This window comes from Brevundimonas sp. AAP58, assembly GCF_001295975.1.
Classification (GTDB): Bacteria; Pseudomonadota; Alphaproteobacteria; order Caulobacterales; family Caulobacteraceae; genus Brevundimonas.
On record NZ_LJHU01000040.1, the window covers coordinates 1 to 56,124 of the forward strand.

Consider the following 56,124-nt stretch of genomic DNA (forward strand, 5'->3'; position numbering starts at 1 on the left):
GGCGGGCTCGGCAGCCTGGGCGATACGCCAGACCCGCCGGTCGTCTGTCTTCTCGCTCGTGACGACGTGACCCTTCTTCTTCAGCGCGCCGGCCATGGCCCCGCGGACGGAGTGGGCCTGCCAGCCGGTGGCCTCGATCATCGTCGGCATGTCGGCACCCTCCTCGCGCGCGAGGATCGTGATCAGGCGATCGAGCTTGGAGGAGGTGCGCGGCCGGGGCGCGGCAGGCGCTTCGGTCTTGGATGTGCGGGGCATGGTGCATATTTCTCGGATCAACGAGCGCGGGGTTGCGCCCTACTGAGCCGAGCCCGGACTGCCGGGCGGGAACGGGATCACTACCGCTTGCTGTGCGGCGCAAGTCCAGTCGGACAAGCGGCCTCTTGCAGATAATTCCAGCGCCGCCCTTGCGGCCTTGTTGTGAAAAATCCACCTCCGCTCGTCGGACTTAATCCGGCGCTGTCGGCAGAACATCGGGCTTCGTCCCACCGGGCATTCGACAGGTTCCCCTCATCAACATCGGCGTCAGCCGCACGCGCTTGCGCGATTGCGATCCTGTGCCTGCCTGTCTGGAGACCTGATCATGACGATCGACCCTGCCCAAACCATTGCCCGGCAAATTCCTCCATCCGTCACCCTGGCGGTGGAGCTCATTTCCATCGACACCCTCGTGCTCGGCAGCCGACAACTTCGAACCCGCACGAAGAGCATGATCGAAGCGATGGCCGCCTGCATTCTGCAGTTCGGCTTCCTGATCCCGGTCCTGATCGACGCGGACAACCGCATCATCTGCGGCAAGGGTCGGGTGCAGGCGGCCCGCCTCCTCGGCATGACCAAAGTCCCCTGTATTCGCATCACCCATCTGTCAGAGGCCGAGCGACGGGTGTTCGCCATCGCTGAAAACCAGCTCGGCCAACTCGCCGGCTGGGACAATGAGACCTTGAAGCTAGAACTGCAGGAGCTGTCGGGCATGGACCTGAGCTTCAGCCTGGAGCTGACCGGCTTCTCCTCGGCCAAGATCGACAGCATCATGTTCGGCGGCGATAGCGGCGACCGCACAGAAAACGCCATCCCTGCTCTGCCTGATCAGATCACCAGCCGGATTGGCGACCTCTGGCAGTTGGGCAACGGCCGCCTCCTCTGTGGAGACGCCACCGAGCGTGCCAGCTTCGCCAGGCTGCTCGGCGGTGAGAAGGTCCGGTGCGTCTTCACGGACGTGCCGTACAATGTCCCGATCGCCGGCCACGTCACGAGCGGCGGCAAGCATGGCGAGTTCGTCATGGCGTCCGGCGAGATGACCGATGACGAGTTCACCGGGTTCTCAACCCAGGTCATGGTGAGGGCCCGCGAAAACCTGATCGACGGCGGCCTGCTCTACTGGTGCATTGACCATCGACATATTGAGCACACGCTCGCCGCAGCATCCGCCGCCGAGCTGGAAAGGCTCAATCTTATTGTCTGGGACAAGAAGGCCGGCGGCATGGGGAGCTTCTACCGCTCCCGTCACGAGCTGATCTTTCTGTTCAGAAAGCCCGGCGCTTCGCACGTGAACCGGGTGGAACTGGGCAAGCACGGCCGCGACCGATCCAACGTCTGGACCTATGAGGGTGTCAACGGGTTCGGAGCCGGCAAGGCCAAGGCGCGGGAAATGCACCCCACCGTCAAGCCGCTCGCGCTCGTGCGCGACGCCATCCTCGACTGCACGGCCAAGGGTGACGCGGTCCTCGATCTGTTCAGCGGCAGCGGCACGACCATCATCGCCGCAGAGCAGGTCGGGCGCCGCAGCTTCGCCACCGAGCTCGACCCCCGTTACGTCGATGTGGGCGTCACCCGCTGGCAGGAATTCACAGGCCGGGAGGCGCGTTTAGCCGCTACCGGTCAGACGTTCCGGGAGGTCCGCTCTGAACGCGCCAGTGTCTCAGAGGCCGCGCCAGCGCAGGAGGAGATCGCGTCGCCGCTCGCCGGCATCAACGCCCTCCCCTCCCCGCGTGTCCGGGTCCGCACCCGTCTGGCCGCTTGAGGGAGATGATCGATGTCTGACGACTACGCCGTCGGCTACGGCCGACCACCCCAGGCCACCCGGTTCAAGGCCGGCCAGTCTGGCAACCCCAAGGGCCGCCCCAAGGGATCGCACAATCTGTTCACCCTGCTCCACGACGCCATGCAGACCCGCGTCCCCGTGACGATCAATGGACGTCGAGTCTATCTAACCAAGGCGGAGGTGGCCATTCGCCAGCAGGTCGATAACGCCGCCAAGGGCGACCTGCGGGCGCTCACTTTTCTGGTCAAGGCGATGGCCCAGGCCGTGCCGCCGCCTACGGGCTCTTCGGCGGACCAGAAGACGGAACTCACCACGGAGCAGTGCAATGCGATCTTCGAGGCGCTTGTCCGGGAACACGCGGCGGAGGGAGGGCTATGAAAGCCCTCCCAATCCCCGTCGAAGACCTCCTGTTCGTACGCGCACGCGACGACTTCGGCACCTTTCTCGAACTGACCTTCACAACCCTCAACCCCAAGGTCGAGCTGGCCAGGGGCTGGTACCTGTCAGCCATGCTCCAGGCGTTGAACGAGATCGCAGACGGCTCCAACCGTCGTCTGCAGATCACCGTGCCGCCCCGTCATCTGAAGTCGATCATGACGACGGTGGCCTTCTCGGCCTGGATGATGGGCCGCGACCCGACCTGTAAGATCATCTGCGCCAGCTACGGCCAGGAGCTGGCCTCCTCCCTGTCGCGCGACTTCCGCAAGGTGATCACCTCGGACTGGTACAAGAGGGTCTTCCCTGTCACTGCAACCTCCATCGACAGGGAAACCGAGAACGAGGTCAGAACCAAACAGGGTGGCTTCCGGTTCGCTACAGCGGTCGGATCGGCGGTCACAGGCTACGGTGCCGATCTGATCATCATCGACGACCTCCTGAAGGCCGCCGACGCCTCCTACCCCGAAGCCAGAGCGAGGGCTCAGCGGTTCGTGGACGAATCCCTCTTCACCCGCCTGAACGACAAGGCCAGCGGAGCCGTCATCGCCATCCAGCAACGCCTGCATGAAGACGACGTCTCCGCCCACCTGACCGCGAAGGGCGGCTACCGCCATCTGAACCTGCCGGCCATCGCCGTGCGGGACGAGATCATTCCCCTCACGCGCGGTCGCACACACGTCCGCCGGATCGGCGACGTCTTGAACCCCGACCGCGAGCCGATGTCGGTTCTGGAGGAGATCCGGGTCGGCCTCGGGTCACGGGCTTTCGAGGCCCAATATCAGCAGAACCCCACACCTGCCGATGGTGACATCCTTCGTTGGGATCGCATCCAGTTCCACGACGACGATCCCCTCGACTATCGGACCCGCGATGGCCGACGACTGCTCCACAAGGTGGTCATGAGCTGGGACACGGCCGACACGGTCTCGCCGTCCGCCGACTATTCGGTCGGGACCGTGTGGGGCCATGACGGCACGGCCTGGAAGCTGCTCGACCTTATACGGGTCCGCCTGGCCTATTCCGATCTACTGGCCCGTATACGGGCCGAGCGCCGCAAATGGCTCGCCGATCTCATCATCGTCGAGGAGGCCGGTGTCGGGCGCGCCATCCTCGATAGCCTCGCGCGGGATTGGAGAGGTCAGAGCGAACCAGAGCACCATGCACCCTACTGCGCCCGTCTGGCCGCGTCGCCCAGGCTGGGCAAGGCGGAGCGGTTCGCCGCCGCTTCAGACCCCCTCTACTCGGGTAAGGCCCTCCTCCCACGCGACGCGCCTTGGCTTGACGACCTGCGTCGCGAGATGATGGCGTTCCCGAACGGTCGCCATGATGACCAGGTCGACAGCGTCAGCCAGTTCCTGGCCTGGACGGTCGGCCGTGGCGGACGGCAGCTGTTAGACCCTCGCAGGGTCGACCGGACCAGAACACGATGACTCCACCTGAATACAGCTCGCGCCATCGCGGTCCCTGGTTCTACGTGCAGATCTGGTTCCAGCTTTGGGCAAACTCCTGAGGGGCCATCATCTCCTCCAGCACCGGCCCGAACGTCTCTCCCGAGGCGATGAACCGCTGATAACCCGTGCGGCCTCCAAACCCATTGGTGGCGTTGATCTCGCCGCACACCATGGGCGTAGAGCCCTGGAAGATGACGAAGCGATTGTTGCGGAAGCGGACCGCCCTCGGGTCGCGCATCTGGTCGCGGACCGCGATCTCGGTCCGCGCGATCCAGAGCGCCTGCTGGGTCGGGTCATGAAGCTTCTCGGCCGACGCGACGGTGGCGTCGCCCACGGCGGCGATCTCTCGGTCCCGGGCGCGGGCCAGCCGCTCGGCCTCTGACGCCTCTTCCTCGGCCAACCGGATCTGCTCGTCGGCCGCAGCCTCGCGCCGCTCTTCCTCAAGCTCAGCACGCGCGGCAAGGACCATGTCGTCGTTTAGGGGGCAGTCGCGCAACTGAGCAGTCTGACGGCACACCTGGACCCGGTCGGCCCATTCCGCAGCCGCTATGTGCTCGGGACGTCTCACCGGCACGCTGTTCAATCCCGTGAATGCCACGAACCCTGCTACCGCGATCGCGCCGCCCTGCCAGCGCTTCTTCATGAACCAGAAGGGCTTCACCACCCCTGCTAGCCCGAACAGGCTGCCCATGATGGCCAAGCCTGAAACTGCACCCACGACGCCGTCCATAAGAGTCCCCGCTTCCTTGCCGACCGCACCATGCGTCGGCTGCCAAGACCCCGGATCACAGCTTCGCATCCTATGAGTCTCGATTGACGTGTGGTCGCTCACACTCGCCCGACCGGTCAACTGAAAATGGGACTCATCGGCTGTCGCCCGATAGGATGCGCTGCAGCCACCCTGAGCGCATGGATGTGCGCAAGAGACTGGGACTGCGCCTGCAGCGCCTGCGCCAGGAGCGCGGTCTCTCGCAGGAGGAGTTGGCCGACCGGTCGGGCCTTCATCGGACCTATGTCTCGGGGGTGGAACGTGGGGTCCGTAACCCCACCATCTCGGTGCTCGACAAGCTCGCAAAGGGTCTAGCAGTGACCCTTCAAGACCTGGTCACTCTCGACGACTGATCGGCTGGCTACGGCGCTCCAGGACCTCCATCGCGGCCGCCAGGGTAGCGAAGTCTGTAGCCTGTGAGCGGAGGATGCGGCCGCTTACGTCGAAACGGAGGAGTTCTACGTCGGTGCAAAGGACCTGGGCGGAATCCAGCAGGGCTGAGGCCAGCACGCCGAGGCGGAGCTTCGCCTCCAGGGCGTCTTCGGGGTCAAGCTGGGGCGCGTCGTCGTCGGTCATGGCCCGACTACCGCTCTGACGAAGGCCTTAGTCCAGTGGAGATGTCAGAAATGCGCCAGAAGGAGACATTGGAGTCTAGCCCGAAACCGGACTTTCATCCGTGCTGCCCACTTGGTTGGCAACCGACCCATACCAGCCTGAAGTTCCAACCATGCCCAAGTCAGCTGGACGGCGCGATCACCGGGGTTGATGAGCAGATCACAAGGCCCTTCGAGCCACGGGTCATCGCCACATATAGGTGGGCGGCGTCCATGTCCGACGGGTCAAGGATCACCGCGACTTCCGCCTCCAGCCCCTTTAGCGTGAGCGTGCTGCCGACGCCGCGGCGCGGCAGGGCGCGGCCGATCTGCCGGTTTTGTTCGCGCGCGCGGACGGCCGCCTCATAGAGAGAGTTCGGATCGGCGGAGTCGGCCTCGTTCATCGCGCGGATGCAAGCGTTGAAGACCAAGGGCCGGTGAGCCCTGACGCCACTCTGCTTGTTGAGCTCGACCAGCAGGTTCACGGCGGCCTCGAAGGATCGCTGAGCCTCGAAATCTAGGCCCGCCTGTTCGGCTTCGGTTGGCGGATTGCGGTTGCGGCCGGCCTTCAAAGTGGCGATCCGAGTCAGGTAGTCATTTGCCCCGATGCCGGTCAGGACCTCATCGGCGAACCGCACCAGTCGCGCTAGGGCGTCCGCCGCGCCGAGGCGGAACATGAGGGCGAACTCGATGAAGTCGCGCAGGTCGACCGCTTCTACGGTGGTCGCGCCTGGAGTCTGACTGGCGATCAGCCGCTGGCTTGGCGGGCTCTTGCTGTTGCCGATGATCAGGACACGCCCGTCGTCGGGCGCCTTCGTACCCGCAGCCCGGATGCGGCGAAGGTGGTCCTCGATCCCATCCAGCTCGATCCACTGTACATGGTGCGGGGCCTTCGACAGGTCGATGTTCTGGCCGGCTTCTAGGCGTTTGCGGACATCAAGGAGCCAAAGACCGAATAGCTCCGTCCCGGCGTTTTTCCACCGCCAGGGCGTGTCGAGCGCCCCGTGTGACGGGAAGTATTTGCAGACGTTCGTCTCCCAGTCCGGCAGCGGGCCGCTGAAGGTGAAGACAGCCTGCATCGGGTCGCCCAACACGCAGGTCGGAAGCGACCGCGAGCCATAATAGACGATCGCATGCTGGTCCTGGCCGCAGTCCTGATACTCGTCGGCGATCTGGTGCGAGAAGTTCGCGGCCAGCACGTCATCGATGTGGCCCGCTTTCAGCACTTCGTGTGCGGCGCGCTGGATGGCGACATAGTCCTTGTGCCGGTTGCGGAGCTCCAGGACGGTTGGGTCGATGGCGCTGCGCTCCGGGAACATGGCGACCAGCTTCATGGCCCAGCCGTCGATGGTGGTTACCCGGTAGGCGCTCGTCGGGACATCCATCTTATCCAGCCTTTGGCGCAGGGCCACCACCCCGGCCGTGGTGTGGGTCAGGATCAGCACCGGCTTGGAGCCGGTGTGGCGCTGCAGGCTCGAAGCAATCAGGTGCGTCTTACCGCAGCCGGCGGGCGCGGTGATGCTGCCGCGTCGGATCCCGAGAAGGTCGATCTCCTCGCTCACATCACCGCCGAGGCGAAGAGCTTCTCAACGGTCGGGCTCAGTTCGCCGGTGGCTTTTGCCAGCCCGGGACCAATGGCCCGCACGGTTGCCTCTTCCATCCAAGTGATGGACTTGAACCAGCCCTTCTTTTTGAGGCTGGACGCATTACCGAGCAGTTCGCGCTGGGGTCCCGTGAGACTGCCGACCAGCATCTCCGCGCGCAGGTCGTTGTAGGTTGCGACGCCGCCGCTCACCGATTTGATATGATCGTTGAGATGCGAGGCGTCGTGCAATTCCTCGGCGTAGTCCAGCAGCGCGCCGATGGCGTCGTCGTCTAGGCAGATGAAAACCTCCTGCTCCAGCTTCCGGCCGTTCGACCACATCGTCAGCTCGCCCCCGCCTTCGACGAACGCCTTCTCTTCGGCTGCATCGGGTTGAACATCGTCATCGCGCAGGACCTGGCAGCGATAGCCGAGCTTCCGAAGCGCGATGGCGCGCTTGTAGATCTTGTCGACGCCTCCTGCGTCCACCAGTGCTACTCCTAGCGCCATCAGCGAGGGCTTGCCCGCAGCGACCCTGCAGCGATCGAGACCGCGGAGCAGGCCCACCTCGCTGCCACCCTCGCAGACGATAACGGAACGGGCCAGGAAGGCTTCGGGAAACACGCGGATGGTGCTCTGGACGTCGTCAGCAACTCCGACGCACTCCATGAGGACGCTGCCGTCATCGTGGCGGACCACCCACAGCTGACTCCCGGAGAGCTCCTGCAGGGCGACGGGCGAGTGGGTAGTTAGAAACCCTTGGATCGGTTCTCCCGCTTCCTTGCTCCCCATAGAGTGCAGCAGGCGCAGGATCCGGTGAGGCTCAAGCCCGTGCTCGAGTTCGTCTACCAACAGGACGCTGGCTTCCTTCGCGGCCTTGCGCTGCAAGCCCGCAATCAATAGCCGTGTCGAGCCCACTCCGAGCGCGCGAAGCGGCACGCCGCCCTCGCTGTGGAGGGAGATCGTACCCCCGCTAAATGAGACCGAGTGGGCATCGAGCATAGCGCGCACGTCACCGCCCACCGGGATGCCGAGATCCGCCGCAGCCTCCCTCACCGCCGACAGAGCCGCGATCAGCTCTTTTCCCGCCTTGTCGCCGAACGCTGCGCGCGCCTCCCGGGCCGCCTCGACGAAAGCGGCCGAGGCGTCGGCCTTCTCGTCCGACAGCTTGTTTAGGATCGACCCCCGTCTCCAGACGAGATTCTGATCGGCACCAGCCCCGATACGGGTGGGCGAGATCCGCTGGCGGTCAGCCCAAGAAAGATTGCGGGATTGCCCCTGAGCGGCGGCGCGATCGGACACGAGCGACCACGCTGGTTCCAGATCGCTGGTGATCGTCAGATTCAAGGTGAGGACCGTTTCGAGCCCCTTGCCCGGCTCCTCCTCGACTTCGCCGGTGGCCGGGTCGAAGCCGCGCAGAAACAGCCCGTAGGCGTCGATGCTTTTTAGCCGGTCCTCCAGTGCCCCAATAGTGCAGGTGATTGACACTGGACTCTCGACGACGAGCCCGTGGAAGTCGGCGTCGGTGAACTGCAAGTTCCGACGGGCTGACATGCATAGGTCGATGGCGTCCAGGATGGTGGTCTTGCAACTGTCCCCAGGCCCAATGAGGCAGTTGATCCCGTTCTTTGGTCGCCACTTCAGCGTCTTGATTCCGCGGAAGTTCTCGATTTCCACAAGCCGGATGCGCGCCATCACATTTCCCCCCGGCCGAGAGTCTATCAGTTCTCAGCTATCGGTTGCACCGTCCAGTCGGCCGTTGGGATTGTAGTAGACCTTCCCAAGGTCTCTGCTGAGCCAAGAACGGCAGTCCGCCCGAGGGTCTGGGAAGCGCAAAGTGCGGACATTTGGGCACCAGCAGAACGTTGACTCTCGATCACCAAGCCGCTGAGGTCCACGAACCACGCGCCGTCGTGGCCCAACGGCGCGGCCCGCTAAGCGGACGCAGTCCCTGCTAGCGCTTATGAGAGTTCTTCACGATCAAGGCCGCAGACCGAGACCTTGGCAGGATGGAGCGCCCCATCCGCGACGTCGGCCAAATGAGCGTGATGGGTGAAGAAAAGCACCTGGGTTTTCCGCGCCAGCTCGGCCAAGACTTTGAACCCGGCAGCGGCCCGCTCGTCGTCGAAGTTTATGAACAGGTCGTCGGCCAGGAAAGGCAGCTTGGCACCTTGGGCTAGCGCTTCCTCAACCGCCGCGACCCGAAGCGCGAGGAACAGCTGGTCCACCGTGCCGTCGCTCATCCCCTCTACCGGCACCACCGTGGCTCCATCCGAACGCACGCCGGCGAGCTTCGGCGTGTTGTCGTCGTAGTCGACCATTAGGGCGGAGAAGGCGTCGAGGGTGAGTGTGCGGAACAGGGCCGAGGCTCGGGTGAGCAGAGGTCCCTGCTTTTCCTGGCGATACCGCTCCACCGCTATTTTCAGGAGCCGGGCTTCTGCGCGCTTACGGATATAGAGCTCCGCTTGAAAAGCCATTTCGCTGCGGGCTTCCGCCATAGCGAAGGCGGCGATCGCCGCATCGGGTCGGTCGTCCAGCGCCTCAAAGGCGGTCAGCGCCGCCTGGCGAGCCTCACTTTTGACGTCGATTTGCGGATTGAGACCGTCTAGCTCCGCAGCCCAGCCCTCGGCCTCGGCGGCGAGTTCGTCGGGCTGAGCGCCGGAGACCTCCTCGATCAGCGCCTCCAGGCTGCGGCCGTCTCCGTATGAGAGGAGCTCGTCCTCAAGCTGGTTGATGCGGTCACGCAAGCCCGTCGCTTCGCGCGCCCGGCCCAATATCTCTCTGACTGTTCCGGGAGCTTCCGGGTCTGCGCCCGCCTCGATCAACGGCTCCAACAGCCCCTTCGCGCGGGCGAGCTCTTCTTCCGCGGTCGCCTTGTTCGAGAGAGCGGCCTGGAGCTGGTCTGCCAAGGCTTCGGCGCGGTCCGCCTGCTTGCGAGCGGCTAGGCATGCTTCCTGCAAGGCCGCAAAGGTCTTGGCGTCGTCCTGGAGTTCCGGAAACCCTGCGCTAAGCGCGGCGGCGGCAACGCGGCTTTTGAAGGTCGATTGGGCGGCCCAGATGCCTGCAGTCTCTGCTTCCAGGTCCAGCTGCTTGTCGACGTCCTGGCGAACGATCTCAATCAAATCGAGCCGCGCGCGGGCAGCCGCCACCGCCGCGTCGGCAGGAAGCCGGGCGCGTTCCAGAGCCGGTCGCCAGGCGGCGGTCCACGCCGAGTCTGCGGCCTTCGCGCCGCCGGCCTTCCCTGTCGCCCGTTCGAGCGCCTCCTGCGCAGCCGCGAGCTTGGCACGCAGTTCGCGTTCCTGGGCTTCGGCTTCCCGAGCCGCCTCAACGCGCTGCTCCGCCTCGTCCCACAGACGCTGCAAGCTCGCCGGGTCTGCGTCGATTTGGGCACGACCCAAGGCGCGGGCCAAGGCGTGGCTTGCGGCCGTTTCGGCCTGCCGGGCGGTTTCCACATCCCTGCTGGCCAGGTCCAGGGCATCCGCGTGCTGAAGGGCTTGGTCGCACGCCGCCGTCCATCCCGGGAAGGCTTCTGGCGACACGCTGACGCCGAGCGGTTCCACCAGCTTGCCGAAGGCGGTCAACGCTGCGTCCCCCGTCGCCAAGGCGAGAAGCCGTCGGCCGTTAGCTTGCGTGAGCTCCAGCTCGGTCTTTTCAATCTCGCGCTCGTGCGCCGAAAGATCGCCGGCGTGCTCAGCCCCTGCGAACCGCTCGTCCGCCACACGATCGCTGGCCACGATGGCTTGTTCGTAAGCCTCGACGGTCGCCAGGGGGTGGTCGAGCGCCGTGTCGCCCTGGATGTGACCCTTGAGCGGGGCCCAACGTGCTTCTCTGACGTCCCGGGCCGCCGCGAGGTCGGACGCGGAAGGGGTCGGGTGGCCGAGCACCTTGTGCTTGCGCTCCAGCTGCAACTGTTCGAGGCGGGATTCCGCCCTAGCGCAGGCTTCACCCTCTTGGCGCATCTTCTCGCGGGCTTCGGTCAACTCGGCCATTACCCGCGCCACGTCCGGCTCCGCGGGTTGCGGTAACGCCCGCAGCGCGGCCACGTCGCCGCGCCACGGCGACAAAGCCCGCATTCGGGCCGCGAGCAGCGCCTCGAGTTCACGACACGCGGCCTCGGCTGAGGCTGTAGCCTGGGACAGGCCCGCCCTACGGACTTCGCGCAACGCCTCCTGAAGCGGCCGTATGTCATTTCGGGGGGGCAGTCCGGATATCGCCGTCTGCAGCCGATCGGCCTCGTGCGACGCACCCTCCACCGCTTCCCGGGTGGCCCGAAGTTGCTCGTCAATGGCTCCGCGCTGCTCGATAAGCTCGCGCAACTCCGCGATCGAGGGGCGTCCAGGCAGGCGCGCTTTCAGATCCTTGGCCGGCTCCGGCGGCCATCCGATCTCCGTGACGTTGGCTGAAACTCGCTGGGCGAGGTTTTGCAGGGTCGCGTCCAGCGCCGGCAGCGATGCGGCTCCTTCGTCGACGACCCCCTTCAGATCCCTGAGGGCATCTACCTCTGCGGCGGCGGCCAGGACAGCCGGGTCTGGCCGCACGGTGTCCAGTGCCTCTTGCAGGCGGTCGGCTTGCAACTTCGCTAGGCCCGCCTCGGTCCCGGCTGTCTGCAACGACCCCAGCGCGGTCTCGAGGCGGTCGGCGACCTCCAAGGAGATTTCCGGGATATCCCCGAGTTCTGACACGCGCGCCAGAGCCCGCGCGCGCTCCGCCAAGGGGCGCAGGACAAGTTGTTTGCGCTGCACCGTGCGCTGGTCGCGCGCGAGGGCGGTGCGCTTCGCCTTGAGCTCGTCGAGCTCCGACTCGATAACCTTGAGATCCTTCTTGGCCCTCGCCCAGGCCGCGGGTCTCACCTCGGCTTCCTTGAGACCAGCCTTCGCCGCCTGGTAGGCGCTGTAGGCGGCCGTGAAATGGCGGTTGTCGCCCGCTCTTTTCGTCCAGATCTCGGCCGCTTCCTGTTCGAGCTGATCACAAAGATGGGCCACGCGCACCATGCCCGAACCGGCGGCGAAGATCGTCGCGCCCACATCGTCCTTGGCCTCAAGGATGAGCTTGCCGCCTTCGCGCAGGCGCGCATGGTCTAGCCCGAACATGCGTTCGTAGCTCTCGCGGGTCTGTCCAGCGAGCCGCGCGCCGAGCAGGGCCGGATCCAAAGGTTGGTCGTCGGGCCCCAGCAAGGTGTCGACATTCCCTTTGCGTCGCCGAACTTCCAAGCGCGAACCATCGCCCTCGATGATGGCGCCCACGCGGAGCAGTTTCTGGTCGAACTTGAAGCCGAAACGCGTGCGGGGTCCGAAGCCGAACAGCAGGTCGCTGATCGAGGCCAGCGTGGTCGACTTGCCGGCTTCGTTCGGGCCGACGATTATCTGCAGGTCGCTATCGCCGGCTGCGAACGACAGGCTGCAGTCCTGGAACCGGCCATACCGGATCAGTTGGAGCTCGGCGAACCTCACGCGACCCCCGTCTGTAGACGGGCGCGCAACGCCGCCGCCGCATCCGGCAGCACGCCGCCAAGCTGCCCGGCCCTCACCTCAGGCAGCAGGTCGAGTTCCCGGTCCAGCTCGGCGGGCGCGCGGGCCAGGAAGTCCGCAAGGTCGTCGACGATCGCAGACGCAGTGGCCGGGTCGGCCGCGAGTTGCTCCAGCAGAGCGTCCAGTTCATCTCCGAGCGCTTGCGTCCGGGCCGGCGGCCGCGTGGCCGCCACCACCTTCTCGATCCAGAGCTCGTCAGAGAGGCCCCTGGCGATCGCTCGCACGCCTTCCCGCCAGGCGTTGCGCTCCTCAGCCAGCACGTCGTGGATCAGCGTCTCGCCGGATAGGCGCACCCGCGCCATCATCGGACGACCGTCTGCCTGGCCAGAAAGCGCTGCCTCGAGACTTTGGCGGATCCGCTCGTGGCCGTCGGTTACCGACCCCGCGCCGCCGAGGTCGACGTCCACATCGGCCCACCGAACCACATCCATTGGAATATGGTCCACGGCCCGGACATGGCCGTCAGCCACGGTCACGAGAGCGGCGCCCTTTGGCCCGGTCTCCCGAATGTTGCGACCCTGCAGATTGCCTGGAAAAACTACATGGGGGACGGCAGTGACGATCTCGAAGCCGTGCACATGGCCTAGCGCCCAGTAGTCGTATCCCTTCGCAGCCAACTCCTCGGGACGGCAGGGGGCATAGGGAGCGTGGCCCCGATCTCCGGTCAGAGCGGTGTGGAGCACGCCGATGTTGAACGAGCCGTCGATGGCCGGGGGATAGCCTCCTGCCAGGTCGCCCCCGGGGTCGCGAGACTTGTAACTCTGTCCGTGCAGGATGACGCCCGTTGGCGCGTGTGTCACCGTTTCAGGGCGGTCCGAACGGAAGGCCTTCACGTTGGGCGGCAGGGGCAACTGTTTGGTGAGATGCGATTCCGCGTCGTGGTTGCCGTAGATCAGGTAGACGGCGATCCCGGCTTCGTTCAGGCGACCCATCGCGCTGCAGAAGTACAGACCGGTGGCGAAGGCTTCCCAATCGCCATCATAGAGGTCGCCCGCGATCACTAGGAAGGCGACTTTCTCCTCGATGGCGTAGCTTACGAGATTGTCGAGCGCGCTGCGCGTGGCGGTCCTGACAAGCTCCGCCGGTACGCCCTCATAGCGGGCAAGGCCGCGCAAGGGGCTGTCGAGATGAATGTCCGCCGCGTGCAGGAATCTGAAGTCCATAGGCCCTCCGCCTGAGACGTTAGACTCACCACGCCCCCAACGCCAATGACGGCTCTAGCTGCGGGGCGACTTAACCGTGAATGGCGCGGATCGGCGCGCGCGCTCGAGGTAGAGGAGGGCGGCAGGGGAAGGGCGGGGTTCAGCGGCTCGGGACATGGGATGTTCTCCTATGCCCGTACCTTGCCCGGTCGATACGTCAGAATCGGACGCATGGGTGCCCGCTTGAGCGCTTTTTGGAAAGGGTCCCCAAGCCTGTCCGTGACGGTCAACGCGCCCCGATGCTGGCGATCGCAGCGACTGAGCCGAGGGCGCGCCCAAGAGGCGTCACCGGATAGACGTCGCCATATCCGATGGTCGTGAGCGTGGTCACCGCCCACCAGGCCGCCCGTGGGATGCTGCCGAACGCCTCGGGTTGAACCGCGCCTTCCACGAAATACAGGGCCGTCGCCGTAAGTAGGACGGCAACGAGCGCGAGGCCGAAACTGATCGTCAGGGCCTCACGTCGGTCAATGAGGGCGCGGCTGATCTCCGCACATGCGCGGGAAAATCGGCCAAGCTTTGCAACCCGGACAAGACGCAGAAGTCGAACGAGCCGCAGCAGGAAACCACCCGAACTCGCTGACCAGAACAGGACGGAGAGAACGGCCGCCAAATCCGCCAGCCCGGCCCGCGAGAGCACAAACGCGAGCCGACCTCGCCATGGCTCCGTCGGAAGGTCTTCCGCAGAGACCCAAAGCCGGGCCGCATATTCACGGCGAATACTACCCCCAACACCACTTGGAGGGCCCAGAAGATCTGCGCCCAGCGGTGCAGGCTAGGCTCGGTTTCCAGGACGGCCAGCAGCACCGCGAGCAAGATGGCGGCCCCCAGACCAAGGTTAAGCGCCGAGATGCCTTTCGCTCGAGCGCCGGGCGCCAGCGCTCGCCACACCGCCCTTCGAAAGCCGGCGCGTTCAGCCATGGTCGAGGGAGGCCAAGGCCGTTTCCAGGCGTGACCGAGCCGCCGCCGACAAGCGTCGAATACCCAACCTCCGGGCGATCTCCACAGCGCTGTCAGGTCCAGGGAGTTGGCGTGCGAGCGCCGCCAATTCGGCGTTGGGAACCTCGTCGATGAAGCGGACATTGGCCTCTCCATCCGGGAGCCGGACTCGCGACCAGGTCTCCACGGACGCCCAATCCCGCCAGACGAACAGCAGTCCATCCGGATCAGGCAAAACGAGGTAGAGCGCCTTGGCGACCTCCTCCACCCGTTCGCGGATCAGCCGCCCAGACTGCTTGAACCCGTGAGCACGCGCGATGCGTTTGACGAGCACATCCAACCGGAGGGGCGCCTCGGCATCGACCACCGTCCGAACAAGACGCTGGAGGGTGGGCGTGTAGCTGGCTTCGTAAAATGCGCCGGAGTTCAGATCGGTTTCAGTCGAGAGGTCTGCTTGCCGGTAGAGGTCGCGCCGCGCGTCGGCGCTCTGCGCCGGCGCCCGGGCGAACGCGGTAGAGGGTGCTGGCTCTGCGAGTCCGAGAGGCAGGTCTTCCAGAACCGTCGGCGCCTCTTCCAGAACATGTTTGGATTCCGGGCCGGCCGGCGTGTCGACGCTCTTTTCGCGATCCGCGGCGAGCAGGGCGTTCAGTTCGGCGTCCAGCTGCGCGAGCGCCTGCGCCCGGTTATGCCACCAGGCGGTGGACCAAACCCGCACCAGATCCCATCCCAATCCGGTGAGAATGCCCGCCCGGACCTTGTCGCGATCACGCGCTGTGGCCGCGCTGTGATAGGCCGCGCCGTCGCACTCCACCCCTGCCAGGTAGGTGCCCGACTTGTTGGGATGCACAACGCCCAGATCGATGCGGAATCGTGAGACGCCGATCTGGGGAACGACCGTCCATCCCTTGTCGCGGAGTCCTCGGGCGACCGCCTGCTCGAAAGGCGACTCGAAACCCCCGACCGACCCCTGGATGGCTTCAACAAGGGCTCTCGGGCCGCGTTCCGCGAACTCCAGCAAATGTTTGAGGTCACGCACCGCTTCCGCGGAGGTGCGGTTCAGATCGACCATTTCCGGCCCGAACGAAGAGAAGATGACCATTTCCTCCCGAGCGCGTGTGATCGCCACATTCAGCCTCCGCCATCCGCCGGAGCGGTTCAGAGGCCCGAAATTCATGCTCATCGTCGGGGCGCCGGCCGTCTCCGGACCGTAGCCGATTCCGAGAAGGATCAGATCCCGCTCATCGCCTTGCACGGTCTCCAGGTTCTTCACCACGACCGGCTCCAGGCAGTGATCGCCGAAGAAGCGCTCCAGCGCCGGGTGTTTGGCCCGCTCCTTATCTAGCAGGTCTTCGACGAGCCGTTGTTGCTCGGAGTTGAGGGTGACGATCGCGATCGACCGGCCTCGCCCGCCGAAGGTCGGATCGCGCAATCGCTTGACGGTTTCCTCGACCATCGCCTGCGCCTCGATGGCGTTCGTCCGTGACCTGCCCTTTGCATAGGCGCCGTTCACGCGCCGGAGGCTCACGGTGGTGTCGCGGGTGACCGCAGACGGGAAGGTAACCAGTCGGCTCTCGTAATAGCGGTGGTTGGAGAAGGCGATCAGGCTCTCGTGCCGCGACCGGTAGTGCCATTCGAGCGTGTGACGGGTCAGGCCGGCCGAGAGGCATTCGTCCAGAATGCTCTCCAGATCCTCTTCCATGCTGTCATCGACTTCGTCGTCTGCAGGGGTGCCCGCGCCGCGTTGGAAGAAGTTTGTCGGCGGCATCTGCCGCGGGTCGCCCGCGATCACCACCTGACGCCCTCGGGCCAAACTGCCCACCGCATCCCAAGTCGTAATCTGGCTCGCTTCGTCGAAGATGACGAGGTCGAACAAGGCCGCGTCAGCGGGCAGATACTGGGCAACGGACAAGGGGCTCATGAGCATGCATGGCGCGAGCGCCGTTACGTCGGAACCCATCTCGGTCAGAAGCGAGCGGATCGGCTTTCGAGGCTTCTGGAGGCTCAACTGGTGGCGCAGAACGCCGTAGCCGGATGACTTGGAAACGGAGTTCTTGTCGGGGATCAGGCCGGAAATCTTCGCCCGAATGTATCGGACGGTCAGCTCGGCGACCTTGTCATCGAGCGCCCGGAAGTCCGTGACGCGATCGGCCTCCTGGCGCGGCACAAAGAAACGCAACCGGTCGTCCGCGTCAATGCGGACGCTCGCCCACCATTTCGCGTAGGCTGTTTCGAACTGGGAGAGCGTCTCGCCGGCCTTGAGCCGCCGACCCTCAAGCGCCTCCACCAAGGCATCGAGCTCCAGGTATAGAGCTTCCCGCCTCGCCTTCCGCCATAGGCTCCAGTCCCGCAACTTCGGTTGGTCGGCCAGGATCGCCGCGCTCATGGTCGCGACCCGGCCGAAGAGGTCGGGATCGTCGAGAGGCGTCTCGCAACGGGCGGCGGTGCAGAAGCGCTCCAGCGCAGCCTCAAAGGCCGCGTGCGCCGTCCGCCATTGGGCCGTGGCCTGGCGGATGGGCATGGCTTCGGCGAGCAGTTCATTCCCATCCACGACGGCGGCGCGGACTGCGGTGCGCACCGTACCCAGGGTTTCAGGTGTAGTGGTCAACCTGACCGTGGCCTCCCTCAGGCTGCGGGCCACAGCCAGGGTTTGTGTCAGCCGGGCTTCGTCTGTCGCGAGGCCGGCCCAGGCCGAGGCGCGCCCCGCCTGGGCCTTCAGTTCATCGAGACGCTCCAGTTCGCCCTGCAGGGTCTCGACCAACGGCAGGTCATGGCGGGCGTTTGGCTTTGTCGCCAATCCAGCTGCGGCCTTCAGCGCGCCGTTCACGCCGGCTTGGCCGAACAGTTTCAGCGGCCACAGGCTGGCGTCGGCCTTGTCCAGTCTCGTCTTCAGAGCCGCGGTCGGGATTCGGCGGCAGGCCTCCGCCGGGTAGGCCTGCGATAGACTCCGCTCGGCCTTCTGATAGGCCTGAAGGTGGCGGAGGCTTCGCTCCAGAGCGTCGATGACGGCGGGCGTGTCCGGGACGAAGGCGAATGACAGGTCCAGACCGTGCGACGCATCGATCGCGTCCGAGAGTTCCGTCAGGGCCTGGAGCCTAGCACGGTCCGCCGGACCGCGCGGCAAGCTCAGCCGCTCTTCAAGCTCGTCGCGCCGAACTCGCGCCGCCTCACCCGCCCGCGCCAGCGCGGTTACGGCGGCGACCATCTCGCTCTGCCAGGCTCCGGTGAAGTCATCGGCCGCGATCGGCCCGAACGCGTTGGGGTCGAGTTCGTCCACCGCGTCAAACAGACGGTCCATTTGACGGCACGTCTCTCGCATCCGCTCCAGGACCGCCTTGTCGTGCCGGGCGCTCGCCGGCCATCCCAGCTCCGGCGTCCGCGCATCTGCATCTCTGACGGTGCGCCCAATCGCTTCGAACAGGCTGAGACCGTTTTCCGCCTTGGCATGTAGCAGGCCGACCAGACCGTTCAGCTCGTCGCGCAGCGCCGAGAGCTTGCCGGTCTCTTGGCTCCACTCCTCGGCCGCGATGACGTCCCGGGTGTCCCAAGCGCGGCCAAGCTGCTGAATGACCTGGAATTTGTTCGCCTTGTTCGAGTGAAGCTCGAGGCAGAACGGGGCCAGTCCGCGAGCCTCCAGACGGCGATAGACCACTTCAAGCGCGGCCATCTTCTCGGCGACGAACAGGACCTTACGGCCCAGGGCTAGGTTGTGCGCGATCATGTTCGCGATGGTCTGCGACTTGCCGGTTCCCGGCGGGCCATCCAGCACAAAATCGCAGCCCCTGCCGGATGCGACGACCGCCGCGAGCTGGGAGGAGTCCGCGGGCAAGGGAGCGAACAGTTCCGATGCATCCAACTCGACGTCCAACCGGGACGCTTCGGGGAAACAGTCCTCCCCAACGAAGGGCTCACGCGGGGTGTCGATCAGGTGACGAACCACGGCGTTGGACTTCAGCTGGTCCACACGATCGGTGAGGTCCTTCCACATCAGATATTTGGCGAAGGAGAAGACGCCGAGCGCCAGGTCTTCGACGACTTCAAAACCCGGCACGTCTCGGACAGCGCGGCGCACCGTTGTCCAAACGGCTCGGACGTCGATCCCCTTGTCGTCCATGGGAAGGTCCCCCTCGAGCTCGGGTATCATCAGCTCGAAATCCTGCCGAAGGAGCTCCAGCAAGGTGAGATTGAAGCGAGGCTCATCTTCATGAGCCGTAAGGACGACACCCGAGCGAGCGCTCTTCCGTTCAAGAGCCACCGGCAGGAGAATGAGGGGAGCCCTGTAGGTGCGCGGATCCGCTTCTGATCGCTTCCAGTTCAAGAAACCCATTGCCAGGAACAGCGTGTTCGCCCCGCCCTCCTGCAGATCGAGCCGGGCTTTTCGATACAGCTCGACCAACTGAGCATCGAGGGCGTCACCGTCCAAGCCTGAAAGGACTTCGCCCGCGTCGAGCGCCTGCCGGGCGTGGCTCTCCAGCAGCGCCTCGCCGGTCCTCGCCTGATGCAAGTCTGCATCCCGTCCGCCGGCGCCGAACCCCTCCAGCGCGGGCACGGGTTTGATGCGTATCTTCGCGCCGTCGGCTAACAGATCTTCCAGCCGCGCCACGTCGGGGCAGATCAATTTGAGGGCGGTTGAGCTCGGCTTGGTGTGGAGCAGGCGATTGCGAACGGTGAGGTCCAGAAGCTTGCGTCGCCATTGATCTACCCGCCCTTGCGGCGTGACCGCCGGGTCGGCCGCCTCGGCGATGTCGAAGTCCGGCAGCGGCGGAGCTTCCTCGAGGCTTTCCGCCGCAGGCGGCAAGTCCTCGCCGGCCCAGGGCTCCCCCGTCTTGATCTGCAGGGCAAGCGGCCTCAGACGCTGCAAGCGGGCGCGGCGGATGTCGAGCGCCAGGACAAAATTCTCTTCTTCGAACGGGCCGATTTGCCGCTTCGCCGCCTCGACGGCCTGACTGAAAGAGGCTGCGGGCTTGTTGGTCGCCAGGGTGGTCTCGAACACGACGAGCTCACCGAGGTCGATGCGTTTTCTGACCGCGACGGCGTCGTCAGTGGTCAGACTTCCGAACTCTTGCGGAACGAGCCAGCAACCGACGAACGCATGACCCTTCGTGAGCACGAGAATGGCGTTCAGACCCATTTGCTCCAGTCCGGCGGCGAACAGCAGCGCCGTGTCGAGACAGGTCGCCATTCGGCTTTCCAGGATCACACCGGGCGTGCGCACCTTTTGCCCGTTCGTTTCAAAGCTTGCGGGCGGCAAGGCATAGGTCAGGCGGAGCGATGACACCGCTGACCAGAGGGCGGAAACCATTTCCCATACCCGCCGACTCGATTTGCTTTCATAGCCGTTCAGGGCGTCCGATTTGCCCGCTCGCAGGAGAACGTCCGCGGCCTGCTTGAGCAGCGTGTCGACAGCCGGGTCGTTCGGCGTGACGAAGGCGGCCAGTAGTTCGGGCATATAGGCCGCACCGCCCCACTCATTCCTCGAAAGCACCTCCACGGGAAAGCGAGCCTCGCCCAGCGTGTGTCCGTCCTTCGTCACCTTGATGATGACATGGCCTGAGAGACTCTCCGCCGTTTCGAACAAAAGGCCGGCGTTCAGGTCGATCTTTCGGTCGAGGACGTGTGACCGTGTTCCCGGTTCCAGGCGGTCCAGACGCCACGTCTTGGGCGAGAGGAACGCGGGCTCCGACGTCAATTCGATGACGAGATTCTCGAGGGTGACCGCGCCTGTCTGCTCAAGCTCCAGATCCAGCAACACGGGGGCGCTGTTCTGGTGTGAAGCAAACGTCACCTTCTCCGCGACACTCGCAACGACGCGAACCGTACTGTCCATGGGCCCCTCCTGGAACGGAGCAGCTAGGCTCCATGCAACGGTCTGCGTCAACCGGGAGGTGTGGCGTGCGACCGCCGTCGCCGCTGATCAAGAAGATCGCCATGTACAAACTTTGGGGCACCGGGCGGTGTTTCCTGCTGGTCGCTGAGCGCGCCTGCAGAACGAAGTCGCAGCATCAACGGTCGCTTCAGGCCGTGCCAACATCGTGCTCTTCCGCACCGCTGTGGAGAGGCTGGGCTGCTCGTCTTAGAGCGCGTTGGAGGGCGGCATGAGTTTACAGGCACGCTGCATTTCCGCCCTAGAGTGCCACAATGACAGTGCACAGAGCGGACATAACCAACTTCCGCAAAGAGCCAAACTCAGACTTCCAGCCACGCAGGGCCAGTCCCCCTCCCCCGCCTGCCACCCTTGCATCTTCGTCTGGCGTCCCCTGACGATCACAAGCAGCCAAAGCTCCCCGGCCACCCTCCGGCTTGCCCAAACTGGTAAGCCGGGATACTTGTTACGCAGCGATGCGAGCTCCCGCGCGGGGCCGCGACAGGGAGAGAGCCACGTGAACATCAACGTCAACGCGGTACGGCAGGGGTCATTCACGTCGGTCAGCCCGCTTTATGCGGAACTACTGAAATCGGACACGCGGACGCCCCATCCAGCCTTTGCGGCGACGGGTGAGTTCAGGGTCGAGCTCGATCCGGTCCCACGCACCCGCTACACCGATCCGGCCTTCGCCAAGCTGGAGATGGACAAGCTCTGGCTCAAGACCTGGCAGGTCGTCGGCCGCGAAGAGGACATCCCGGCAGTCGGCGACCGCATCGTCTACAACGTCGGGACCAAATCGTTCATCATCGTCCGATCCGACGAGACGACCTTCAAGGCCTTCTACAACAGCTGCCTGCATCGCGGGACGCAGCTGTGTACCGGTCATGGTGCCGGGCCGACCATCAAATGCCCGTTCCATGGGTGGACCTGGAACGTGGACGGCAGCGTCAACAACCTTCCGGGCCGCTGGGATTTCCACGGGGCAACCGACGAAGTGCTTCATCTGCCGGAGGCGAAATGCGACACTTGGGGCGGCAACATCTTCATCAATCCCGATCCAGACGCGCTTCCGCTGGTCCGGGCGCTCGGCGTTCTGACCGAGCACTTCAAGGACTATGACTTCGCCAACCGCTGGACCGCGGTGCATGTGCGCAAGAAGGTCCGCGGCAACTGGAAGCTTTCTGCCGAAGCCTTCCTGGAAGGCTGGCACCTTTCGGAGACGCACAACCAGGCGCAATCGTGGAACGGCGACAGTTCGACCCAGTATGACATCTGGGAAGACGAACACAGTCAGATCAGCCGATCCATAACGCCCTCCGCGGTGCCGAGTCCCGAACTCGGCGAGGATGCCTCGACCCGCGCCGCAGTCGAAAACCTCATTCGCGCCGTCACGCCGCCCGGAATGCCATTGCCCGATTTTGACGCCGTCGAGACCCTCGATCGCGCCTATGGGGCGGAGTATCGCCGCAACCTCTTGACCGCCATGACGGGCCGCGATTTCAGCGCGGCCTCGGACACCGAGATGCTCGACGCGGTGCAGTACTACATGTTCCCGAACTTCTTCCCGTGGTTGGGTGAGGGCGCGTCGCTCTGGTACCAGTTCATGCCCTATGGCGACCAACCGGGCGAAAGCATCATGGAGGTGCGCTTCCTTCTGCCGATGCCGGCCGGCGGCCAGAAGCCGCCCAAATCCCCCGTCGTCGAACTGGATTTCGACGAAAGCTACCGTGAGCGCCAGGCCGGCTTTGGCCTGTTCGACGAGGTGTTTGATCAGGACATGACGAATGTCCCGATGATCCAGAAGGGTTGCGAGAGCGGTTCGCCGACCAGCAAATTCGTCCACTTCGGAACCTATCAGGAGTGCAGGCTGCGCGCCCTGCATGCCCGTCTGACACGGGTTCTCGACGCCTGACGCCCTGAAGACAGGCCGCTCGCGAGCGGGCGTCGCATACCCCTCACCAGTTCCCGCCTCCACCGGGTCGACGGGCGGCGCGCGAGAGTCGCTCGCGGCGGCTTCGGGTCCTCCCGACGATCGGGAGACGGCGCAACCACGCCTGAGCGAGGCCGTCTGCGACACGTTCTCGCGCAAGCCTGCCCGCGCCTAAAAAGGTTTGCGTGCTCACTAGTTTCATGCACAATGATGCCAACGACATCGACGCAGATCGGGTGGGAACAGTCTTGAAATACGACATCGTGGTGGTCGGTGCCGGGAGCAACAGTCTCGTCGCGGCCGCCTATCTGGCGAAGGCCGGCAAGAAGGTTCTCGTGCTGGAGAAGAACGCCCAGTGCGGCGGCGGCGTGATCTCCATCGAGATCGCGCCGGGCTTCACGCACGACCCGCACTCCACCGGCTACTACCCGATGATGTCCAATCCGGCGATCAAGGACAATGAGCTGGAGCTCTGCACGCGTCACGGCCTTGAGTTCGTCACCTACCCCGCCGGGTTCGGGACGATCTACGACGACGGAACCCACATCACCGCCTTCACCGACCTGGACCGCAGCTGTCAGGAGATCGCAAAGTTCTCCCAGAAGGACGCGGACGCCTATCGTGCCTTCGGCGAGGACGCCATCAGCGTGCTGCCGATCCTGTCACGCGGCGCGGCCACCCCTCCGATGCCGACGGCCGGCTTCATCGGAATGCTGGAGTCGAGCCCCATCGGGCGACGGATCGCCTCGGCCTTCTTCAAGAGCTTCTACGAGGTCATCGACGACCTTTTCGAAGCGCCCGAGGTCAAGCTCCATATCCTGAAATGGTGCGCCGAGATGATGGAGGGGCCCGATGTGAAGGGCACCGGGGTCGTCTTGTACAATCTGTTCGGCATGGCCCACACCCAGGACGGGGCCGCGCCCAAGGGCGGAGCGCGCGCCATCATCGACAGCCTCATCCGCTGCATCGAGCACCACGGCGGCGAGATTCGAACGAACGCCGAGGTCACATCTCTGGACATCGTCTCGGGCGAGGTGAAGGGCGTCTTCGTCGGCGAGGAGCATATCGCCGCCGGCGATGCGGTGATCGCCAACATCCATCCTTGGCGCCTCGGTGACTGGCTCCCGGGGCTGGACCCCGAGATCGCGGCGAGCGCGCGACGCACCCATCTCAGCAATCATGGCGCGATCAATCAGCAGATCGCCCTGTCGGAGCCGCCGAGGTTCGCCGCCGGCGACCAGTTCGACGACGTCATGTGCGTGGAGTTCGTGCACAAGGACGTGGAGGCGATCCGGCGCGTCTTCGACGAGTACAAATACGGCCGCATCCCCACGACCTGCCTGAGCCCGTTGGCGATCAATCATACCAGCCGCGATCCCTCACGGGCTCCGGCCGGCCAGTCGGCGCTCTATCTCTACCACTTCGCACCGTTGAAGCTGGCGGACGGGGGGCTGGAAGCTTGGGCGCGACCCGAGAACGGACAGGCCTACGCCGATCGGATCCTCGACGAGTATCTCAAGCACGTCACCAACATCGACAGCTCCAAGATCATCGCCCGGCACATCGAGACGCCGCTGGATCATCACAACCATTCCGCCAGCATGATGAACGGAGACATCTTCGGCATCGGCTCGACCATGGGCCAGCTCCTCGGGCGGCGGCCGACGCCGGAGCTCGCCCAATACAGGGTTCCGGGCTTCAAGGGTCTCTATCTGTCTGGGCCGTTCATGCATCCGGGCGGCACCGTCACCTTCGGGGGCCGCGCCACGGCCATGCGCATGGCGATGGACATGGGCATGAGCCTCAAGACGATCTTCCCGGCCTATTGAAAGCGCGTCCGATGACCCAGAAGTCCATGAAACTCTACGCCTTCGACAACTCCGACCTGATGGAAATCAGCGGCATCTATCCCGAGGGCGACAATCTGATCGTGGAGGGCACGATCATGGGAGCGATGCCCATCCGCGCCATCGTCAAGCCGTCCGAGGTACGCCGGGCGATGGGGATGATGGACACCAAGACCAAGATGCATGCCGCCGGCATGCTGTTCAAAAACTCACGCTGAGATCGAACTCAGGAAAGGGGCCGGGGGATGAGTCTTCTGGAAGGACGTGTCGCGATCGTGACGGGGGCCGGCCGCGGGCTGGGCCGGGCACATGCGCTGAAGCTCGCCGAGCATGGCGCCAAGGTGGTCGTCAACGATCTGGGATCGTCAGCCACCGGTGAAGGGGCCGACCAGACGCCGGCCCAGGAGGTCGTTGCGGCCATCGAGGCCATGGGCGGAGAGGCCGTCGTCAACACATCCGACGTTTCGGACTGGGCGGCCGCCCAGGCCATGGTCCAGCAGGCGGTCGAGCGCTTCGGACGTCTCGACATCCTCGTTAACAACGCCGGCATCCTGCGGGATCGAATGCTCGTCAACATGAGCGAGGACGAGTGGGATAGTGTCGTGAAGGTCCACCTGAAGGGCACCTTCGCTCCCGTCCATCATGCCGCCAACCACTGGCGGCTGGAATCCAAGGCGGGCCGGCCCGTGGACGCGCGGATCATCAACACCACCTCGCACTCCGCCCTGTTCGCCAACATCGGCCAGGCCAACTACGCGGCCGCCAAGGGCGGGATCGCCACTCTGACGCAGCTTGCCGCGCGCGAACTCGGACGGATCGGCGTCACGGTGAACGCCATTGCACCGCGGGCCCAGACCCGAATGACCGAAGGCTTGCGCGAGTTGACCCCCGAACAGGAAGAGCGTCGGGACCCTGAATGGATCGCTGCCCTTGTCGCCTGGCTGGCCAGCCCGGAATCGCGGCACGTCTCCGGTCGCATCTTCGAGGCGTGGGGCTTCGGCTATTCGGTGATCGAGAGCTGGCAGCACGGACCGCAGATGGAGGCCAGCCGCGATCCGACGGCGATCGGCGAGAGCGTGGGCCGTATCGTCGGCTTTGCGCGCGCCAACGCCGGCATCGACCGCAACACCTGGCTGAACCCCTGAGGAGGAACCCGCATGGCAACCGAAGTGCTGCTGCCGAAACTGGGCTTTGCGATGAATGAGGGAAAGCTGGTCGAATGGCTCGTGCCCGATGGCGGTCAGGCAGTCGAGGGCCAGCCCTTGTTCGCGCTTGAGAGCGAGAAGTCGGTCAACGAGGTCGACGCGCCTGCGTCCGGAACCCTGACGATCCTGAAACCGGTCGACGAAACCTATGACGTCGGGACCGTGATCGGCGAGATCAGCTGATGCGCGACGTGCCGGCTGTCCTGGCCGGATTGGCACCGATCCCAGACGCCGACTTTTCGGAGTTCGGCCCTGTCGAGATCACGGACCTGCCGCGGATACAGCAGCTGACCGGGGCCTTCCTGGGCCGGAACTGGGTGACCATCCCACACGTCACGCATCACGACGAAGTGGATGTGACCGACACAGAACGCCGTCGCCACGCCTGGAACACAGACCATGCCGACACCAAGATCACGCCCGTGGCCCTGCTGGTGCTCGCCCTGGCGCGCGCGCTGCGAGACAATCCGAAGTTCAACGCCTCGCTCGGGGCCGACGGAAAGTCCCTCGTCCAGAAGGCCTATGTGAATATCGGCGTCGCGGTCGATACGCCCAAGGGCCTGATGGTGCCGGTCCTTCGCGGCGTCGACGACAAGACGCTGACCGGGATCGCCCGCGAACTGGCGGCGCTCGCCGAGAAGGCGCGCGGCAAGGGCCTTTCCATGGCCGAGATGTCGGGGGGCTGCATCACCCTGTCGTCCCTGGGGCACATCGGCGGCACGGCCTTCACGCCGATCATCAATGCGCCCGAGGTCGCGGTTCTCGGGGCGGTGGCGATCCAGATCCGCCCCGCGCCCGATGCTGACGGCGCCGTCGTCTGGCGAAAAATGCTGCCCCTGTCTCTCAGCTACGACCACCGTGTCATCAATGGAGCGGACGCGGCGCGCTTTGTGAAATCCGTCGGCGCGGCACTGGCGGATCCGACACTGTTCGAACAGGCCTAAGGGGGACCAGATGCAGGTCGCGCGCTCTTCGGGAGGACCGCTGAACACGGAACGGCTTTTGCTCCCTGGCGACTACCCTCGCCGCTTCGCCGATGAGACGCCTGAGGCCGTCGCCATCCTTTGCGGCGAACGGCGCTGGACCTATGGCGCGCTCGACAGGGCCGCCGACGCCTTCGTGTCGCTGCTCGACGCGCACGGGATCGGCCCTGGGGACCGGGTGGCCTATCACGGCAAGAACAACGACCTCTATTTCGCGGTCCTGTTCGGAGCGATGCGGGCCGGGATCGTTCTGGTGCCGGTCAACTGGCGCAACACGGCGTCCGAAACGCGGTTCGTGCTCGAAGACAGCGCCGCCAGACTGGTGCTGGTCGATGACGAGTTTCTTCCCGTCGTGACCGAGGCGATCGGGGACGGCATTGCCGTCATGCGCGTCGACGGCGAGGGCGAGACCCTGCGTGCCCGCCTGGCTGCGGCGACCGGCGCGCCCCGACGTCCCATGGATGGAGAGGCCCCGGCCCTGCAGCTCTATACGAGTGGGACCACCGGACGCCCCAAGGGAGTGATCACCACTCAGCTGGGCCTTGCGGCCCAGCGGCAGGCGGAGTTCGCGAGCGGGCATTTCGAAGACTGGCGTGGCGACGAGATCCTCTTTTCGCCTCTGCCCAATTTTCACATCGGGGGCATGTCCTGGGCGCTGACCGCCTTCGTGCGCGGGCTGCCTCTGATCATCACCGCCAATCCCGCACCACCGGCGATCCTCGACGCCATCATCCAGAACGGCGTCACCCGCGCCTTCATGGTCCCCATGCTGGTGCGTGCCCTGATCGGCGAGATGCAGTCGCGAGGTCTGGAGACCTCGACCCTGCGGGCCATCCATTACGGCGCGGCCGCCATGGACCCGCAGTTGCTCGATCGTTCGGTCGACACCCTGGGATGCCGCTTCCTGCAGTACTACGGCATGACCGAGGTCAGCGGCAGCGTCACGGTGCTCGGACCCGATTTCCATGACACCGGCCGGCCTCACCTGCTGCGATCCGTCGGGCGTCCCCTGCCCGGCTTCACGATCGAGATCCGGGGACCGGAGACGGAGCCCGTCGCGATCGGCACACCTGGGGAAATCTGGATCCGGGGGCCGAGCGTCACGCAGGAATACTGGGGCAGACCCGAAGCCACCGCCGAGGCTCTGATCGACGGCTGGTACCGGTCTGGTGACGGTGGGCGCCTCGACGAGGAAGGCTTCCTCTACCTGACCGACCGCATCAAGGACATGATCGTGTCAGGCGGCGAGAACGTCTATCCGGCCGAGGTCGAGGCTGCGCTGCGCGAACACCCCGCCGTCAGCGACTGCGCCGTCTTCGGTCTGCCCCATCCGACCTGGGGAGAAGGCGTGACGGCTGCCGTGGAGCTGCGACCGGATCAGACCGTGACGGCCGAAGATCTGATCGCCTTCGCCCGCACCTCGCTCGCGGCCTACAAGATTCCACGTCGGATAGAGTTCGGCGAGGTCCTGCCGCGTACGGCGTCCGGCAAGGTCCAGCGGGGTGCATTGCGCGCGCGCTTCACCGATGTGGCCCCGACCCCGTGAGCTTTGCCCGCACCGACACCCAGACGATGCTGGCCGAGATGGCGGATCGCCTGCTGGCCGAACACAATCCGTTCGAGACGCGCCGACACCGGCTATCAGGCGAGACGCCGGACAGACTGGCGCTGTGGCCCGTGCTCGCCGAGCAGGGCGTGCTTGGAGCCCCCTTCACCGAGGCCGCCGGGGGGTTCGGCGGGACGATGCGCGATCTGGCGGCGGTGATGGAGCCGATCGGGCGGCACCTGGTCGTCGAGCCCTATCTCGCGGGGGCGGTCGCGGGCGGTCTCATGCAGGCCGATGGACGCGACATCGGGCCGCTCATCTCCGGGGAGCGGGTGGCGGTCTTCGCCCATGACGAAGGTCTGGATCCCTTCGCGCCTCGTCGGACCCGGGCCTCAGCCGCCCCCGAAGGCTGGCGGCTGAGCGGCGAGAAGCGCGCGGTGCGCCATGGCGACCTCGCGGATGTCCTGATCGTCAGCGCCGACGTCGATGGCGTGGCGGGCTGCTTCCAGGTCGATCCAGGCGCAGCGGGCGTGTCATCGGCCGCGATGCGGCTGATGGACGGATCATCGGCGATCACGCTGACCCTGACCGATGCGCCCGCACAACGCCTGGACGTTGCCCCCGAGGCCCTGGATCACGCCCTCGCCCGCCTCTCGATCGGGCTCGCGGCGGAGGCCGTGGCCATCTGCGAGACGCTTTGCGCGAAGACCTTCGCCTACCTCGGCACCCGCAAGCAGTTCGGCGTGCCGCTCGCCAGCTTCCAGGCGCTTCAGCACCGTGCAGCGGACATGATGGCGGCGGCGGAAGCGGCCCGCGTCCTGACCGATCGCGCCATCGCGGCGCTCGATACGGGTGGCGGGATGGCCCTGGCCAGCGCGGCCAAGGCCCTCGCTGATGACGCCGGACGCAGGATCGGACATGAGGCTGTCCAGATGCACGGTGGCATGGGGGTCTCAGACGAGCTCGACGTCAGCCACTACATGCGACGGCTGGCCACGATCCGAGCGACCCACGGTGGCGCTGCGCAGCATCGGGCCCGGTTCGCCGCCACCGGTGGCGCCGACGCCGTCGCCGAAGACGACGGCGATCTGGGGGCGTTCCGGGAGAGCGTGCGGGCGTTCGTGCGGGACCATCTGCCTGACGACATCGCCGCCAAGGGGCGTGCCGGTCTTGAATTCGACAAGGCGGATTTCGTTCGATGGCAGAAGATCCTGCGCGACCACGACTGGTTCGCCGCCGCATGGCCGCGGGAGCATGGTGGCGCGGATTGGGATCTGGAACAGCAGCTGGCCTTCATCCAGGAGGCCGGCCGTGCGGGGGCGCCGCTCATCATCCCCTACGGCGTCAATATGGTCGGACCGGTGCTCTTCACCTTCGGCACCGAGGCCCAGCAGGCCGAACACCTCCCCGGGATTCTCTCCAGCGACGTCTGGTGGTGCCAGGGCTATTCGGAACCCAACGCCGGCTCGGACCTGGCGTCGCTGAAGACGACCGCCGTGCTGGACGGTGACCACTACCTCGTCAACGGCACCAAGATGTGGACGACGGAAGCGCACTGGGCCGATTGGATGCACTGCCTCGTCCGGACGGACCGGGAGGGCAAACCCCAGGCGGGCATCTCCTTCCTGCTGATCGACATGAATACGCCCGGGATCGAGGTCCGACCCATTGTGACGATCGACGGCCAGCACCACACCAACCAGGTCTTTCTGGACAATGTCCGTGTGCCTGTCGGCAACCTTGTCGGAAGCGAAGGCCAGGGCTGGACGATCGCCAAGTTCCTGCTCGCCAACGAACGGGTCGCGATCGCCGATACCGGACCCAAGCTCAAGCTCCTGTCCGACATCAAAGCTCTGCTTCGGACGGTTCAGCAGACGGAGGCAGGCTCGGTCGCGGTCGAGCTTCTGGCTGACCGGCTCGCCGAGGCCGAAATTCACCTGGCCGCTCTTTGCGCCATGGAGCAGGACTATGTGCGCGCCTGGGCGGGCGGGGCCAGCAGGGATGGGCCGCAGGCCTCGATCCTCAAGATCTGCGGCACCGAGATCCTGCAGGCCCTGACGGAAATCGCGCTCGAGATCGACGGGCCCCTGGGCGCTGTGCATGATCCCGCAGACCTGCACCGCCCGTCAGCCGCCCCTCTGACAGTGGCTCAACGGGCCAGTGCCATGGCGCACCAGTATCTCTACGGACGCTGCTGGTCGATCTTTGGTGGCACCAACGAGATCCAGCGCGGCATCATCGCCCGCGCCATCCTGGGTTAATCCCGCGCCGGCGTCTCCGGGAGCCGTTCCTCGCGGGCGATCATGCGCAGCATGACCCAGGACATCACCAGCATCCAGATGAAGAAGTCGAGCGCCACCAGCCAGAAGGCGAGCGCGCCATGGTAGGCGAAGGGTCCCGTCTTGAAGAAGCCCATCAGGCTGGCCGGGGCCATGCCGAGCGCGGCGTAGATGTTGTAGTAGGCGACCCACCGCGGAAAGGTCGGCTGCGGATTGACGTCACGCAGGATCGCCACGGCGATGACGATCATCCAGATGCCGAACGGCGGCCAGGTGTAGAGAAAGAGAAAGAAGCCGAGGTCGTTGAAGGCCTGGACGATAAGCGGCGATTCAGCCCGAAAGGCCATCACCGTCCAACTGACCGCAATCGTGGCGATGACCCCGGCGCCGCCTCCGACATTGACGATCGAAGCGATCGTCAGCACCGGTGCTCGCTCCATGCGACGGATGTAGATGATGATCGGGGTCACCCAGAGTGCCCAGAAGGACCAGAAGAAGGTGACCAGGGCACAACCGGCCAGGATCGCGACCTGTCGCGACTGGACAAAGGCGAGCATCGCGTCGGCGCTGAGCGAGGCGGTCGGCGGCGGCACATAGCCCATGAGGGCGCCGAACCCGATGGCGGTCATGGCGACGAGGACCACGCCCGACCAGACGCAGATCCGCATCACGAACGGATCGAACGGTTGAGGACGGAGCGATGGGCGTTCCTGCGAAACCCCCGCCGCTGTCGCCCTGGCCACACCTTCGGTCATGCTGTACTCCCGGGCTCAAGCAGCCGCTCACGGATTGCGTCCAGGTCGGCAACGGTCAGCGCGAGGCGGTCCAGAACGTAGCCGTCCACCGAGCCGAACCGACCCTCCACGGCCTCGAACAAGGCCTGAAGATAGGCGCTCTCGACGCCCAGCACCGGAGCCAGCACCCCCTCGTCGATGTCGGCCAGGCCCGCGACCGCAAGGGCCGCGCGGGCATCGATCAGGATCCGCTCCAGCGCGTGCTGCGAATGCAGATAGTCGGCTTCGACGTCTTTCCTGTCCACGCCGAGCAGGGTGAGGATCAGCGCGGCGACGACCCCTGTCCGGTCCTTGCCCGCGGCGCAGTGAAAGAGGATCGGCACCCTGCCCTGCGCGATCTGCCGCAACAGCGTCGAGATCGACTCGGCCTGTTCTTCGATCAGATCCGCATAGGTCTTCGACATCCTGCCCCGGATCTCGTGCGCGGTCGCGCCCGGCTCTCGCAGAGCCCGGATCAGATCCGCCTCGCTGTTGTCGTAGTCGCGGGCCCAGGTTTCGACCGGCAGCAGAGAGGGCCGATGAAGGCGCTCTCGCGTCGACCGCAGATCGACGACCAGCTTCAGGTCCAGCGCCCTCAAGGTCGCGATTTCGGTTTCGGTCAGGCTCGAGAGGGCCGCCGATCGGAAGAGCTGGCCCCTTCGAACCACCTGTCCTTCGCGCGCGGGGAGGCCGCCGAGGTCACGAAGATTGAAGCCGCCTTCAAGGACGACGATCCGTGGGTCGAAGGATGCGGTCACGTAACGCTCGCCGAACAGCGATCCAGCACCGTCTCGTCGCGCTCCACGGCCACCGCCCGGAACCGCAGCACGCCTTCTCCCTCTTCGAAGACATCGACGCGGATGGTCTCGCCTGGCAGGACGGGCCGCGAGAAGCGGGTGAACATCGACTTCAGGCGCGTCGGTTCATTGTCGCAGTAGGCCGCCAGCAAGGCGCGGCAGGCGATCCCGTTGGTGCAGAGGCCATGCAGGATGGGTGCTGGAAAGCCCGCCCTCAGCGCGAGAGCCGGGTCCGCGTGCAGTGGGTTCCAGTCGCCGGACAGACGGTAGATCAAAGCCTGCCTGGGCAGGGTCGGGATTTCAATCGAACGGTCCGGCTTCCGATCAGGCAGAGCCAGCGCCGCGGCCGGCGCATCCCCGAAACCGCCCTCGCCGCCATTGCCGCGCAGGAACAGGGTCGATCGCACCGTCGCGACATGGGTCCCGGTTTCGGCGTCGAAAAGCGCCTTGTCCTGATGCAGGAGGGCTCCCCTCTCCTCCCCCTTGTCCTCGACGGCTCGGACCCGGTACTCGCCTCTCAGCGCGCCTGTCGACGGCAGAGGGGCGTGGATGACGAAATCCTGTTCGGCATGCAGGATCTTGACCCAGTCGATCCCGTAAACCGGATCCTGAGCCCAGAACCCGGGGTGGCAGAGCAGATTGACGTAGGAGGGCACGATCTTCAGGTCGGCCTCGTAGACGAAGGGCAGTTCCGCGGCATCGAGAGGATCGGCCCCATAGCCTAGTCCCAGGGCATAGAGGATGGTCTCGCGCTTGCCATAGCTCTGCAGGATCGGATCGATCCGCATGGCCCGGATGGCTTCAACGTCCATGGCTTTTCCCTGTCAGTCCTGGCCGATGAAGATCAGCTTCTTGCCGCTATTCTCGCCCGCGAAGAGGGACGCGAGCGCGCCCGTGATCCGGTCGAAACCGGCATCGATGTCTTCGTCGTAGGCGAGCGTGCCTGCCTCGATCATGTCCGACAGCGCCTCGATCGCTCCGTCGAAGCGGGCCACATGATCAAAGATGTAGAAGCCGCTCCACGTCAGCACGCGGGTCAGAACCTCGCGCTCGGCTCTCGGACCCTGGGGCGGCGGGGTCCAGCTCTCGGTCGCCGCCGTGCCGCACTGGATGATCCGGCCGTAGCGCGCCATGGCGCGAAGGGCATGGTCGGCGATCCAGCCGCCTGTGTTGTCGAAATAGGTCTGGAAACCCTCGGGGGCTTCGGCGGCGAGAACGCCCGCCAGCTCGGCGGTCTTGTAGTTGTGCGCGGCGTCGTAACCGTATCGGCGCATGCAGTTCTCGACCTTCTGGTCGCTGCCCGTGAGGCCGACGGCCCGTCCCCCCCGGGCCCTGACGATCTGGCCCACCACACTGCCCACGGCGCCTGCGGCCGTCGACACCAGCACGGTCTGCCCCGCTTCGACGGGCGCCAGGTCCTCCAGCGCCAGCCAGGCGGTCACACCGGGCATTCCCAGAACCCCGGCATAGGTCGAGGCCCTCGCGCGAGGGCTGGCGATATGGCTCAGGAGATCGGCACGGGTCGCTACGGCGTAGTCCTGCCAACCGAGAAATCCGTAGACGAGATGCCCGGGCTCGAGACCCTCGCACCGGCTCTCCACCACGACCCCGATCGACAGGGCGCGCATCGGCGCGCCGATCGGCATGATCGAAGGACTGGCCGCCCACCCCCGCTGCACGGGGTCGGCGGAGAGATAGTGGTTGCGAACCAGAACCTGCCCATCGGCGATGGTCGGCACCGGCTCGTGCACGATGGTGAAATCCTCGGCCTGGGGAATGCCGTCAGGACGCCGAATCAGCAGGACCCGACGATTGGCGTCCGGCAACGCATGATCGGGGATCATTCGGTCGGCAGCCAGTCGCCGATCGCCGGGCGGACGGCCATGACCGTCACCTCGGCCTGGAAGACGCCGTGACGAGCGAATGGATCTTCAGCGAGCATCTGACGGGCTCGGGCCTCGTCCTGCGCCTCGACCAGCAGGGCGCTTCCGCGCGCTCGATCACCGTCCAGGATCGCTCCGGCGACCTTCACGACCCCGGGCTTGCTGTTCCAGTATTCGATATGCTCCTGTCGATGAGCGAGGCGGTCGTCGCCCGCCTCGGCCCGGTCTTCCGCCAGGATCAGAAAGTGCGGCAAGAGCGTCTCCCATATCCACACAGGCTTGTTGGTAAGCCGACTTACCAATAAGGAGCCTGAATGAAAAGCCGCCTTGGCCAGAAGGGGAAGAGTTTGGATCAGTCCCGCTATACCGCGCTGCGCTTCGACCGAACGGGACGCGTGCTCACCATCACGATCAATCTGCCGGAGCAGAGCAATGTGGTGACCCAGGTCCTGCATGAGGAAATGTCACGGGTCTTCGACGACGCGGCCGACGACGCCGACAGCGACATCATCGTCCTGACCGGCGCGGGCTCAATCTTCTGCGCCGGCGGTGACATGAACTGGCTCGCCGACGAGTTGCGCGACGGCCTGGCCCCTTTCGTCACGGAGGCGCGCACGATGAAGAGGATCGTGCATGGCCTTCTGGACTGCCCCAAGCCGGTGATCGCCAAGGTCAACGGCGACGCCATGGGTTTCGGAGCGACGATCGCCCTGCTGTGCGATGTCGTGTTCGCCTGCGAGGAGGCGCGGTTCGCCGACCCGCACGTGAAGGTGGGACTGGTCGCCGGCGACGGCGGAGCCGTCATCTGGCCGCAGCTGATCGGGTTCGGAAAGGCGCGCCACTACCTGCTGACCGGCGATGCCATCGAAGCCCGCGAAGCGGAGCGCATGGGGCTGATCGCCTTTTCCGTCCCGCCGGAAGACCTCGACACTGCGGTGGCGTCCTACACAGACCGCCTGGCGCGCGGCGCCCAGACCGCGATCCGCTATACCAAGACGGTGACCAATCTCGCCCTCAAGCAGATGCTGGCTTCGGTCTTCGAAGCGGGCGTCGCCTATGAGGGCCTGTCGCGTCACACCGACGACTACCGCGAGGGCGTGACGGCGTTTCAGGAACGTCGGAGACCATCGTTCACGGGCCGATGATCGCAACGCAACGGCGCGGGCCTCAGGTCAAAGGTCATCCTCGGACACCTTGAGCAGACTGCCGAATTCATCCGGTTTGCCGCTCAGGACGCTCTCCTCGTGAATGTCCTTGAGGTTCATCTTGATCTTGAACAGCACCTTTTCAGCGATACGCGCTTCTTCCGCGGTCAAGCCCTTCATGATGCGCTTGTTCGCCTTCGAGGCCACGGTGATCATCAGGCTGATGGTGTCGAAGCCTTGTTCGGTGATGAAGACGCGCCGGGCCCGCCCGTCGCTGGCGTCGGCGCGACGCTCGATGTGACCCGTCGCCTCCAGGCGTTCCAGCAGGCCCCCCACGGTGACCTTCTGGATCTCAAGCAGTCGGGCCAGATCGACCTGGGTCATTCCTGAGTTGCCGCTCCGCGACAGGGCGCTCAGGACCGACCACTGCGAACGCGTGATGCCGTAGGGCCGCATGATGTCGTCCATGACGATGCGCCGCATCCGCGACACGTCATGGATCAGAAAGCCGAAGCGAAACTGCTTGGCCGACGGACGGCGGGCGGAATCGTCAGCATTCGCGTCCTCGGCCGATTCAAGGTCTGTGGCTACCATATCCGCTCATTCCAAAACTGGCCGGCCCATCCGTCTCGGGAACCCATCGAAAGTCGTTAGCTCTTCCGAGACATCCGCTTCGTTGACACGCACCGCCCCGCAGTTAGTAACATGGCATACGATCGTGGAGGACAGCAATGGCGGCCGACGGCGATTTCGTCTCGTACACCGGGTTTACGGTTGAACGCGCATCCGGCGTCCTGACGCTGACCCTCGATCGCCCGGAGGTGGGGAACGCACTGGCCAGCGAGGCGATCCCTCAACTCGCCCAGGTCTTCCGATCGGCAGCCACCGATCCGGCTGTTCGGGTCGTTCTGATCCGGGCGAATGGACCGGCCTTCTGCGCCGGCGGCGATGTCAAGGGTTTCGCCCGGACGATCGACCAATCTCCCGCCGAGCGGCGCGAAGACTACCGGGCGAGGATGGATCGGGCCCGCGAGCAGGTCGAAGCATTTCTCGCCCTCCCCTGCCCGGTCGTGGTCGCCTGCCAGGGGGCAGTGGCAGGGGCAGCCGTCGCCTATCCGCTCGGGGCCGACATCGCGCTCGCGGAACCGGGCACGCGGCTCGTCTTTCCCCACCAGCGACTGGCGCTGCCGCCCGACGGCGGGCTCAGCTATCTTCTTCCTCGAGCCGTCGGCGTGCGCAAGGCGGCGGAACTGGTTCTCACCGCAGCCACGGTCGATGCCGACGAAGCGCTCCGACTGGGCCTGATCAGCCGGATCGTGCCGACCGAAGAGCTTCAGCAGGAAGCGGCGAGCGTGGCGGCCAGGCTGTCTCGGGCGCCGCTTGGCGCGGTCCGCCGTGCGCGTGAACTTCTCAAGGGGTCTCTTGAGCGGACCCTCGGCGAGCAGTTGATCGCGGAGCGCGACGCCGTCGCGGAATCGGTCGCGGAGGCCGATTTCGAGGAAGGCGTTCGAGCCTTCATGGAAAAGCGCCGCGCCGTCTTTCCATCCACAAACGGCTAGCCGCTGAGGCTCGCCCCATCGGCGACGGCAGAGGACGTTCACCCTGGCCACGGTGCCGGCCCGCTTGCGACCCCTCACCGCAGGGTCCGACCGTCACCACGCACAGAAAGACGATTGCGCGGGAGGACCCAAACCGGTAAGCACGCATACTAAGAAACAAGGGGGTCGAACGGCGATGGAGATACGTCTTTCCGAGGAGCAGGAGGCAATTCGGGACGGCGTGCGGCGCGTCTGCGACCAGTTCGGCGACGAATACTGGTCTCACAAGGAGGAGGAAAAGGCCTTCCCCTTCGAGTTCCACAAGGCGATGGCGGATGCGGGCTGGCTGGGCATCACGATGCCCGAAGAGCTGGGCGGAGCGGGGCTCGGCGTCACGGAGGCCGCGCTCATGATGCACGAGGTCTCCGCCAGCGCGGGAGGCTATTCGGCGGCGTCGACCATCCATCTGAACCTCTTCGGTCCCCATGCCGTGGTCGTGTCGGGCACGCCTGAACAGAAGCAGCGCATGCTGCCGCCGCTCATCGCCGGGACCGATCGAGCCTGTTTCGGCCTGACCGAACCCGATGCCGGGCTGGACACGACGAGCATTTCCACCTTCGCGACCAAGGTCGAGGGCGGCTATCGGGTCACCGGCCGCAAGATCTGGACGTCCTCGGCCCAGGTCGCCAACAAGATTCTCCTTCTGGCGCGCACGACTCCAAAGGAGGACTGCCGCAAGCCCAGCGACGGCATGAGCCTGTTCTACACCGACCTGGACCACGACAAGATCGAAGTCCGGCGCATCCCCAAGATGGGCCGCAACGCCGTGGACTCCAACGCCACGTTCATCGACGACTATTTCATCCCGGACGCGGACCGGATCGGCGAGGAAGGCACGGGCTTCAAATCGATCCTGCACAGTCTGAATCCGGAACGCGTGCTGGTCGGGATCGAGGCGGTTGGACTGGGTCGGGGGGCTCTGGATCGCGCCGCGAAATACGCCGGCGAACGAAAGGTGTTCGGACGCTTGATCGGCCAGAACCAGGGCATTCAGCACCCTCTGGCCGAAAGCTGGATCCAGCTCGAGAGCGCCTTCTGGATGATCATGCGGGCCGCCTACCTCTATGACGCGGGCCTGCCCTGCGGCGCGGAGGCGAACGCCGGCAAGTTCCTTGGAGGCCGCGCGGCGTTCGAGGCCTGCACCCGCGCCGTGATGACCCACGGCGGGATGGGGTATTCCACAGAGTACCAGGTCGAACGGCTGTTCCGGGAATCGATCCTGCTGCGCATCGCGCCGATCACCGAACAGCTGATCCTGAGCTTCATCGCGGAGCGCGAGCTCGGCCTGCCGAAATCCTATTGAGGGCATGATGACCGAACTGGGGATCTCTGCCTTCGGAGCCTACGTCCCGCGCCTGCGGATCGACCGAAACCTGATCGCCGAGGCGCACCGCTGGGCCATGCCCGGCCTTCGATCATCCGCCAGGGGCAGCCGCGCCTTCACCAGCTGGGATGAAGACGCCATCACCATGGCGGTGGAAGCCGCGCGCAATGCCCTGGGGTCGAGAGGCGCGACGGATCTTCGAGCGATCCGGCTTGCCTCGACCACCCTGCCCTATGCCGATCTCCAGAACGCGGCCATCGTCGCCGGCGCGATCGGCGCGCCGGCTTCCCTCTCCAGCTCCGACGCTTCAGGATCGCAGCGCGCCGGGACGTCGGCGCTGCTGCAGGCGCTGCGCGGCACCGAGCCCGCCCTGGTGATCGGCTCCGACAATCCCGCCGCCAAGCCCGCAAGCGTCCAGGAACTCGGCTTCGGGGCCGCCGCCGCGGCCTTCCTGGTCTCTGACGAGGCGATCGTCGCCCGGCTGATCGGGTCTGCCAGCATCACGGAGGTCTTCGTCGACCATTTCCGTCCGTCCGGTGCCGACAGCGACTACAGCTGGGAAGAGCGCTGGGTGCGCGATGAAGGCTATGGCCGGATCGTTCCCGCCGTGGTCGCCGCCGCCCTCGCCGACGCCGGCCTGACCATCGGCGACATCCAGCATTTCGTGATGCCCTCGTATCTCAAGGGTGCTGCCGATGCCGTGGCCAGGAAACTGAGGTTCGAAGGCGTCGTGGCGAGCGGGCTGGAAGACGGTGTCGGCTACAGCGGCGCGGCGCACGCCCTGCTGATGTTCGCCCATGCCCTGGAGGCCGCCGCGCCGGGCGAGCGGCTGCTGGTCATCGGCTTTGGCCAGGGCGCCGACGCCCTGATCTTTGAGGCGACAGACGCGCTGCCTGGAGCCCGGCCCGCACGCGGTGTGGCGCAGGTTGTGGCCGACGCCGTGCCGACGGACAGCTATCTGCAGATGTTGTCCTTTGCGGAGGGCATCGAGATGGAATGGGGTATGCGCGCCGAAAAGAGCGGCAAGACCGTCCTGACCGAGCAGTACCGCGCGGCCGGCCAGATGGAGGGGTTTCACGCGGGACGGTGCCCGAGCTGCGCGACGGTGCAGTTTCCACAGCTCCAGTACTGCGTCTCCTGCCACGCCCCGGGCGAGGCGATGACGCCGGTCTCGCTCCGTGACGAACCGGCCAAGGTCCTGACCTCCACGGCGGACTGGCTCTCCTATCATCCCTCCCCGCCGCTCTATGTCGGCTTTGTCCAGTTCGACAACGGCGCCCGCGTCCAGATGGAGATGGTCGATGTCGGGACGGCCGGACTGGAGTCCGGCACGCCGCTGCGCATGGTCTTTCGGATCAAGGAGAAGGACCGGCAGCGCGGCTACAATCGATACTTCTGGAAATCCACCCCGGTCTCGGCGGGCTGAGGGAGCGAACGCATGGCCACAGGAATCAAGGACAAGGTCGCCATCCTGGGGATGGGCTGTTCCAAATTCGGCGAGCGCTGGGACGCCGGATCGCCGGATCTCATGCGCGAGGCTTTCGACGAGGCCATGGCCGACGCCGGGATCGAACGCAGCCAGATCGAGGCGGCGTGGTTCGGCTGCTACGGCGACGCGATCAACGTCGGCAACTCCTCCATCCCGGCCGCAACCGCGCTTCGTCTCGACGGCATTCCCGTCAGCCGGATGGAGAACATGTGTGCCACCGGCACGGAGGCCCTGCGCGGCGCGACCTATGCAGTCGCCAGCGGTGCGGTCGATATCGCCCTGGCGATCGGCTCGGAAAAACTGAAGGACACCGGTTATGGCGGCCTGCCCCCCGCCTTCAAGGGCACCTTCAACGACCTTTGGATGCCGATGGGGTCCGCCCCGGCCGGGTTCGCCCAGCTCGCATCCGGCTACCGCGCCCGGTACGGAACGTCCAAGGAAGACATGAAGCGCGCGATCAGCCACGTCTCGTGGAAGAGCCACCAGAACGGCGTGCACAGTCCAAAGGCTCACTTCCAGAAGGCGGTCTCGATGGAGACCATCATGAACGCCCCGATGATCTCGGACCCCCTAGGTCTGTTCGACTGTTCGGGGGTTTCAGACGGTTCGGCCTGCGCGATCGTCACGACCCCCGAGATTGCCCGGGCGCTCGGCAAGCGCGACGTCGTCACCATCAAGGCCCTTCAGCTTTCGACCAGCTCGGGCCGCGAGACCCAGATGAACCAGTGGGATGGCAGCTATGTCCCCAACACCCGGACCGCAGCAGCCCGCGCTTACAGGGAGGCGGGGATCGATGATCCGCGCACCCAGCTGTCGCTGACCGAAGTGCACGACTGTTTCTCGATCACCGAGCTGGTGACCATGGAGGATCTGGGCCTGTCCGACGACGGCCGCGCCGTGTTCGATGTTCTCGACGGGAAGTACGACCGGGATGGAGCGGTTCCCTGCCAGATCGACGGCGGACTCAAATGTTTTGGACACCCGATCGGGGCCTCGGGGCTGAGGATGGCCTATGAGGTCTACAGTCAGCTCCTGGGCCGCGCCGGCGCGCGGCAGCTCGCCGATCCGTCCATGGGCCTGACCCACAACCTGGGCGGCGTGCCTTATCAGGGGGTGGCCGCCATCTCTATCCTGGGATTGATGAACTGATGGCTGGTCTCTGGTTCGAGGATCTGACGGTCGGTCAGACGTTTCAGCACGCCATGCGGCGGACCGTCACCGAGACCGACAATCTGCTGATCTCGGCCCTGACCCACAATCCGGCCCAACTGCACCTTGATGCCGAATACATGAAGGACAGCGACTACGGCCGGATCCTGGTCAACTCGACCTTCACCCTGGGGCTGATGGTCGGCATCTCTGTCGGCGATACGACGCTCGGCACCGCTGTCGCCAATCTGGGCTGGGACGAGGTGCGGTTTCCCGCGCCGGTCTTCATCGGCGACACCCTGTCGGTCGAGACCGAAGTCGCTGAATTGCGCGATTCGAAATCGCGACCCGAGGCCGGGATCGTCACCTTCATTCACCGGGCCCACAACCAGCGCGGCGAGCTGGTCGCCTCCTGTCGCCGTACCGGGCTGCAGCGCAGGCGACCGACATGACCACTCTGCGCTCCTGGCTCTTCATCCCCGGCGACAGCGAGAAAAAGCTGTCGAAGGTGGACGACTGCGGCGCGGACGCGGTGATCCTGGACCTAGAAGACGCGGTCGCGCCCGCGAACAAGGTCCAGGCGCGGTCGATGGTCTCGGCATTCCTCCATGATCGTCCATCCCCGTCGCGATCCGTCCAGCTATGGGTGCGGATAAACCCCCTGGACTCCCACCTGGCGCTCGCGGACCTCGCCGCCGTCGTCGCGGCCGGGCCGAACGGACTGATGCTGCCCAAGGCGGACGGACCGAAAGACGTCGAGCGCTTGTCGCATTATCTCGACGCGCTTGAAGTCCAGGCCGGCATCGAGCCGGGCTCGATCCGCATCCTGCCGGTCGCGACCGAAACCGCGATCGCGCCGTTTGCGCTGGGTGACTATGCCAGGATCCCACTCTCGCGTCTGGCCGGCCTGACCTGGGGGGCCGAGGACCTGTCCGCCGCGATCGGGGCCAGCACCAATCTGGCCCCCGCGGGAGGATGGGCCTTCACCTATCGGATGGTCCGCGCCCAGACCCTGCTCGCGGCCCATGCCGCCGGGGTTCCCGCCATCGAGACCCTCTATGTCGATTTTCGCGACGAGGACGGACTGCGCGCCTCCTGCCAGGCCGCGCGCGCCGAAGGGTTCTCAGGCCGTATTGCGATCCACCCCGCCCAGGTCGCGGCGATCAACGCCGGGTTTTCGCCTTCCGAAGCGGAGCTCGCCTTCGCGCGGCGGGTCGTCGCCGCCTTTGAGGCGGAACCCGACGTCGGCACCGTCGGGCTCGACGGCAAGATGTACGATATCCCCCATCTCAAGCAGGCGCGCCGCACTCTCGGCTTGAGCGCGTCATGATGTCGGTCGCACATGTCAGTGGCAGTCTGGTCGAACGCGATCTGTTCGACGCGGACCACGACGCTTTTCGCGAGACCGTGCGCCGCTTCGTCGAGACCGAGCTCAAGCCCTCGCACCACCAATGGGAAAAGGACGGCATCGTCCCGCGAGACGCCTGGCTCAAGGCCGGCGAGATCGGAATGCTGTGCCCGACCATTCCCGAAGCCTATGGCGGGATCGGCGCCGACTGGCTGTATTCTGTCGTGGTCATCGAGGAGATAACCCGTGCCAATGTGACCGGGCCGGGCTTCATGGTGCACTCCGAAATGGTCGCCCCCTATATCCTCGCCTGGGGCAACGAGGCCCTCAAGGAAGCCTGGCTGCCTCGCATGGTCACCGGCGAGGCGATCGGCGCGCTGGGCATGACCGAGCCCGGGGCGGGCAGTGATCTCAAGGCGCTGCGGACAACCGCAGTTCGCGATGGCGACACCTACAGGATCAACGGTCAGAAGACCTACATCTCCAACGGCTCCCAGTGCGACATTCTCGTGCTCGCCTGCAAGACCGATCCCGATGCCGGGGCCCGCGGTGTCAGTCTGATCGCGGTCGAGGCCGACCAGCCCGGCTTCGAACGGGGCAAGCGGCTCGAGAAGATCGGGCTCAAGGCCCAGGACACCTCCGAGCTGTTCTTCAACGACGCCATCGCCCCTGTCGCGCATCGTCTCGGCGCGGAGGGACAAGGCTTCAGCATGTTGATGACCAAGCTTGCCCAGGAAAGACTGTCCGTCGGCGTCAAGGGCATCACCGCCTGCGAGGCCGCTCTGGGCTGGACCATCGACTACGTCCAGGAGCGCTCGCTGTTCGGTGGAAAGCTCGGCGACATGCAGAACACCCAGTTCGTGCTGGCTCAGCTGGCGGCCGAGATCAGCCAGGGTCGCATCTTCGTCGACTGGGGCATTCGACGCTTCATGGACGGCAAACTGACGGCAGTCGATGCCTCCAAGATCAAGCTCACGATCACGGAACTCAACGGCCGGGTCGTGGACCAGTGTCTGCAGTTCTTCGGCGGTTACGGGTACATGAATGAGTATCCCATCGCCCAGGCCTTCGTCGACGCGCGGATCTCACGCATCGCGGGCGGGGCCAACGAGGTGATGAAACAGATCATCGCGCGGGATCTGTTTCGTCCAACATAGAAACTCAGGGAGGAGATAGTCTGATGGATAACTATCCGAAGCCGGACAATGCGACGCTTCTGGACATCTACAGAAAAGCGTCCCTGATCCGCCACAACGACGAACGGGTTATCAAGGAGATGATGGCCGGCAAACTGGTCACGCCCTATTACTCGCCGGCGGGTCAGGAGATCATTCCCTCCGCCCTGTCGGTCAGCCTCACCGACGACGACAAGATCGTCACCATCTATCGCGGCACCCACGACATGCTGGCCAAGGGGTTTCCCCTCAAGCCGCTCTGGGCCGAACTCGCGGGGCGGATCACGGGAAGCTGCAAGGGCAAGGGCGGGACGATGCACCTGACCCATCCTGAGACCGGCTGCATGGTCACGACCGGCGTCGTCGGATCCTCGATGCCGATCGCGACCGGGATTGGCTGGGCCGCCAAGCTGGATGGCAAGGGCACAGTCGCGGTCGCCAATTTCGGCGATGGGGCCGCCAACATCGGGGCCTTCCACGAGTCGCTGAACATGGCGGCTCTGTGGAAGCTGCCGGTGATCTTCCTCTGCCAGAACAACCTCTATGCAGAGCATACGACCTTTGCGAACTCGACCCTGATCGCGCGGATCTCGGATCGCGCCGCCTCCTACGGAATGGTCGGTGTCACCGTGAACGGCAATGACCCTGACGCCATGTACGGTGTCGCCAGGCTCGCGGTCGAACGGGCTCGCGCCGGCGAAGGTCCGACACTGATCGAAGCCATGACGTTCCGCTTCAACGGGCACCTCGTCGGAGACGCCGGCAACTACATTCCCAAGGACGAGATCGCGACGGCGCGAAGCAAGGATCCCGTGCCCGCGCTGCGCAAGACCGTGATCGAACGCGGCGCGGCGACGGAAGCCGAACTCGACGCGATCGACGCGGCCATCAAGGCCGAAATCGACGAGGCCGTGATCGCCGCCTTCTCCGCCGATCTTCCCGACGTCGCCGAGCTGAAGCGCGACGTCTTCGCCCATGAACTCGCCTGAGGGCCCGATGACCGAGACCCAGATCCAACCCCAGTCGATCAATCTGATCCAGGCCGTCAACCTGGCCATGGACCACGCCATGGCCGCAGATCCGAAGGTCCTCGCCCTGGGCGAGGAGGTGGGCGACCGCGAGGAAGGCGGGGTGATGGGCGTCACCAAGGGCCTGTCCACCAAATATGGCGATGACCGGGTCAAGTCGACGCCGATCTCCGAGCAGGCGATCATCGGCGCGGCGATCGGCGCGGCCATCTGCGGCTACCGCCCGGTCGCCGAGATCATGCTGATGAACTTCGTCACCGTGGCGATGGACATGATCACCAACCATGCCGCCAAGCTGCGGTTCATGTCCGGCGGCCAGACTCACGTGCCGATCGTCATCCGCACGATGACCGGATCCGGCTTCGGCACCGGCGGCCAGCACAGTGACTATCTCGAAGCCTGGTTCGCACACACGCCCGGCATCAAGGTCGTCGCCCCCTCGAACCCCAACGACGCCTATGGTCTGATGCGGGCGGCGATCGAGGACGACGATCCGGTCATCTTCATCGAGAACCTGCCGAGCTACTGGACGCCTTCGGAGGTTACGTTCGAAGCCATCCCGATCGGCAAGGCGCGTGTGGCGCGTGCCGGGACGGACGTCACGATCATCACCCATTCCCTGATGGTCGGTCATAGTCTGGTGGCCGCCCAGACGCTGGCCGACGCCGGCATTTCCGTCGAGGTGATCGATCTGCGCACCATAGCGCCCTGGGATCGTGAGACGGTGCTGGCGGCGGTGAGGAAGACCGGACGGGCGCTGATCGTCCACGAGGCGGTCCGGGAGTTCGGCATCGGGGCGGAGATTGCCTCGACGTTGCACGAAGCCCTTTGGGACGAGCTCAAGGGACCGGTGAAGCGTCTCGGTGGTGCCTTCTGTCCCGTCCCCTACTCCAAGCCTCTTGAGACGGCGTTCGCCCCGTCCGCCGACGACATCGTCGCCACGATCAAGGCAATGGTCGCCGCACACTAGACGTCGGCAGCCGCAGGACCGTCCGCGGTTCTGCGGCTGAGGACTGCGCCCAGAAGCACGGCAGCCACCAAGGAAAAGTCAGCATGGCCAGCAACAAGGTGATCATCACCTGCGCAGTGACCGGGTCGATCCATACACCCTCGATGTCCCCGTTCCTTCCGGTCACGGCCGAAGAGATCGCCGAGGCCGCCCTCGGCGCCGCCGAGGCCGGGGCCGCCATCGTCCATCTGCATGCGCGCGACCCCGTCGACGGTCGTCCGGACCAATCCCCCGAAGCCTTCGAACCGTTCCTGAAAATCATCAAGCAACGCAGCGATGTGGTCGTGAACCTGACCACCGGCGGATCGCCCTATATGTCCGTCGAGGAACGGGTGAAGCCGGCCGCCGTCTGGCGGCCCGAAGTCGCCAGCCTGAACATGGGATCGATGAACTTCGGACTCTTTCCCATGCTGAAGCGGTTCAAGGACTTCAGGCACGAGTGGGAGCCGGCCATGCTGGAGGGCTCGCATGATCTGGTCTTCAGAAACAGCTTCAAGGACATCCGCTATGCCCTCGAAACGCTGAACGACGCCGGCGCCCGCTACGAGTTCGAATGCTACGACACCAGCCACCTGCACAATCTGCACTACTTCTGGACCGAGGGTCTGGTGAAGGCTCCCCTGTTCATCCAGACGGTGTTCGGATTACTGGGCGGCATCGGCCCCCATCCTGAAGAGGTGCTCCACATGAAGCGGACCGCCGACCGGCTGTTCGGCGACAGCTACAGATGGTCTGTCCTCGGGGCTGGGCGCAGCCAGATGCCCATCGCAGCGATGGGCGCGGCGATGGGGAGCCATGTGCGCGTGGGCCTGGAAGACTCTCTGTGGATCGGCCAGGGCAGGTTCGCCGAAAGCAATGCCGCCCAGGTCACCCAGGTCCGCAAGATCATCGAGGGACTGGGACTGGAGGTCGCGAGCCCTGACGAGGCCCGCGCCCTTCTCGAACTGAAAGGCGCCGACCGCACCGGCTTCTAGGCGTCCAATGAATCCAGATCGTCCATGGCCGTGCCCAACCGGGTCACGAACTCCACGGCGGTCGGCCGGGGCTGCATCTCGGGCATTCCAGGCGCCGGGTTCAGAGTGACGGTCCACCACGCCATGGCTGGAAGCATCTGTTCGCGGTAGATCGTCCAGGCCTCTTCAAACGGGACCACGGCGCCGCCGTGGCGTCCAAGCTCTTCGAGATAGAGATCGATCAGATCGCGTTCCCACGCACGGCGATCGTCGATCGTCAGGGCGGTCCCCAGGGTATAGGAAAGGTCGCGTCCCCAGTGGCCGACGGTCGTGCATTGCCAGTCGGACAGGCCCATCTCACCGCTGCCCGCGACGTACCAGTTCTTCAGGTGCACGTCTCCGTGTGTGATCGTCCTGGGCCGTTCGTGCGACCGGGCCACGGCGCGCTCCGTCGCCTGCCAGACCTCCGGGGCCCGGGCGTGGGTGCGCGCCGGGATCATGCCCTGCCCCGCGTCAAAGCCGGCCTTGGCGCCCTGGTCGAGACCGAAGCCCTTGGTGCCGTGAAAGAAGTCGTACCAACTCTTAAACCTGTCATGGACCGCGAGGAGTTTCGGATCGGATGCGCCGGCCCCGTGAAGCGCCGCCAGGGTTCGCATCTGGCTCTCCGCTCTGGCACGGGTCATCGTCGTGGTGTGATCGCAGAACTCGGTGACGGTATCGGAGATGTCCTTAAGCATGATCACCGAGTTGTACGCTTCGTTGACCACCGCGAAGACGCCCTCGGTCGCTTCCAGCCTGAGATGGGGTCGAACGTGGTTGTAGAAGGCGACTTCCGCCTCGAGAGCGCCGACGGGGCCGAGAGAGAACCGGTTGCTGACCCCGAAAGAGGCCTTGCAGAAGATCTTGTCGACCAGGCCAGAGTCCCTGCCGAACTGATTGTACTCGACGCTGAGACGCCGGCGGTTGGTCGTGCCGTCATCGACCAGGCCGAATCTGTGCGAAACCACCCGCGCGTCGGGGTCGCGCGAACACAAGGCGGCCGTCAGCCATTCGTCGGTCACGGCGTCATAGGAGAGGGGCACGTCGGACGCTGTAACAGCCGTTCGATTGGCAGCGACTTCTGCATCGTAGAGCGCCTGAACGCGCGCGAACATCGCCTGCGGAGTGTCCGTCGTATCGGTCATGGTCGCTTCCCTATGGATCGTCGTGATCGCGCCGCAGCGTCACAAACTGGTTCGCATGCTTACCTAAATAGCTTTTCGGGTTTTGCCAACTCAGGCCGCCCTCTTGATGCGTCGCGAGCGCGGCACGGCGGCGCGGGATCACCGGGTTCTGGCGGGCGACAACCTGCGCTGCTGTTTGTCCAGCGGCGCGGCCGGATCAAACGCCTGACGGCTCCAGGCTCCGATCGGCATCCCGGTCCACTGCAGGAATGCTTTGCGCAGGCCGTTCTCTGACTGAAACCCGACGAGGTGGGCGATCTGTTTGGCGCGAAGACCGCCATGTTGCGCCAGGGTCAGCGCATACCGTCGTCTGAAGTCGTCCAGGGCCGCGCCATAGGTCGTCTGCTCGCCGACGAGTTTGCGTGTGAGTGTGCGCGGGCTGAGCCTGAGCGCGGCCGCCGCGCCAGCCAGCGTCGGCGTCTGACCCCGAAGCCGAAGGAAATAATCGTACAGGCGAAGCGTGGTCTGACCGATCTGCTGCAGCTCGCGCGGATCGCCGCCGAGTTGATCGACCAGGAGCTCCAGAGGTTCGACAGAATGTTGCAGGACCGGAAGGTCGATCGCGCTCGCCGGGCCGACGAGCCTGGCGACCCGATGATTGAACGAGCAGGCCCCCGGAAAATAGGTCGAGTAGTCCACGCCGCCAATCGGGGCTGAAGGGAGCTGAACCTCGAAGTCCTGGAAGATCCGGCCGGTGATCTCCCTCGCGAACACGAAAAAGGCTGCGCTCAGTTCGCTCGCGAGGAGCTCGAAAACGGGCCGCGGAAGCCATGGATAAGGGCACAGGCTGAGCGACCAGGTGGCCCCCGCTCCAGCATCCTCGAACTCGGCGTCTATGTGGATCAGTTCGCCGGCCGACTCGCCGTAGATCTTCCACAGCTGGAACACCTCACGCAGGGTCGAACAGCTCATCGTCACATGGCCAAGGACGCCAAGATCGGACAGGTGGCGTCGCGTCCCGACGACCAGCCCGAACTCAGGCGGCGCGATCCGGGCGACATCCATCAGAAAGGCGGCATAATCCGCGTCGTTGGCCAGATCCGAAGGCATACGCGGGAGCGCGTCCACGGGGAGCAAGGCGGCATAGAGATCCAGCTTTCGTCGCCTGAGCTGGCGAACGTGGACCGTCTGCATGTCAGCCGCCCTTCGGATGGCGCGATCGGGATGAACTATGGCGCGATCGGGATATGACACCCCGTTGGCCGCGACGCAACTAGGACGCACGCTTACTAACAGGTGAGAGCACACAATGTGCCCGTCGGGAAACGCAGGAGGGAATGATGCGCTTCAAGATTATTCTGTTGAGCAGCGTGTGCAGCGTACTGGGTGCCGGAGCCGCTGCGGCGCAGTCGCCCCTTCCCACGGATACCAGCCCGCAGGCCGCGCAGGAACCGGACAGAACATCTTCGGTCGATGACATCATCGTCACTGCACAGCGTCGCGACACATCGCTGGCCCGCACGCCTGTCGCTGTCGCTGTCGTCTCGGCGGAAACCCTTCAGAGAGCCAACATTACGTCCGAGTCGGACCTGCGCCAGGCGACGCCGGGCCTTCAGGTGCGCGCGGGCCAGAGCTCCAACCAACTGAACTTCTCGCTGCGGGGGCAGTCGCAGGATCCCTATTCGAACACCCGCCCCGGCGTTCTGGCCTACCTCAACGAGGTCCAGATCAGCGGCTCGGCCGGCGCGTCCACCTTCTACGACCTCCAGTCGCTTCAGGTCCTGAAAGGACCCCAGGGCACGCTGTTCGGACGGAGCGCGACGGGCGGGGCACTGCTGTTCACGACGGTCCGGCCCAGCGAGGAGTTCGGGGGCTATCTCAGCGCCCTGGGCGGCAACTACGGAACCTACAAGCTCGAAGGGGCGGTCAATGTGCCGCTGGCCGGTGACCAAGCCATGTTGCGCGTCGCGGCGTTCGCGCGCGGACGCGATGGTTTCCAGGACAACCTGTTCGATGGCGGCACGGAAGGCGATCAGGAGCAGTTCGGCATCCGACCCAGCCTGACGCTGCAGTTCGGCAACAGCTTTCGCAACGACCTTGTCGTCGACTACTACAAGTCCAGCAGCGAAAACACGGTCGGAATCATCTCGGGCCTCCTGCCGTTCACCGGCGGCGCCGGCGCTCCTTTTGTGCCGACCGAGTTCCTCTACGCCGGCAATCGCACACCGACGGCCTTCTTCACCGGCGTCTGCACGATCCAGGCGTTCGCCGGTGTCGCCGCCCCCTGCCCGCCTCCGGTGATCCCGGGCCTGACAGACTTCTACAACGGGTATTTCTCCGACGCTCGCCGACCGAGCAGCCTGACGCAGGCGCTCGCCGAGCAGCAGGCGAGAGACCCCTTCACCATCAACAGCGATGGCGCGAACCGGGCCGAACAAGACAATCTCGTCGTGACCAACACGTCGACGCTCGACCTCGGACCCAATGCGACGATCAAGAACATCTTCGGCTACGCCGACATCAGCGGCTTCACCAATACGGACGCGGACGGGACCGCCTTCGGGATCGCGCAAACCAACAACCGGGGAGCCCCTCGGCGCGGCACACAGCAGGACATCACCCAGATCTCGAACGAGCTCCAGCTGGTCGGCACCGCCTTCGACACCAGCCTGGACTATGTGATCGGCGCCTTCATCTCCAGCGAGGAGCAGGAGATGCGGCAGCCGAGCTTCCTGTTCGACATCCTGTTTGGTGGCATCGATCAGGTGAACCACGGAACGGTCAGCAACGACACCGCAGCGATCTACGCTCAAGGCACCTATGGCTTTGGCGACAGTGGCTTCTCCGTGACGGCTGGAGGGCGCTACACCAGCGAGGAAGTCCGGAAGCAGGTGGCCGAGGACGACACCTTCCGCCTCGCGCTCGGCAATCCCGCCCCGGCGGGCTTTGACTACGACCAGAGCCGGATGTTTGAAAAGTTCAGCTACACGCTCGGCGTGCAGTATCAGGCCACCGACGATCTGCTTTTGTACGCAACCCACCGACAGGCCTACAAGAGCGGCGGCTTCAACATCACCGTCGCGCCGATCGTGGGCGGCGCCGATATCGGCGGCGACGGCTATGGAGCCGAAGGCGTGTCGGACGTCGAGGCGGGCGCGAAGTACAACGGCTCACTCGGCGACATGCCGTTCCGGGTGAATTTCGCGGCTTTCTACAACTGGGTCGAAGACCGGCAGAGTGCGGGTTTCGGGGTGGTCAACGGCGGTCCTGCGTCGGTGACGGTGAACGTTCCTGAAGCGGAGATCTACGGGTTCGAGCTCGATGGTCAACTGGGCCTGACCGACGACCTGACGATCGGCGGCAACTTCAACTACACCAATGCGGAGTTCACCGACGGGGACGTGTTCCTGCTGGGATCGGCCGTGCAGTACGACCAGGTGCCCGACACGCCCGAACGAAGCGCAGCCGCCTTCGTCGACTACACCGTTCCGCTGGGCGCAGCCTATACGCTCCGTCTCCACGCCGACGTCTACTATCAGTCCGAAAGCACAATCTCGCCTCGATCCCTGAACAATGCTGGCACAACGCTTCCTGACTACACCCTGGCCAACTTCCGGTTCGGTATCGAGGACGAGGCACGCGGGATCGAGCTCACGGCAAATCTGAAGAACGCCTTCGACGAGGTCTATTACGCCGGCGGCCTTCAGACGGGTGAGATCTATCAGATCAACACCCTCATCCCCGGCGATCCCCGCACCTACACGGTCGAGCTTCGCTACACCTTCTGACGCTGTTTCCTTCCTGAACCTCGGGCGGCCGCCGGTGACCGGTTGCCGCCCGATTTTTTTGGGGTCTGTCCGCTATGTCGTCGACCGATATCAATCCCGCCATCACGCGCGTCTTTCTGTGGTCGGGCGTGGCCGTCATCTTCGCCCTGCTCTTCGCGCAGGGTTATCTGATGCGGTTTATTCCACCGCCGTCGCCCGCCCTGTCCGCCGAAGCGCTGGCCCGCATCTTCATCGACAACAAGACCGGCATTCAGATCGGGACCCTGATCCAGTGCATCTTCTGGTCCTTCTGGAACACCTGGGCGATCGCCATCGCCATGTTCATCCGCAAGATGGAGAAGGGCGCTCCCATTCTCACCTACGCCTCGATCGCGAACATCGGCGGCGGCTATGTGTTCTTCATCCTGATCCCAATGACCTGGGCGGTCATCGCGTTCCGCGCGGAGACGCTCGACCCGAGCATCATCCAGGTGATGAACGACTGGGTCTGGTTCGACTGGCTGTTCACCTGGCCGCCCTTCGCCGTATGGATGGTGATCATCGCCACCGCGGTGTTCAACGACCACAACACGCCGCGGATCTTCCCGCGATGGGTCGGCTACTACAACATCTGGAGTGCCCTCCTGATCTTCCCGGCGGGCCTGATCGCCTTCTTCAAGACCGGGCCGTTCGCCTATGACGGCTTCATCTCGTTCTGGTTCGCGGTTGCCGTCTTCTTTGGATGGATGGTTACGATGACCGTCGTCACTTTCCGCGCCGTCGCTGTCGAGGAGCGCCGCCAGCGTCGTGAGGCGGCAGGCGTAGCCTCGCCCCGGATCCAGCCGGTTCAATAGGTCTGGCTCACGGATTGAAGACCGGCCCCCGGATGCCGTCGCATCCGGGGGCCGTGGTCTTGAAAGCCTTCGCTCAGCGAGCGAGCATCGAGCGGAAGACCGCGTCAAACCCCCGGTCGGGCAGCAGCCGCGAAAGGCCCACGACCGCCTTGGCGTCCATGCCGATCCGATACCGCGTCTTGGGTCGACGCGCGAAGGCCGCGCCCTCGATCACGTCAGCTGCGGTCTCCACGCTGACCCCGCCGGTGGACTCGCGCTCGATCATGCGCGCGAAACGCTCGTACAGATCCCCGTAGGCTGCGCGATGCTCGGCTGGCAGCGCGTCTGCGCCTGCGCGTGAGCCCGTCACGGTTCCCGCGACCATATTGGTCCGGACCACACCCGGCTCGATCAGGATGATGTCGAGGCCCTGCCCGTGGGTCTCGCGTCGCGTCGCGTCCACGATCGCCTCGATGGCGTGTTTGGATGCGCAATAGGCCGACAACATCGGCCCGGCCACCTTGCCCCAGAGGGAAGAGAACAGGACGATCCGACCGCCGTGACCGCGCAGGCGCGGCAGGGCCTTCCTCAGGATCCGGGCCGTTCCGAGGGTGTTGATATTCAGCACTCGCTCGAGAGACGCGATCGACTCGACTTCCAGCGCCCCCGACGGCGAGACGCCGGCGCAATGGATGATCAGGTCCAGGGGAACACCGTCCAGCAGGCGATCGATGGCGTCGAACGTCGTCTCGACGGATTGATCCGACCCGACATCCAGCGTCAGAAGCGTCACGTTCGGATAGGCCGCCAGGACATCGGTGTCCTCGCCTGGCAGAACAGTCGCGAAGACGCGGTCGCCTCGCCCTCCTGCCCGCCGCGCCAGCTCCTGGCCCATACCGTGGCCCGCGCCGGTGATCATCATGGTGCGCATGCGTCGTGCCTCTTCTCGCTTAGGCGGATACGGCTTCCTGTCGCTTCAAGGCGCGAAACAGCATGAAGCTGGTCACGAGGATCCACAGGAGGAAAATCGACAGGGGAATCCAGAAGACGAACAGGCCGTTCCAGGCGAAAGGACCCGTCCTTGGAATGAAGCCGAAGGCCCCCAGCTCGAACATGAAGGCGGTCCAGATCGTGTAATAGCCGAACCACCGCGGGAACGGAGACATCTCGTCATGCTTGGCGGTCAAGCTGACGACAGCGATCGCGACGAACTGGAAGATGAAATACTGATCCGTGGTCACCAAAGTCAGATTGGCGAGCTCATGAATCAGCAGCGTGATTTCTGCCGGTCGATCCGGTGTGAATGCGGCCACACCCCATAGCAGCGGCGGGAACACCAGGAACATCGACATCAGGCAGCCACCCGCGAACTGCAGGGTCGCCCACAGTGGCCACCCCTGTTCCAGCCGACGCATCTGAACGGAAATCACCAGTGCCAACGGCACCATAAATCCAGCGACCCAACTCGCGATGACGGCTCCCAGACGAACACTCCCACCGTTCGCCTGGTAGAACGCGGCAACCTGGTCAGCGGTCCAGGTCGCGGGCGGAAGCGGGACCAGCCGAATGAGAAAGACGAAGGCCACCATGAACACGAGCAGGAGGCTCAAGGCCCACCAGATCAGGGCGCGCTGGGCACTGTAGGAAACAGGCATGTCGGTACTCACAGGGTTCATCCAGCTTGCAGGAACATCGTGATCAGGATTACGCCGACCCCGACCGTCCAGAGATTGAAGATCAGCTGCAGCGGCCAGACCGCCTCGCGCAGCTCCATGAAGCGCATGCCGATCAGCCAGGCTTTGCCGCAGGCGATCGCCACGACGATCGAGCCCGTCAGCCGTGGATCAGCCCAGTCCTCGTCTAGCCAGGACACATAGGAGATGAGCGTCGCCGCAATGAGCAGGAGCCAGGTGGCCGTGGGTCCGGACAAGCGATCAAGCAATGGGGTCACCGGTGGAGATAGAAGATGGCAAACAGCACCACCCAGAGGACATCGACGAGATGCCAGAAGATCGTGCAGCCTTCGGCAATCGCGAAATTCTGGCTTTCTGCCATGTTCGGCAGTCGGGCGCGAAGAAAGGCCAGGGCCCCCAGGCCGACGATCACGTGCCCCAGGTGGATGCCCGTGAAGCCGAAATACAGCATGAAAAAATCATTTGTGACGGGATAAATTCCGGCCTGGATCTTTTCGCTGTACTCGACCGCTTTCACAGCGACGAAGCCCAGACCAAACACGATCGCCGCTAGGGTCCAGCGCTGCGCAGGCACCCCTTCTCCTCGGCGCGCGGCGTTCAGCCCCTTTACGACAAGATATGAGCTTGTCAGGAGGAGCAGCGTGTTCAGCAACCCCAAGATTTGGTTGAGCTCGCCCTGAGCCGCTCGAAACAGGTCTGGTTGCTGGAGATAATAGTAGGCGAAGGTTCCGAAGAACAAACCAAAAACGATCAGATCACCAAATATGAGGATCCAGAGACCGACCTCACCCGGAACCCGACCCTTCTTGAAGCCCGACACGTCTCCCGCCGCGCTCATGGCCTGGACCCCGCCGCACAGACCTGTCTGCAAAGGGAGCCTTGCCGCCATGAGGTGATGATCGCGCTCAAGTCATTTTTCCAGCAGCCAGTCCAATGTTGGAGCGCTCCGATAGTATCTTGGCATACCATTTTGACAAAGCCTCTCCGATTTTCTGGAACTGAGGATGGGGCGGTCGTCAAACCCGGTGGTTATGATCGGACGCAGCGCACGCCGTTCTCGCTCAGCGGTCGGCCGAGCCGAGGCTGAACGGGATCAGAATAGGGCACCGAACGCCGCGAGCATCAGATAATGCAGCGCGATTCCCAGACCGAACATGAACCCGATCCCGACCAGCAAACAGAGACAGGGGTGGATCGCGTCACGTTTGGACTCGGATTTGATCGGACGCGCGAGTGATGTGAATGGTCGATTGGACGATGGATTTAGAGCCATGATTTCCTTCCCTGCGGATCGGCACTGCATGGTCCCGATGTCTCGCTGGACGAAGATGGCCGAAAACAGGCGGGTTGACTAGTATGCATGCTTACGGGAAATCCGGTGCCGGGCTCCATGATCACTTGGCCCGGACAATCAGAGCAATGAAAGCCGTTCATGCGCGAGATCCACCATTTCATCGACGGCGCTTCCTTCTCGGGAGCCTCGGGCCGGTACGCCGACGTGTTCAATCCGAACACGGGCGAGGTCCAGGCACGAGTGCAGCTGGCCTCCGTCGAGGAGATGGACCGCGCGGTCCAGGCCGCGCAGAACGCCTTCGAGGGCTGGTCCTCGACCAATCCCCAGCGCCGCGCGCGGGTCATGTTCGAGTTCAAGCGGCTGGTCGAGGCCAACATCGATGAGCTGGCCGAACTGCTGTCGTCCGAGCACGGCAAGGTCATCGCGGACTCAAAGGGCGACATCCAGCGCGGTCTCGAGGTGATCGAGTTTGCCTGCGGCATCCCTCACGCCCTGAAGGGTGAATACACCCACGGTGCCGGCCCCGGCATCGACGTCTATTCGATGCGCCAGCCGCTGGGGGTGGTGTCGGGCATCACCCCGTTCAACTTCCCGGCCATGATCCCGATGTGGATGTTCGGCGTGGCCATCGCGGTCGGCAACACCTTCATCCTCAAGCCGTCGGAGCGGGATCCCTCGCTGCCTGTGCGGCTGGGCGAGCTGATGATGGAGGCAGGGGCCCCGGCCGGGGTGCTGAACGTCGTGCACGGCGACAAGACCGCAGTCGACGCCATCCTGACCCATCCGCTCATCCATGCGGTCAGCTTCGTCGGCTCGTCCGACATCGCCCACTATGTCTACCAGGTCGGGGCCGCCAACCATAAGCGGGTCCAGGCCATGGGCGGGGCCAAGAACCACGGCATCGTCCTGCCCGACGCCGACATGGACCAGGTCATTAAGGACCTGTCGGGCGCGGCCTATGGCTCGGCCGGCGAACGCTGCATGGCCCTGCCGGTCGTGGTGCCGGTCGGCCAGAAGACGGCCGACGAGCTGCGCGAGCGGATGGTGGCGGAAATCCCGTCGATGCGGGTCGGCGTCTCGACCGACGCCGGGGCCCACTACGGCCCGGTCGTCACTGCCCAGCACAAGGCCCGCGTCGAGGGCTGGATCGCGCAAGGGGTCAAGGACGGGGCCGAACTGGTCGTCGACGGCCGCGGCTTCAGCCTGCAGGGACACGAGAAGGGCTATTTCATCGGCCCGTCCCTGTTCGATCACGTCACGGCCGGGATGGAGTCCTACAAGGAGGAAATCTTCGGCCCGGTTCTCCAGATCGTCCGCGCCGCCAACTTCGAGGAGGCGCTGGGCCTCGCCTCAAGTCACCAGTACGGCAATGGCGTCGCCATCTTCACCCAGAACGGCCGCGCGGCCCGCGACTTCGCCGCCCGGGTCAATGTCGGCATGGTCGGCATCAACGTCCCGATCCCGGTGCCGGTCGCCTATCACACCTTCGGCGGCTGGAAGCGCTCGGCC

The 56,124-nt window shown here is 65.1% G+C and carries 47 protein-coding genes; 26 read left to right on the plus strand and 21 right to left on the minus strand.

Annotated elements, in window-relative coordinates; all coding sequences use genetic code 11:
* A partial coding sequence (locus tag IP78_RS05525; protein ID WP_156320301.1) for a DUF3489 domain-containing protein occupies positions 1 to 255 on the minus strand: 255 nt, incomplete at its 3' end.
* Between the two features lie 325 nt (positions 256 to 580).
* Between IP78_RS05525 and IP78_RS05530 the strand changes: the two genes are divergently transcribed.
* Genes IP78_RS05530 through terL form a run of 3 tightly spaced genes read left to right on the plus strand, consistent with a single transcriptional unit; the run spans position 581 to position 3,906 of the window.
* Complete coding sequence (locus IP78_RS05530) at positions 581 to 2,017, plus strand: DNA methyltransferase (RefSeq protein WP_054110707.1); 1,437 nt, start codon at positions 581 to 583, stop codon at positions 2,015 to 2,017.
* Positions 2,018 to 2,029: 12 nt separating this feature from the next.
* Positions 2,030 to 2,416 (plus strand): DUF5681 domain-containing protein, encoded by a 387-nt coding sequence (locus IP78_RS05535; RefSeq protein ID WP_054110708.1) that lies wholly within the window; start codon positions 2,030 to 2,032, stop codon positions 2,414 to 2,416.
* On the plus strand, positions 2,413 to 3,906 hold the full coding sequence (gene terL, locus IP78_RS05540; protein ID WP_054110709.1) for a phage terminase large subunit: 1,494 nt from the start codon (positions 2,413 to 2,415) through the stop codon (positions 3,904 to 3,906). The genes IP78_RS05535 and terL overlap by 4 nt, the downstream gene beginning before the upstream one ends.
* A gap of 40 nt (positions 3,907 to 3,946) precedes the next feature.
* Here terL and IP78_RS05545 read toward each other — a convergent pair whose 3' ends face one another.
* The gene (locus IP78_RS05545; RefSeq protein WP_054110710.1) at positions 3,947 to 4,657 is read right to left on the minus strand and encodes a hypothetical protein; all 711 of its coding nucleotides are present in this window, start codon (positions 4,655 to 4,657) and stop codon (positions 3,947 to 3,949) included.
* Between the two features lie 179 nt (positions 4,658 to 4,836).
* On the opposite strand from IP78_RS05545, the gene IP78_RS05550 reads away from it, so the two are divergent.
* Positions 4,837 to 5,049, plus strand: coding sequence for a helix-turn-helix domain-containing protein (locus IP78_RS05550; protein WP_054110749.1), 213 nt, complete (start codon positions 4,837 to 4,839; stop codon positions 5,047 to 5,049).
* On the opposite strand, the gene IP78_RS05555 is transcribed toward IP78_RS05550, so the two are convergent.
* From IP78_RS05555 to IP78_RS05585, 7 genes are all read right to left on the minus strand, one after another.
* Positions 5,033 to 5,272, minus strand: coding sequence for a hypothetical protein (locus tag IP78_RS05555; RefSeq protein ID WP_054110711.1), 240 nt, complete (start codon positions 5,270 to 5,272; stop codon positions 5,033 to 5,035). The two genes, IP78_RS05550 and IP78_RS05555, sit on opposite strands and share 17 nt — an antisense overlap.
* 160 nt (positions 5,273 to 5,432) lie before the next feature.
* Positions 5,433 to 6,851 carry an AAA family ATPase gene (locus IP78_RS05560; RefSeq protein ID WP_054110712.1) on the minus strand — a complete coding sequence of 473 codons (1,419 nt, stop codon included), beginning with the start codon at positions 6,849 to 6,851 and terminating at the stop codon, positions 5,433 to 5,435.
* On the minus strand, positions 6,848 to 8,566 hold the full coding sequence (locus tag IP78_RS05565) for an ATP-dependent endonuclease (protein ID WP_054110713.1): 1,719 nt from the start codon (positions 8,564 to 8,566) through the stop codon (positions 6,848 to 6,850). Before IP78_RS05565 ends, IP78_RS05560 begins: the two co-directional genes overlap by 4 nt.
* A gap of 266 nt (positions 8,567 to 8,832) precedes the next feature.
* Positions 8,833 to 12,321, minus strand: a complete 3,489-nt coding sequence (locus IP78_RS05570) for a YhaN family protein (protein ID WP_054110714.1) — start codon at positions 12,319 to 12,321, stop codon at positions 8,833 to 8,835.
* The gene (locus IP78_RS05575) at positions 12,318 to 13,562 is read right to left on the minus strand and encodes a DNA repair exonuclease (RefSeq protein WP_054110715.1); all 1,245 of its coding nucleotides are present in this window, start codon (positions 13,560 to 13,562) and stop codon (positions 12,318 to 12,320) included. Before IP78_RS05575 ends, IP78_RS05570 begins: the two co-directional genes overlap by 4 nt.
* 265 nt (positions 13,563 to 13,827) lie before the next feature.
* Complete coding sequence (locus IP78_RS05580; RefSeq protein WP_054110716.1) at positions 13,828 to 14,241, minus strand: potassium channel family protein; 414 nt, start codon at positions 14,239 to 14,241, stop codon at positions 13,828 to 13,830.
* A 273-nt stretch (positions 14,242 to 14,514) separates the two neighbouring features.
* Entirely contained in the window at positions 14,515 to 20,364 is a 5,850-nt protein-coding gene (locus tag IP78_RS05585; protein WP_054110717.1) for a DUF3320 domain-containing protein, read from the minus strand.
* Positions 20,365 to 20,632: 268 nt separating this feature from the next.
* Between IP78_RS05585 and IP78_RS05590 the strand changes: the two genes are divergently transcribed.
* The 8 genes from IP78_RS05590 (at position 20,633) to IP78_RS14990 (ending at position 30,175) form a co-directional block, all read left to right on the plus strand.
* Positions 20,633 to 22,315: a Rieske 2Fe-2S domain-containing protein gene (locus tag IP78_RS05590; protein WP_082384866.1), complete on the plus strand. Its 1,683-nt coding sequence runs from the start codon at positions 20,633 to 20,635 to the stop codon at positions 22,313 to 22,315.
* Between the two features lie 203 nt (positions 22,316 to 22,518).
* Complete coding sequence (locus IP78_RS05595; protein ID WP_156320303.1) at positions 22,519 to 24,162, plus strand: NAD(P)/FAD-dependent oxidoreductase; 1,644 nt, start codon at positions 22,519 to 22,521, stop codon at positions 24,160 to 24,162.
* A gap of 11 nt (positions 24,163 to 24,173) precedes the next feature.
* Complete coding sequence (locus IP78_RS05600) at positions 24,174 to 24,398, plus strand: hypothetical protein (protein ID WP_054110720.1); 225 nt, start codon at positions 24,174 to 24,176, stop codon at positions 24,396 to 24,398.
* Positions 24,399 to 24,425: 27 nt separating this feature from the next.
* On the plus strand, positions 24,426 to 25,325 hold the full coding sequence (locus tag IP78_RS05605) for an SDR family oxidoreductase (RefSeq protein ID WP_054110721.1): 900 nt from the start codon (positions 24,426 to 24,428) through the stop codon (positions 25,323 to 25,325).
* Between the two features lie 12 nt (positions 25,326 to 25,337).
* The gene (locus tag IP78_RS05610; protein ID WP_054110722.1) at positions 25,338 to 25,568 is read left to right on the plus strand and encodes a biotin/lipoyl-containing protein; all 231 of its coding nucleotides are present in this window, start codon (positions 25,338 to 25,340) and stop codon (positions 25,566 to 25,568) included.
* Entirely contained in the window at positions 25,568 to 26,329 is a 762-nt protein-coding gene (locus IP78_RS05615) for a 2-oxo acid dehydrogenase subunit E2 (protein ID WP_054110723.1), read from the plus strand. Before IP78_RS05610 ends, IP78_RS05615 begins: the two co-directional genes overlap by 1 nt.
* 10 nt (positions 26,330 to 26,339) lie before the next feature.
* Positions 26,340 to 27,914: a class I adenylate-forming enzyme family protein gene (locus tag IP78_RS05620; protein ID WP_054110724.1), complete on the plus strand. Its 1,575-nt coding sequence runs from the start codon at positions 26,340 to 26,342 to the stop codon at positions 27,912 to 27,914.
* Entirely contained in the window at positions 27,911 to 30,175 is a 2,265-nt protein-coding gene (locus tag IP78_RS14990; RefSeq protein ID WP_082384867.1) for an acyl-CoA dehydrogenase family protein, read from the plus strand. Before IP78_RS05620 ends, IP78_RS14990 begins: the two co-directional genes overlap by 4 nt.
* Here IP78_RS14990 and IP78_RS05630 read toward each other — a convergent pair.
* The 5 genes from IP78_RS05630 to IP78_RS15485 are packed head-to-tail and all read right to left on the minus strand — an operon-like array spanning position 30,172 to position 33,900.
* Positions 30,172 to 30,948, minus strand: coding sequence for a hypothetical protein (locus IP78_RS05630; protein ID WP_054110725.1), 777 nt, complete (start codon positions 30,946 to 30,948; stop codon positions 30,172 to 30,174). The genes IP78_RS14990 and IP78_RS05630 overlap by 4 nt on opposite strands.
* Positions 30,945 to 31,724: a tyrosine-protein phosphatase gene (locus tag IP78_RS05635; protein WP_054110726.1), complete on the minus strand. Its 780-nt coding sequence runs from the start codon at positions 31,722 to 31,724 to the stop codon at positions 30,945 to 30,947. The genes IP78_RS05630 and IP78_RS05635 overlap by 4 nt, the downstream gene beginning before the upstream one ends.
* Positions 31,721 to 32,575: a MaoC family dehydratase gene (locus tag IP78_RS05640; RefSeq protein ID WP_054110727.1), complete on the minus strand. Its 855-nt coding sequence runs from the start codon at positions 32,573 to 32,575 to the stop codon at positions 31,721 to 31,723. The genes IP78_RS05635 and IP78_RS05640 overlap by 4 nt, the downstream gene beginning before the upstream one ends.
* Positions 32,576 to 32,587: 12 nt before the next feature.
* On the minus strand, positions 32,588 to 33,607 hold the full coding sequence (locus IP78_RS05645; RefSeq protein ID WP_054110728.1) for an NADP-dependent oxidoreductase: 1,020 nt from the start codon (positions 33,605 to 33,607) through the stop codon (positions 32,588 to 32,590).
* Positions 33,604 to 33,900: a YciI family protein gene (locus tag IP78_RS15485; protein WP_054110729.1), complete on the minus strand. Its 297-nt coding sequence runs from the start codon at positions 33,898 to 33,900 to the stop codon at positions 33,604 to 33,606. The genes IP78_RS05645 and IP78_RS15485 overlap by 4 nt, the downstream gene beginning before the upstream one ends.
* A 60-nt stretch (positions 33,901 to 33,960) precedes the next feature.
* Between IP78_RS15485 and IP78_RS05655 the strand changes: the two genes are divergently transcribed.
* A complete protein-coding gene (locus tag IP78_RS05655) occupies positions 33,961 to 34,791 on the plus strand; it encodes an enoyl-CoA hydratase/isomerase family protein (RefSeq protein ID WP_082384870.1) in 831 nt (276 codons plus the stop codon).
* Between the two features lie 27 nt (positions 34,792 to 34,818).
* Here the strand turns inward: IP78_RS05655 and IP78_RS05660 are convergent, their stop codons facing one another.
* Complete coding sequence (locus tag IP78_RS05660) at positions 34,819 to 35,385, minus strand: MarR family winged helix-turn-helix transcriptional regulator (RefSeq protein ID WP_054110731.1); 567 nt, start codon at positions 35,383 to 35,385, stop codon at positions 34,819 to 34,821.
* A 137-nt stretch (positions 35,386 to 35,522) separates the two neighbouring features.
* Here IP78_RS05660 and IP78_RS05665 point away from each other — a divergent pair, with 137 nt between their 5' ends.
* The 10 genes from IP78_RS05665 to IP78_RS05710 all read left to right on the plus strand — a co-directional run bounded on the left by IP78_RS05665 (position 35,523) and on the right by IP78_RS05710 (position 45,885).
* On the plus strand, positions 35,523 to 36,350 hold the full coding sequence (locus IP78_RS05665) for an enoyl-CoA hydratase/isomerase family protein (RefSeq protein WP_054110732.1): 828 nt from the start codon (positions 35,523 to 35,525) through the stop codon (positions 36,348 to 36,350).
* A gap of 175 nt (positions 36,351 to 36,525) precedes the next feature.
* Entirely contained in the window at positions 36,526 to 37,692 is a 1,167-nt protein-coding gene (locus IP78_RS05670) for an acyl-CoA dehydrogenase family protein (protein ID WP_054110733.1), read from the plus strand.
* Between the two features lie 7 nt (positions 37,693 to 37,699).
* The gene (locus IP78_RS05675; RefSeq protein WP_082384874.1) at positions 37,700 to 39,139 is read left to right on the plus strand and encodes a 3-oxoacyl-[acyl-carrier-protein] synthase III C-terminal domain-containing protein; all 1,440 of its coding nucleotides are present in this window, start codon (positions 37,700 to 37,702) and stop codon (positions 39,137 to 39,139) included.
* A 12-nt stretch (positions 39,140 to 39,151) separates the two neighbouring features.
* Positions 39,152 to 40,351, plus strand: coding sequence for an acetyl-CoA acetyltransferase (locus IP78_RS05680; protein WP_054110735.1), 1,200 nt, complete (start codon positions 39,152 to 39,154; stop codon positions 40,349 to 40,351).
* A complete protein-coding gene (locus IP78_RS05685; protein ID WP_054110736.1) occupies positions 40,351 to 40,803 on the plus strand; it encodes a MaoC family dehydratase in 453 nt (150 codons plus the stop codon). The genes IP78_RS05680 and IP78_RS05685 overlap by 1 nt, the downstream gene beginning before the upstream one ends.
* Positions 40,800 to 41,681, plus strand: coding sequence for a CoA ester lyase (locus IP78_RS05690; RefSeq protein ID WP_054110737.1), 882 nt, complete (start codon positions 40,800 to 40,802; stop codon positions 41,679 to 41,681). The genes IP78_RS05685 and IP78_RS05690 overlap by 4 nt, the downstream gene beginning before the upstream one ends.
* Entirely contained in the window at positions 41,678 to 42,856 is a 1,179-nt protein-coding gene (locus tag IP78_RS05695; protein ID WP_231680932.1) for an acyl-CoA dehydrogenase family protein, read from the plus strand. The genes IP78_RS05690 and IP78_RS05695 overlap by 4 nt, the downstream gene beginning before the upstream one ends.
* 23 nt (positions 42,857 to 42,879) lie before the next feature.
* On the plus strand, positions 42,880 to 43,863 hold the full coding sequence (locus IP78_RS05700; protein ID WP_054110738.1) for a thiamine pyrophosphate-dependent dehydrogenase E1 component subunit alpha: 984 nt from the start codon (positions 42,880 to 42,882) through the stop codon (positions 43,861 to 43,863).
* 7 nt (positions 43,864 to 43,870) lie between these two features.
* Entirely contained in the window at positions 43,871 to 44,872 is a 1,002-nt protein-coding gene (locus tag IP78_RS05705; protein ID WP_054110739.1) for an alpha-ketoacid dehydrogenase subunit beta, read from the plus strand.
* 83 nt (positions 44,873 to 44,955) lie between these two features.
* Positions 44,956 to 45,885, plus strand: coding sequence for a 3-keto-5-aminohexanoate cleavage protein (locus IP78_RS05710; protein ID WP_054110740.1), 930 nt, complete (start codon positions 44,956 to 44,958; stop codon positions 45,883 to 45,885).
* Here IP78_RS05710 and IP78_RS05715 read toward each other — a convergent pair.
* Together IP78_RS05715 and IP78_RS05720 are read right to left on the minus strand one after the other, a co-directional pair.
* Entirely contained in the window at positions 45,882 to 47,048 is a 1,167-nt protein-coding gene (locus IP78_RS05715; RefSeq protein ID WP_054110741.1) for a phosphotransferase, read from the minus strand. The genes IP78_RS05710 and IP78_RS05715 overlap by 4 nt on opposite strands.
* Before the next feature lie 138 nt (positions 47,049 to 47,186).
* Positions 47,187 to 48,221, minus strand: coding sequence for an AraC family transcriptional regulator (locus tag IP78_RS05720; RefSeq protein WP_054110742.1), 1,035 nt, complete (start codon positions 48,219 to 48,221; stop codon positions 47,187 to 47,189).
* 146 nt (positions 48,222 to 48,367) lie between these two features.
* Between IP78_RS05720 and IP78_RS05725 the strand changes: the two genes are divergently transcribed.
* Both IP78_RS05725 and IP78_RS05730 read left to right on the plus strand, forming a co-directional pair.
* Positions 48,368 to 50,815 carry a TonB-dependent receptor gene (locus tag IP78_RS05725; protein WP_197272388.1) on the plus strand — a complete coding sequence of 816 codons (2,448 nt, stop codon included), beginning with the start codon at positions 48,368 to 48,370 and terminating at the stop codon, positions 50,813 to 50,815.
* 74 nt (positions 50,816 to 50,889) lie between these two features.
* Positions 50,890 to 51,648: a hypothetical protein gene (locus tag IP78_RS05730; RefSeq protein ID WP_054110744.1), complete on the plus strand. Its 759-nt coding sequence runs from the start codon at positions 50,890 to 50,892 to the stop codon at positions 51,646 to 51,648.
* Between the two features lie 73 nt (positions 51,649 to 51,721).
* Here the strand turns inward: IP78_RS05730 and IP78_RS05735 are convergent, their stop codons facing one another.
* Genes IP78_RS05735 through IP78_RS05750 form a run of 4 tightly spaced genes read right to left on the minus strand, consistent with a single transcriptional unit; the run spans position 51,722 to position 54,159 of the window.
* Entirely contained in the window at positions 51,722 to 52,558 is an 837-nt protein-coding gene (locus IP78_RS05735) for an SDR family NAD(P)-dependent oxidoreductase (RefSeq protein WP_054110745.1), read from the minus strand.
* A gap of 19 nt (positions 52,559 to 52,577) precedes the next feature.
* Positions 52,578 to 53,282 carry a hypothetical protein gene (locus IP78_RS05740; protein WP_054110746.1) on the minus strand — a complete coding sequence of 235 codons (705 nt, stop codon included), beginning with the start codon at positions 53,280 to 53,282 and terminating at the stop codon, positions 52,578 to 52,580.
* Between the two features lie 17 nt (positions 53,283 to 53,299).
* Positions 53,300 to 53,557 (minus strand): cytochrome C oxidase subunit IV family protein, encoded by a 258-nt coding sequence (locus IP78_RS05745; protein WP_054110747.1) that lies wholly within the window; start codon positions 53,555 to 53,557, stop codon positions 53,300 to 53,302.
* A gap of 17 nt (positions 53,558 to 53,574) precedes the next feature.
* Positions 53,575 to 54,159 (minus strand): cytochrome c oxidase subunit 3, encoded by a 585-nt coding sequence (locus IP78_RS05750; protein ID WP_054110752.1) that lies wholly within the window; start codon positions 54,157 to 54,159, stop codon positions 53,575 to 53,577.
* A 594-nt stretch (positions 54,160 to 54,753) separates the two neighbouring features.
* Here IP78_RS05750 and IP78_RS05755 point away from each other — a divergent pair.
* Positions 54,754 to 56,124, plus strand: a 1,371-nt coding sequence (locus IP78_RS05755; protein ID WP_054110748.1) for a CoA-acylating methylmalonate-semialdehyde dehydrogenase, incomplete at its 3' end; no start/stop codon positions are given.

Excerpts from the sequence above, each read along its gene's own strand:
- IP78_RS05750 (WP_054110752.1), bottom strand. The coding sequence starts at position 54,159 with ATGAGCGCGGCGGGAGACGTGTCGGGCTTCAAGAAGGGTCGGGTTCCG.
- IP78_RS05665 (WP_054110732.1), top strand. The coding sequence starts at position 35,523 with ATGGCGGCCGACGGCGATTTCGTCTCGTACACCGGGTTTACGGTTGAA.
- IP78_RS05610 (WP_054110722.1), top strand. The coding sequence starts at position 25,338 with ATGGCAACCGAAGTGCTGCTGCCGAAACTGGGCTTTGCGATGAATGAG.
- IP78_RS05530 (WP_054110707.1), top strand. The coding sequence starts at position 581 with ATGACGATCGACCCTGCCCAAACCATTGCCCGGCAAATTCCTCCATCC.
- IP78_RS05600 (WP_054110720.1), top strand. The coding sequence starts at position 24,174 with ATGACCCAGAAGTCCATGAAACTCTACGCCTTCGACAACTCCGACCTG.
- IP78_RS05730 (WP_054110744.1), top strand. The coding sequence starts at position 50,890 with ATGTCGTCGACCGATATCAATCCCGCCATCACGCGCGTCTTTCTGTGG.
- IP78_RS05640 (WP_054110727.1), bottom strand. The coding sequence starts at position 32,575 with ATGGACGTTGAAGCCATCCGGGCCATGCGGATCGATCCGATCCTGCAG.
- IP78_RS05705 (WP_054110739.1), top strand. The coding sequence starts at position 43,871 with ATGACCGAGACCCAGATCCAACCCCAGTCGATCAATCTGATCCAGGCC.
- IP78_RS05645 (WP_054110728.1), bottom strand. The coding sequence starts at position 33,607 with ATGATCCCCGATCATGCGTTGCCGGACGCCAATCGTCGGGTCCTGCTG.
- IP78_RS05670 (WP_054110733.1), top strand. The coding sequence starts at position 36,526 with ATGGAGATACGTCTTTCCGAGGAGCAGGAGGCAATTCGGGACGGCGTG.
- IP78_RS05740 (WP_054110746.1), bottom strand. The coding sequence starts at position 53,282 with ATGCCTGTTTCCTACAGTGCCCAGCGCGCCCTGATCTGGTGGGCCTTG.
- IP78_RS05605 (WP_054110721.1), top strand. The coding sequence starts at position 24,426 with ATGAGTCTTCTGGAAGGACGTGTCGCGATCGTGACGGGGGCCGGCCGC.
- IP78_RS05615 (WP_054110723.1), top strand. The coding sequence starts at position 25,568 with ATGCGCGACGTGCCGGCTGTCCTGGCCGGATTGGCACCGATCCCAGAC.
- IP78_RS05710 (WP_054110740.1), top strand. The coding sequence starts at position 44,956 with ATGGCCAGCAACAAGGTGATCATCACCTGCGCAGTGACCGGGTCGATC.
- IP78_RS05545 (WP_054110710.1), bottom strand. The coding sequence starts at position 4,657 with ATGGACGGCGTCGTGGGTGCAGTTTCAGGCTTGGCCATCATGGGCAGC.
- IP78_RS05700 (WP_054110738.1), top strand. The coding sequence starts at position 42,880 with ATGGATAACTATCCGAAGCCGGACAATGCGACGCTTCTGGACATCTAC.
- IP78_RS05680 (WP_054110735.1), top strand. The coding sequence starts at position 39,152 with ATGGCCACAGGAATCAAGGACAAGGTCGCCATCCTGGGGATGGGCTGT.
- IP78_RS05620 (WP_054110724.1), top strand. The coding sequence starts at position 26,340 with ATGCAGGTCGCGCGCTCTTCGGGAGGACCGCTGAACACGGAACGGCTT.
- IP78_RS05555 (WP_054110711.1), bottom strand. The coding sequence starts at position 5,272 with ATGACCGACGACGACGCGCCCCAGCTTGACCCCGAAGACGCCCTGGAG.
- IP78_RS05725 (WP_197272388.1), top strand. The coding sequence starts at position 48,368 with ATGCGCTTCAAGATTATTCTGTTGAGCAGCGTGTGCAGCGTACTGGGT.
- IP78_RS05630 (WP_054110725.1), bottom strand. The coding sequence starts at position 30,948 with ATGACCGAAGGTGTGGCCAGGGCGACAGCGGCGGGGGTTTCGCAGGAA.
- IP78_RS05590 (WP_082384866.1), top strand. The coding sequence starts at position 20,633 with ATGAGTTTACAGGCACGCTGCATTTCCGCCCTAGAGTGCCACAATGAC.
- IP78_RS05690 (WP_054110737.1), top strand. The coding sequence starts at position 40,800 with ATGACCACTCTGCGCTCCTGGCTCTTCATCCCCGGCGACAGCGAGAAA.
- IP78_RS05535 (WP_054110708.1), top strand. The coding sequence starts at position 2,030 with ATGTCTGACGACTACGCCGTCGGCTACGGCCGACCACCCCAGGCCACC.
- IP78_RS05660 (WP_054110731.1), bottom strand. The coding sequence starts at position 35,385 with ATGGTAGCCACAGACCTTGAATCGGCCGAGGACGCGAATGCTGACGAT.
- IP78_RS05550 (WP_054110749.1), top strand. The coding sequence starts at position 4,837 with ATGGATGTGCGCAAGAGACTGGGACTGCGCCTGCAGCGCCTGCGCCAG.
- IP78_RS05715 (WP_054110741.1), bottom strand. The coding sequence starts at position 47,048 with ATGACCGATACGACGGACACTCCGCAGGCGATGTTCGCGCGCGTTCAG.
- IP78_RS05675 (WP_082384874.1), top strand. The coding sequence starts at position 37,700 with ATGACCGAACTGGGGATCTCTGCCTTCGGAGCCTACGTCCCGCGCCTG.
- IP78_RS05655 (WP_082384870.1), top strand. The coding sequence starts at position 33,961 with ATGAAAAGCCGCCTTGGCCAGAAGGGGAAGAGTTTGGATCAGTCCCGC.
- IP78_RS05720 (WP_054110742.1), bottom strand. The coding sequence starts at position 48,221 with ATGCAGACGGTCCACGTTCGCCAGCTCAGGCGACGAAAGCTGGATCTC.
- IP78_RS05685 (WP_054110736.1), top strand. The coding sequence starts at position 40,351 with ATGGCTGGTCTCTGGTTCGAGGATCTGACGGTCGGTCAGACGTTTCAG.
- IP78_RS05695 (WP_231680932.1), top strand. The coding sequence starts at position 41,678 with ATGATGTCGGTCGCACATGTCAGTGGCAGTCTGGTCGAACGCGATCTG.
- terL (WP_054110709.1), top strand. The coding sequence starts at position 2,413 with ATGAAAGCCCTCCCAATCCCCGTCGAAGACCTCCTGTTCGTACGCGCA.
- IP78_RS05585 (WP_054110717.1), bottom strand. The coding sequence starts at position 20,364 with ATGGACAGTACGGTTCGCGTCGTTGCGAGTGTCGCGGAGAAGGTGACG.
- IP78_RS05735 (WP_054110745.1), bottom strand. The coding sequence starts at position 52,558 with ATGCGCACCATGATGATCACCGGCGCGGGCCACGGTATGGGCCAGGAG.
- IP78_RS05575 (WP_054110715.1), bottom strand. The coding sequence starts at position 13,562 with ATGGACTTCAGATTCCTGCACGCGGCGGACATTCATCTCGACAGCCCC.
- IP78_RS05565 (WP_054110713.1), bottom strand. The coding sequence starts at position 8,566 with ATGGCGCGCATCCGGCTTGTGGAAATCGAGAACTTCCGCGGAATCAAG.